This window comes from Streptomyces sp. NPDC014864 (assembly GCF_043081525.1).
In the GTDB taxonomy this organism is placed as follows: domain Bacteria; phylum Actinomycetota; class Actinomycetes; order Streptomycetales; family Streptomycetaceae; genus Streptomyces.
Window position 1 is genome coordinate 1 of record NZ_JBIBWT010000022.1, and the last position, 57,008, is coordinate 57,008.

Sequence of the window (57,008 nt, forward strand, 5' to 3'; positions counted from 1 at the left end):
TCAACACCCGGCAACAGCGGCGCTATCCGCTCCCACGCCGCATCCGTCAGCTCACCACGACCCACCACAAGATCAATTATCAGACAGGACCTAGCGGGGATCCGCCCGGCCACGCCGGCCGTGCCAGACTGCCTAGGACTGCTGACGTCCGGCGTCGTTGATGTCACTCGTGGATGTCAGAAGGGTGCAGCCGCGTGCGCTCGCTGCCACGATGGTCTCGTGGTTGACCTGGAGCGCATCAAAGCAGAGAGTGGGGCGTACTTCAGAGCGCTCGATGAGGGCGCCACCCTGCGGCACCACTTCCGCCACGCTGACGAAGAAGGCGGCCTCTGGTACATCGAGGCCGTACCCGACCGTGGCGAGTTGATCGTCATCAAGCAGGCCGAGCTCACTTCGGCCGGCCAACTGCACCGGTACAGCTGGGAGCACCTGGAGGACGACCACGGCTTCCTGACAGATCAAGCGATTGATCCTGAAGAGGATCCGTTGGGGGCCATCCCGGCCGAAGAGTTCCAGAGGGTGTGGACTCTGTGAGCGCGGTGGACAACCACTTTAGACTGTGTCCTACGTGGTGAGGCGGCCCAGTCGCTGGTAGCAGCAGATGGCTGCGGCGAGTCCGAGAAACGCCAGGTAGTTGCGGGGATCGTGTTCGTAGCGGTGGTTGAGTCGTCGGTAGCCGGTCAGCCAGGACATGGTGCGTTCGATGAACCATCTGCTGCGGCTCAGTCTTTCGCTGGACTCGATGCCCTTGCGGGCGATCCGCACGCCGATGCGCTTGCCGCGTAACCATTTACGGAGGTGGGGGATGTCGTAGGCCTTGTCCGCATGCAGGCGTTGGGGCTTGAAGTGCCGGCCGCGGTAGCGGTCGTGTCTCGTTTGGTTACCGGCCACCATCGGCTTCAGCGCTTCGCTGTCGTGGACGTTGGCGGCCGAGACGCCGACGAGGAGGGGCAGTCTGTTGCGTCCGACAGGACGTGCATCTTGGAAACCGGCTTGCCCCTGTCCACAGGACTCGGGCCTGTGCATTCGCCCCCTTTTTCGCCCTGATGTGGGCGGAGTCCAGGACGACGCGGGTGACGTCGATCAGGGCTGCGTCGTCGAGCCGATGCAGCACGGCCGCGTGTAAGCGACCCCAGACGCCGACCCTGGACCATATGAGGAACCGGCGGTGGGCAGTGGACTTCGAGATGCCGAAGCACGGTGGCAGCGTCCGCCAGGCGCAGCCGCTTACCAGCACATAAATGATGGCCGCGAACAGCGTCTCATCAGGTGTGTCCTGTGTTCCGCCACCCTGCGGGCGCACCTTCGACGGTGGGATCAGCGGCTTCGCGATCTCCCACAGCCCGTCCGGAACAATCCAACTCCACGTACCCCGACCCATGCCAAGGTCAACGATGCCTCACCACGTAGGACACAGTCTAACTGGCCGTTCTCTATCCGCTCGTGTGCTCGGTCTGCTTCGAACGGGGTCCTTGATCGGGTGAGTTGGCCGACGTCAGGGCATGAAGGAAGGGCCTCTTGGTAGCTCGCGGATCGAGTCCAGCGAGAAGCAAGAGGCCCTGTTGTCGAAGTGTCGCGTGGTCGCGGTTGCCGAGTCCAGTTGGTCCACTCGTGGGTGTGACTGTCTCGCCCACAGGTTTGGGAACGCGGCCGACCGGCCGGATCGCCGGCCCCGGTACGGCTCGGACATGAGCGATTCCGAGTGGGCTCTGGTTCGGGATCTGCTGCCGGTTCCGGGCTGGCTGGCGGGCCGGGGTGGCCGGCCGGAGGGCTATTGCCACCGGCAGATGATCGACGCGGTGCGCTACCTCGTCGACAACGGCATCAAGTGGCGGGCGATGCCGTCCGACTTCTCGCCCTGGCCGCGTGTCTACTCCTTCTTCGCCCGCTGGCGGGATGCGGGCCTCGTGACCGAGCTGCACGAACGGCTCCGTGAGGCCGTCCGCACCGGTGAGGGCCGCGGCCCGGAACCCAGCGCCGCGGTCGTGGACTCCCAGTCGGTGAAGGTGGACGCCACCGTCGCCCACGCCTCACGCGCGTTCGACGCGGGCAAGAGGATCAACGGGCGCAAGCGGCATCTGCTCACCGACACGCTCGGACTCCTGCTGGACGTGCTGGTCACACCGGCCTCCACGACCGACCGGGACGCCGCCCGGACGCTTCTGCCCGCGGCGAAGAAGAACTTCCGGCGACTGGCGCGGGTCTGGGCCGACGGCGGCTACACCGGGCACCTCATCGACTGGACCAGCCAGCGTCTCGGAGTCGTCCTCGACATCGTCCGCCGCAGCGACGATGCCAGCGGCTTTGAGGTCCTGCCACGTCGCTGGGTCGTCGAGAGATCCTTCGCCTGGCTCCTGCGCAGCCGGCGCCTGGTCCGTGACTACGAACGACGCACCGATACGAGCGAGGCCGTCATCCGCGGGTCGATGATCGCACTCATGAACCGCCGTCTGGCCGCCCGACATGATCAACCTGTTCGGACGGCGGCATCGTGAACTTTCCCGGCTTCGCCTCCACTAGCCAGCCCCGTTCCACCAGCCTCTTCAGGCGAGCCCTCGCCCCCTCGACGCGCGAGGCTGACGCGCTGTCCCAGCCGAGTACCACGGCCGCCCGCCTGGCACCCAGTCCCTCGGCTCCGGCCTCCGCGGCGACAGCCATCAGCGCCTGATAGTCCACCGACAGGTCCTCGAGTCCGGCCGCGTTCTCCCGATGCGGCACGGCGCGTCGAGGCCCGACCGGCTTCCTCTGTGACACCCCGACGACCGTCTCGGCGGGCTGTTCCTCCTCGGCCAGTGCCTCCAGATACTGCTCGAGCCTGATCGCCCGGTGCCTGAGGACTTCTTCGGCGTCCGCCAAGTCCGCCCGAACCCGTTCGAGTTCGGCTTCGAGCTCCTCCACCCGCACGACCGCAGCCTTGTGCCGCGCTTCCAGAACCGCCCGCATCGACGGCATCCGACACCCCCACGGCAACTCGTCTGATCAACGAGTCGAGGCTCCCGCGACGGCCACCACCCCATGCCTGACCGGCAGAATCCGCACACGAGGTTCGGAAAGAGAACGACTTCTAAGCTTGGCGTTTAACCTCGCTGGGCTTGGTGTTCCTTGATCGACTCGGCGCGTTTGACGGTTTTGCCGACGTCGTGGCGCCTGGCCTGTTGCTTGTTCTTCGAGCCGGGTGGCCGTCCGGGGCTTGGGCGGGACGGTTTCGGTGCGGCTGCCGGGCGGGCCACGGTCGCGCGGACGTTGCGAAACCCCCGGCGGACCCGGGCGGGGGTGAGGCAGCGGGGTTTTGCGGGCCGTTCCCAGGGGCGGCGGAGGTCCTCGGCGAGGGGCCGGGCGAGGCGGAGCTGCGCGCAGACGCCCGACCAGCACGACCGGCAGGCCGGCGAGAGCGTGGGTCAGGTAGGCGACGTCGTAGCCGGAGTCCATCACGATCAGGATGTCCGGATCACCCGGACGATCAGGATGTCCGGATCACCCGGTCTCCAGTGGCCTGCGCTCGTCAACCGATCGACAGTATTGCGGAGTTGGGCGGCAGTGACGGTGGTCGCGTCGTCGGCCGGGCCCAGGCGGACCGCGTCCAGCAGAGCGACCCAGGAGGTGCGGCCGGACTCCAGGGCCGCGACGAAAGAGTAGGGCCAGCCGGGCACCAACTGGTCCGAGCAGCGGTCGCCGCGTCCGTAGACATGGCAGAAGAGCCGGTCGGGGCTGGTGGGAGCGTCGGGGCGCAGCCAGTGCGACACGTCCACGGCGAGCACGATCCGCCCGTCGGCCGCCTTCGGCAGCGGCAGGCCGACCAGCGCACGGCGCAACCGCGTCGGCTCCAGCCAGCCCCGGTCCAAAGCCGCGTACAGCGCACCGTGCCCGCGCCGGTGCTCGACCTCCAGCGACAGCTCGACCAGGGTCTTCACCGGCCCGTCCGCGCACAGCACCGCGTCGGTGAGCTCGAAGAGTGCGTCCTGGCGGGCGTAGAGGCATTCGTAGAACTCGGCCCGAAAGCGGGACAACACGTCCAACGCCTCGCCTGCGGGCGCGTCGACAGACAGACTCATACACAGCGGCCGTTCTCTTGTAGTTCGTGACTCGACATCTCGAAGCGTGGAGAACGGCCGCCTCCGCTGTCCCGGAAAGAACCGCAGATCAGCAGGTCGGGTGACCTGCGACGTTAAACGCCAAGCTAAGGGCGGATATCTGCTGCAGCGTGCCGACACGGTCGGCCGCGAGCAGTGCCCGCATCGACTCGCCCTGGGGCGCAGGAAAAGCGGCATTGATGCATTGATCCCTCATATCGAGGAAACCTCATTGTCTTGTGCCGAATTCCCGGGTGCTCGGGCGACGACGGCCTCAGCGATGACGTAGGCGGCCACGCTGGTACTGCTTCGGCCACGGGACGTCGTCACCGAGCACGTGGGCCGCGCGGAGCGGCCAGGTCGGGTTGCGCAGCAGTTCGCGCGCGAGCATGATCGCGTCGGCCGAGCGGTCCACGAGGATCTGGTCGGCCTGCTCCGGTGCGGTGATCAGGCCGACCGCGGAGACGGGCAGGGCCGCGCCCTCGCGGACGGTTCGGGCGAAGGGCACCTGGTAGCCGGGCTCCACTTCGATACGGGCGTTGTGGACGAGCCCGCCGCTGGTGATGTCCACCAGATCGACGCCGTGGGCCACCAGGTGCCGCGACAGCTCGACCGTCTCCTCCGGGGTCCAGCCGCCGTCGGCCCAGTCCGTGGCCGAGAAGCGTACGAACAGCGGGCGGTCCTCCGGCCACTGCGCCCGTACGGCGTCGGTGACCTGGACCAGGAAACGGCTGCGCCCGTCGAGATCGCCTCCGTACTCGTCGCTGCGCTGGTTGGACAGCGGTGACAGGAACTGGTGCAGCAGATAGCCGTGCGCGGCGTGGATCTCTAGGACCTCGAAGCCGGCGGACAGCGCCCGCGCGGCGGCCTCGCCGAAGGACCGGACCAGAGCGCGGATGTCGTCCGCGCCGAGCTCCCGCGGGGCGGGCCAGTCGCCGAATGGCAGCGGCGACGGTGCGACCGTCTGCCATCCTCCGGCCTCCGGTTCGACGTACACGTCACCCTCCCAGGGCGGTGCCGTCGACGCCTTGCGGCCGGCATGGGAGATCTGGATGCCGGCAATGGCTCCCTGCCCGTGGACGAAGTCGGTGATCCGCTTGTACGCGGCGGCCTGCCCGTCATCCCAGATGCCGGCGTCGGAAGGGGTGATCCGGCCCTCAGGTTCCACTGCCGTGGCCTCCTGCATGACCAGGCCGGACCCGCCGCGTGCCAGGGAGCCGAGATGGACCAGATGCCAGTCCTGCGGGTAGCCGTCTACCGAGCTGTACTGGCACATGGGGGCCACCCAGGCCCGGTTTGGGAAGGTCGTGCCGCGGAGGGTGAGAGGCGAGAAGAGACGGCTCATCGGAGGCCTCGCAGGAGGGATGTGGGACGCCGGGTGCCCCGCAGCCGTCGAGCCGTGACGGCCTGGTTCCTGCGGGGCGCCCCGCACGGTGGGTGTACCCGAGTACCCCAGCCGCTCGTGGCACACACCACCGGCCCGGCGTGCTCACCCGCGCGGATGTCCGGGCATGTGGCGGTCCCGGGCCGTGGTCGCGTGCGCACCTGGGTCGTCGTCCTGGTCGCCCCTCCTCGGCTTCTGGCGCTAGCCTTCGCAGAGCTGCGTACGGCCGAACGCACGTCGCCGCAGCTCGTACGCAACAATCCGAGGGTGCGCGAGACGCTGCGAGACGGTCGGCCTGGTCGACACTGACCTGGTCCTGCCCGAGCACGGCTGGGGCTCGGCGCTGCTCCATCGGACACCTCCTTCCGTGGGCAGGCAGTGGACCGACTCGGGGGAGACCCACGACGACCGCGGGCTGAAGAATCGGCCGACCGAGGACGTTCGGCGCGTGCCTATTCCGCCTCAGCTCGTCACCGTGCTGCGCGATCACGTGGCCACGTTCGGCACGGCGGAAGACGGGCGGCTCTTCTTCCGTGAGAAGGGTTCGGTTGTCCCGTCCTCGACCTACTACCGCGTGTGGCAGGAGGCTCGTCTCCTGGCGCTCCCGCCGGCCGTCGAGGCCGGTGGCTCGCCGCTCGCGAGTAGGCCGTACGACCTTCGGCATTCGGCGCTGTCGACGTGGCTCAATGCCGGAGTGGATCCCACCGAGGTTGCCGAGCGCGCCGGCAACAGTGTCGAGGTCCTGCTGACCCGCTACGCGAAGTGCCTCGACGGACGGCAGGACGTCGCCAACCGGCGTATCGAGGACCTGTACGAGTGATCGGCCGGTGCGCTGTCGGTGCCGTCCTTTACGCTGCGCCTCGATTGAAGAGCTCAGGTGGGGAGGGACAGCGGTGGGCGGCAACGCATGGCAGGACACTGGTCCTTATCAGCGTGATCTGGAGGCCGCATTCCGGCAGGCCCAGGAAGAGGAGCTGGCGCGGGACAACCACGGTTTCGAGGGCCGGTCTGTCGAGGAGCTGTGGCGCGACCCGGAGTGGCAGGAATACATTCTCACCGGCGGCACGGGCAGCGTGCTGGATTTTCCCTGCATGATCGACGCCACGGACACCGACGACGGCCCGTTCATGCGGCTGCTGACCGATGATGAGGTGCGTGCGTGGGCTCCTCACGGCCGGCCCACCTACGCGGAGTGGGACGCCGCCCTCGACTCCGAGCGGTTGGGCTTCCCGGGCCGCGCCCAGGGGAACTGCACGGTGCTCTACCGCGACGGCCGGCCTGTGCAGATCGGCTACTGGGGGGTCACCGCTGACTAGCGGGCCGGCCCCGTGATCAGGCTCAGTGGAGGAGGCACCTCGGTGGCCCCCGGACTCGTCCGGGGGCCACCGACGTTTCCGGATGGTGACCAGGGCAAACGCCTCAAGATTCCTGGCCACGAATAGTCCACAGACCCCGCCATACGGCCGCTCCGGGCGGCACACGCCTCCACATACGCGAAGACCCCGGCCTCAGCGTTTCCACTGGTGACGGGGTCTTCGGGCACCTCATGCTGGGTGCCCCCGGCAGGATTCGAACCTGCGCACACGGCTCCACTGGCCCATACGGTGCCGGCGGAGCACCGGTGGATCGAGCTCTCCGACGGCCGGGTCACCGTCTACGGCGTGTGTCCGCCAGATCCCTTTCAACGGTGCCGTATCGAGCACCGGCTGGCCTGCTCGGCACAACGGCTACCGGCCCTTTGGCCGTGGTTGACGATGCCGCGAGGGGAGAACGGTCGGCACGCGGAGCGGCAGTTGCAGGCGGAGCCGGAAACCGCCAGAGTCTCCGGAGGAATGGCCAGATGCGGGGTAACGGTCACTTGGGGCGGACGTGCAGCTGGCGGGCATCGACTTCCAGGTGCCCACCAGCCTCTCGTCGTGCGACCGCCCCAGGTCAAGACTGTCCGCGCTTCCGTAAAACAGCTCACCGAGCGGGGAAGGTGAGTCGCAGAACGATCTCGCCGTCGTCGATCTCCCCGGTGGGCTCGAACCCGAACTTCTGGTAGAAGGGCCACGGCTCGCCGTCGCCGGGCTCGTAGCTGGTCAGCAGCTCGGTGGCGCCGTCCGCGCGAACCAGGGTGGCGACCTGCGTGAGCGCCTCTCGGCCGATCCCTCGCCCCTGGTACCGCTTGTCGACGAGGAGGCGCCAGAGGAAGTGTCGCCCTTTGTAAGGACCGGCCGACGGTTTCCACGACAGCATCACGAAGCCGACTGGCTCATCGCCGCGGTACACGGCGCGGTACCAGGGATTGGCCTCCGGTTTCTTCGCCGCCTCCTTGAGTGAATGGGACACGGAGGCGACGAATTGCTTCTGGTCACGTCGGACGCGGAGGGCACGGACGGCATCCCGGTCGTCGTCGGTGATCTCCCGTAGGTGCACGCTCGGGGATCTCATGCCACACCCCTTCCGCACGGGCAGCTGCGCCGTCCCGGCCTCCGTGAAGAGCCGCTACCGGGCGGCATTCCCGCGCCTCCGCGTGGTCGAGGCCGCCAGGTCGGACGTCTTCGCAGCGTATTCGACCCAGGCGATCTGGAGCGGGACTGGCACGCCGGGCTGTGACCGCGCCCAAGGCAGCTCCTAGGAGAGCAACCTGGCCTGACGCGGCGATGCGCATGCGCAGGCCCCTTCGTCAGTTAGATGGGCTGAGCTGGGTAATCGCACCGACAACGGCGGAATCTTCGGACCCGGACGACTCATACCGAACCAACGACGAATCTCCGACTCAGGTCACTAGTGACATGACGTCCACGCTGAGAGGTCACCGGCCCCTGACCAGGCATCCGGGCAGGGGCCGGTTCAACCGGCTCGCACTATACGACTTTCAGAGCCGATCAACGGGTCACCGAGGCCCCCTCTCCGCTACATAGGGTAGGAGGCCTCGCCCTATTCAGAATGCGAAAAAATCCGCCGAGAGGTTTACCCAAATGGCATCAGCCTCTGCGTGCTGGAAGCGGCAGACGCTCGACTGGACCTCATTTCAGGGAATCTGGATTATCGCATTCGTCCATGTCGGGGGGTGAGTAACCCTTGCCCCCCAGAGGTTTGTAGATGGCGTCCCTTTCGGCCTCTGTGGCTTTTATTGCTTTACAGATTTCACTTTTGACCTTGGTGTCGCTGACATTCAGTCCGATTCCGTATTCTTCGGGATCGGTGAAGGGATAGTCAGCGATGAAATACTTGCCGCCTTTTTTGAAATTTTGCAGGATTACTTCGTCTGTCAGTACTGCATCGAAAGTGCTGTCGAGCCCGTTGATGCATAGATCGTAGTCGGTTCGATGCTCGATGTACGGCAACCTCGCCTTGTCGTGTTGCAGGTATTCTTCTGCGCTGGACCCCTTGACCACGCACAGTCGAGCGTTATTGGGGATGTCGTAGATGCCGCGCACTAGTTCGCGCTTTCCCCGGATTCTCGCCTCGTTTGAATTCTTGGATCCTGGATAATGCTCCAGCATGATTTTTTGTTCCGTTTTGAAATATGGTCCGGCGAAAATCACGGCAGGATTCCCTGGGGTGCCCAGTTTTCGGTCAGGCGATATTCCGTAGGTTCCGACAAACATGTCGACCCCCCCGCTGTTCAGCGCCATTGCTCGCATGGACGTGTCCACGCCTTTGAAGTAAAATTTTTTGATACCCAATGCGTGGAGGATAACCTTCGCGTAGTCGATCTCCTTACCGCTCCATTTTCCTCCTTCCCGCTGGCTTAGGCCTGGCTGGCCCACCTTTACGCCGACTCTCCATACCTCTGTGCCAGCTTGCGCAGCCTTGAGTCGCGCAAAGCTTTTCCTGTCGTCGTCGTCGTTAGGTGCAGGGGAAGGGGTGGGACTGGAAGAGGCGGTGGGACGGGGTGAGGGAGGGACGTCCTTATGTGTGCCATTCCAGATGGGCGGGATGCCTCCAGTGGCGGCGAGGAGGGTGAAGCAGGCGATGCTCATGAAAGCGATGCTCATGAACACGATGCCGCGATGGCTTGGAGGGGGAGGGGGCTGGTCTTTGCGCTCGTCGCCGTCGCGTCCACCGTGGTTCCCGCCGGCATCTCCGTCGGTGGTCTGAGGCGGCAGTCCAGGCCGCAGCAGGACGTCCTCGTCCGGTTCCCACGCCCCCTGAGGCTCCTGCCAGTCCCCTGCGACCGTCAGTATCTGCAGGCATTCCCGCAGTTCGCCGTACAAGGTGCGGAGTGTCAACCTTTTCGGCCGTTCAAGCAGTCGTACGAGTTCACGGGTGAAGGGTGTACCTTCGACATTCTCCTCGGCGGTGATGAGGCGGTTGGACTGAACGCTCATCAGCAGCAGGATCTTGCGCTTATTGTGTGGGCCCTCCATCTCCTGCCAGGCCCTGGCCGCGTTACCCGCATAGCAGCAGTCGAGGATCACCACGATCCGCTCGGCTTCGCTGTTGGCGAGTTGGTGGAGCACATGGGTAATGGCGGCGGCCCCCGGGAACGCGTTATTCCCTCCGGGCACCACGCGCGCGTTGCGCATTTGCAGGAACAGTTCCTTGCCCTCGACGGGAAGAATTCCGTGCCCGGCGAAGTAGAAAAGCAGCAACCCCGTGGCTTCTTGAGTGGCCTGGCGTAAATCTTCCCAGAAGTCATCGTGCGTAGGCGAAGAGCGCACGGTGATCTGTTCCTCGTCGAACATCAGACTGCGGCGCAGCGCGTTCTTGAGTCCGGTGCGGTTGCCCTGTATATTCGGCAGATTTCCAGGCACGCCGTCTGATGGCCTGTGGTCGTACTCGGATACGCCGACGATCAGTGCTCTGTTTTCCTGCCCACGCGGATTGTAGAGAGGCACCGGCTACTCCTCGTCGGAGTTCTGTGGCGGTTCGACCCGGGGATTGGGTGGCTCTCCCTGTCCTACCCTGCCGCGGTTGGTACGCCAGGCGTTGACTGCGCGCCTCGTCTGCTCTGCCACCTGCTCTGCCAACAGCACGACGCCGGAGGAGGTTTCGATGACGCGGAGCACGATTTCCCAGTCGGGCCCCATCCGGCCCGGGGGTGTGTCCTGCCTGGCCCGCTCCTCAATGTGCAAGTTGCGGCTACGCACAAGCTCTTCCAGCGGCTTCTCGCGCTCCAGCCAGGCTTTCAAAGCGCTGAGCTCGTTTGTGTCGGTCTTCCCGTCCAACCAGACCCGTATGATCAGACCAGCCACTGCGTCTCCCTTGCTGTGTGGCCGAGATCATATTGGGTTCTTTTCATGCCTGCCTAGTAGATAGGGAAGTTGACTGGCTGTACCGGCCGCCGTGGTATGAGCGGACAACGCCGGCCAGGTGACGCCGGAAGTCGGGTGGCCGCCGAGAAGGCGGAAGCCACGGGCGAGTAGGCCGAGATCGTGGGGGAGTGCGCGCCTTGCACCGCGACTACTGAGGCTTTCGGCCCAGGGTGACGGTGATCTCGCTGGGGGGTGTATGCCTGGGGGATGCGGTATCCCGATGGGGGCGGCCTGACCGCGAAGCAGCGGGCCTGGGGGGAGCAAGTGCGGTTCGAGGCTGCCGAGTTGTTCGCGCAAGGGGTGACGCCGCCGCAGGTCGCGCGGCGATTACGGGTCTCTCGGAAGTCCGCCTATGCCTGGCATGCCCGCTGGCGAGAGGCCGGGGTGCAGGCACTGAGGTCCAGGGGGCCGTCCGGGATTCCGTCACGGATGAAGCCGGAGTGGCGGGCCTGGCTGGCGGTGGAGCTGGAGAAAGGGCCGGCCGCGCAGGGCTGGACGGAGGACCAGCGCTGGACGCTGGCCCGGGTGGCCACCGTGATCGCCCGGCGCTTCCACGTGCGCTTCAGCCCGGCACAGACCTGGCGCATCCTGCGCCAGATGGGCTTCTCGGTGCAGGCGCCGGTGCGGCGGGCTGCCGAACGCGACGAGGAGGCCGTGGCCACGTGGATCAAGGAGACGTGGCCGCGGGTGGAAAGACGGTGAGGCACCACGACTCCTGGCTGCGCTTCGCGGACGAGGCAGGGCAGCTGCTGCGGCCGCCGAAGGCATGCACCTGGTCCCGCCGCGGCCGTCCGCCCCTGGTCAGGGTCCGGGCGGCCGGCTCGGGCCGCATCTCCCTGGCGGGCCTGGTCTGCCGCAAGGCCGACCAGCGCACTCGGCTGGTCTTCCGAATGCTGGTCCACCACGGCCGCAAAGGTGAGAAGAAGGGCTTTCGGGAGCAGGACTTCGCCGAGTTACTGGATGCCGCCCACCAGCAACTCGGTGGCAACGTCGTACTGCTGTGGGACAACTACAGCCATCACGTCGACGCCGCTAGGCGCGAGCTGATCGCGAAACGGCCGTGGCTGACGATCTTCCGTTTCCCGACCTACAGCCCCGACCTCAACCCGGCCGAGGGTGTGTGGGCGCACCTGAAGAAGAGCCTGGGCAACCTGGTCCCGTGCACCATCGATGACCTGGCCGGGCTGGTCCGCACCCGTCTACTCAACGGATTCATGGCCGAGACCGGACTGACCACGGCACCGCCATGACGTCACCCCGAAGCGAAAACCTCAGTAGTGCTGTCGACTTCCCCGCCACTGACATGGTGCGGCTGAAGAGCGTGTCGGAGGTGTGTCGCGAACACCGAGAGACAACGAGAGAGGGCGGGAGTCAGTGAGACTGACTCCCGCCCTCTTCTCTCGGCATCCACCCTGGTCAGCGCTTGATCTCTACTGTTCCTAGGCGAGTGCCCCCGGCAGGATTCGAACCTGCGCACACGGCTCCGGAGGCCGTTGCTCTATCCCCTGAGCTACGGGGGCGTGTCGGGTGCGCTGTGTGCGCGGCGACGGGTAGAACACTACCAGCTCCGCGGGGGTGGTCATGAACGTTTTCCGCTCTGCTCACCTCGGGGGTGTGTCGGTGCGGGGCGGCATCCCTCGCGCGGGTTGGAAGTGGGGAAAAGCCGGACGCGGTGGCCGGTCTGGACCTACTCTCGAGTTGTGCCAGGCGCTTCGGGGCGGGTGCTTGTTGTGGACGACAACAAGGTCATCCGGCAGCTGATCAGGGTCAATCTCGAGCTGGAGGGGCTCGAGGTCGTGACCGCGGCGGATGGTGCCGAGTGCCTGGATCTTGTGCACCAGGTGCAGCCCGATGTCGTCACCCTCGATGTCGTCATGCCTCGGCTCGACGGGCTCCGTACCGCCGCTCGGCTCCGTGCCGATCCGCGGACCCGGGATCTTCCGCTCGCCATCGTCAGCGCCTGTACGCAGTACGAGGTCGAGGTCGGTCTCGACGTCGGGGTCGACGCCTTTCTCGCCAAGCCGTTCGAGCCTTCCGAACTTGTGCGGACCGTTTGGGAGTTGATCGGTCGGAGGGAGAGGGGGAGGGGGATCCGAGCGGTTTCCGAGGGGGAGGCTGGGGTCGTCGGGGGTGCTGCGGGCGCTGGTGCCATCGGGACTTCTGGGGAGTCCGTTTCCGGAGAGTCCGTTTTCGATTCCGGTCCCCTCAACCCAGGCCCCCTCAATCCCGGCCCCCTCAACCCCGTCCCCCTCGACTCCGGTGACAGCCAGGAGGTCCAGGGCACCCATGGCTCCCGTGACAGTCAAGAGGGGCACGACAGTCATGAGGCCCCGCACGAGGCCCCGCACGCTCAGCAGGCCGGGCCCGTCGTCGGCGGCTGACGCTCCGCCGGGCCCGTCGGCCGCCGGGCCGGTCGGCCGCCGGCTGGTCGGGCGCTCCGGCGGGAACGGCCCATCGGCGCCTCCACCGACCCACCCCCCCCGTTATGGTTTCCGCGGTCCTGCAAGAGGACCGCTGGCCTCCGGGCCCGGCATGACTGTTCCCCCCTGTCGAACGGATGACCTGGGGGGTGGTGTCACCGGGCCTGGGAGGCGCCGTTGGAGACGCTGATGAGAGGTCCGACTACCGCCTGGCCTGGCGCAATGCCGGGCCGCTTGCGGGCGGCAGGTCTGCATAACGTGGATGCGCGCATACGACGCCGAAGCCCTGGCCAGTACCGCACGAACCCCGTTCGGGAGGATGGGTTGGACGACATCGACGACGTGGGCGTCTTCCTCGGCCTGGACGTCGGCAAGAGCGCCCATCACGGGCACGGCCTCACTCCGGCCGGCAAGAAGGTCTTCGACAGGCAGCTGCCCAACAGCGAGCCGAAGCTGCGGGCCGTCTTCGACAAGCTGGCAGCGAAGTTCGGCACCGTGCTGGTGATCGTGGACCAGCCGGCCTCGATCGGCGCTCTGCCCCTGACGGTCGCCCGGGACGCCGGATGCAAGGTCGCCTACCTGCCCGGTCTGTCCATGCGGCGGATCGCCGATCTCTACCCGGGCGAGGCGAAGACCGACGCGAAGGACGCCGCGGTGATCGCGGACGCCGCACGGACCATGCCGCACACCCTGCGCTCGTTGGAACTGACCGACGAGATCACCGCCGAACTGACCGTGCTGGTGGGCTTCGACCAGGACCTGGCGGCCGAGGCGACCCGCACCTCGAACCGGATACGCGGCCTGCTCACCCAGTTCCACCCCAGCCTGGAGCGTGTCCTGGGCCCGCGCCTGGACCACCCCGCCGTGACCTGGCTGCTGGAACGCTACGGATCCCCAGCCGCCCTGAGGAAAGCCGGACGCCGCAAGCTGGTTGAGGTGATCCGGCCCAAGGCTCCGCGCATGGCCCAGCGGCTGATCGACGAGGTGTTCGTTGCGCTGGACGAGCAGACCGTCGTGGTCCCGGGCACCGGCACCCTCGACCTCGTGATCCCGTCCCTGGCCCGTTCGCTCGCTGCCGTCCACGAACAGCGACGAGCCCTGGAAGCGCAGATCGGACAGCTGCTGGAGGCTCACCCTCTTTCCGCGGTCCTGACCTCGATTCCGGGGGTCGCGGTCAGGACCGCCGCCACCTTGCTGGTCACCGTCGGCGACGGAACCAGCTTCCCCACCGCCGCCCACCTGGCCTCCTATGCCGGCCTTGCCCCGGCGACCAAGTCGTCGGGGACCTCGATCCACGGGGAACACGCGCCCAGAGGCGGCAACCGGCAGCTGAAACGGGCGATGTTCCTGTCCGCGTTCGCCGCGCTGCACGATCCCGCCTCCCGCACCTACTACGACCGATGCCGGGCCCGCGGAAAAACCCACACCCAGGCACTTCTCCGCCTGGCCCGCCAGCGGATCAACGTGCTGTTCGCGATGCTCCGCGACGGCACCTTCTACGCACCCAGAACCCCACGCCTCGCTTGACGAAAGACATAGAGGCACCCCCCCGCGTCAACGTCCCTCCCGCACCCACCCTGGTTCCACATCAACCCCTGCCTCCGCTGCCGCCCCGGCCGCCCCGTCCCGTCCGCAGCCCGCCCCCGTCCACATAGCGGACCCTCCGCCAAATCGGCTCGCCTACCCACCCCCCTCCTCCCCTACGCTTGTCCCCGTGACCCCCGTCGAGCTCTCCCGTACCGTGCTGGGCGCGGTGCGTCGTGCTGTGGAGGACGGGGAGCTGAGTGTGGCCGTGCCGGAGCGGGCCCTCGTGACCGCTCCCGGGCCCGGTGGGTGTGGTGACTACGCCACCAACGTCGCCCTTCAGCTCGCCCGCCCGGCCGGACAGCCGCCCCTGCGGGTCGCCGAGATCCTCCGGACCCGCCTCGTCGGTCTCGACGGCATCACCGACGTGACCGTCACCGGGCCCGGGTTCCTCAACATCCGTCTGCGGAGTTCCGCGTCCACCCGGCTCGTCGAGGAGATTCTGCGGTGCGGGCCTCGGTACGGACACGCCGAGCAGCTCACCGGGAAGCTGTACCAGCTCCACTGTCCCCGGGACGTGCGCGCCGTCGTCGTCACGGACGTGGTCGCGCGGCTGTTCCGTTCGCAGGGCGCCCTGCTGCGGAGCAGTTGCGAGGGCCCACCGCTGCCGGCGTGGGAGACCGTGCTCGGGGTCGATCTGGATCTCTGGAGGCGGAGCGGTGACCCGCCCTCCCCTCTCGACGTCAACATCCGTCCGGTTCCCGCCCCCGCCGATCCCGTTCCCCTCGGGCGGGACGCCGGGCGGTGGGCGCTGCTCCATCCCGCAGCCCACGACCGGCCGCGCATCGGCGACGAGCACCTCGTCCAGCGTGAGAGCAACCCTCTCTTCCGCGTCCGGTACGCCTGTGCCCGCACCCGGGCCCTCGGCCGCAACGCCGCCGACCTCGGCTTCTCCTCCCAGCCCGGCCCACTGGTCTCCCGGGCGGCGACGACCTTCCAAACGGCCCGCGAAACGACCTTCCACACGGCCTTCGAGTCGCCGGCTTCGTCCACCACCGACGCCACTGCCGACGCCACCTTCGGCACCCCCTCGGAGCCCACCGGCGCCCAGGCGGCCGCCGCGGTTCTTCTCACCGCCCTCGCCGACCATCCCCGGGTCCTGGCCCAAGCGGCGGAGCACCGGGCGCCCGACCGGCTCGCCCGGCATCTCGTGAGCGTCGCGGATGCCGTGCTGCCGTTCCTGCCCGGAGTGCTTCCGATGGGGGAGGAGAAACCCTCGGCCGCCCACCGTGCCCGGCTCGCGCTTGCCGAAGCCGCCGGGGCGGTGCTCGCCGGTGGCCTGTCCCTGCTCGGCATCGACGCACCCGAACATCTCTGAGAGAGCGCACTACACGTCATGAGCCGTTCCGCACATCCCGCCGGGCCCCGTCACGCCGACGTCCTGCCCGAGGGCCACTACGCCGCCCCGCCCGCCGACCTGAACGCCCTCGACCCCAAGGTGTGGGCCCAGACCGTCGCCCGTGACGAGGACGGTGTCGCGACCGTCGGCGGACTTCCCGTCACGCGGCTGGCCGAGGAGTTCGGTACGCCCGCCTACCTCCTCGACGAGGCCGACTTCCGGGCCCGGGCGCGTGCCTGGCGCACCGCCTTCGGCCACGACGCCGACGTCTTCTACGCGGGGAAGGCGTTCCTGTCCCGCGCGGTCGTTCGGTGGCTGGACGAGGAGGGGCTCAACCTCGACGTCTGCTCCGGCGGCGAACTCGCCACCGCCCTGTCCGCCGGCATGGACCCCGACCGCATCGCCTACCACGGCAACAACAAGTCCGAGCAGGAGATCCGGCGCGCGATCGAGGTCGGCGTCGGCAGGATCGTCCTCGACTCCTTCCAGGAGATCGTCCGCGTCGCGCACATCGCGCAGTCCCTCGGCAAGCGGCAGCGGGTGCAGATCCGGGTCACGGTCGGCGTCGAGGCGCACACCCACGAGTTCATCGCCACGGCCCACGAGGACCAGAAGTTCGGCATTCCGCTCGCCGGCGGCCGGGCCGCCGAGGCGGTGCGCCGTGCCCTCCAGCTCGACGGGCTCGAACTGATCGGCATCCACAGCCACATCGGATCGCAGATCTTCGACACGTCGGGGTTCGAGGTCGCGGCCCACCGGGTGGTGGGGCTGCTGAAGGACATCCGGGACGAGCACGGCATCGAGCTGCCCGAGATCGACCTCGGCGGCGGCCTCGGCATCGCCTACACCAGCGACGACGATCCGCGCGAACCGCACGAGATCGCCAAGGCGCTCAACGAGATCGTCTCCCGCGAGTGCGACGCGGCCCGGCTGCGCACCCCCCGCATCTCCGTCGAGCCCGGCCGCGCCATCGTCGGCCCGACCGCCTTCACGCTCTACGAGGTCGGCACCATCAAGCCCCTCGAGGGACTGCGCACCTACGTCTCCGTCGACGGCGGCATGTCCGACAACATCCGGACCGCCCTCTACGACGCCGCCTACAGCGTCGCCCTGGTCTCTCGCTCGTCCGACGCCGAGCCCATGCTCGTCCGGGTCGTCGGCAAGCACTGCGAGAGCGGTGACATCGTCGTGCGGGACGCGTTCCTGCCCGCCGACCTGGCGCCGGGCGACCTCATCGCCGTACCCGCCACCGGGGCGTACTGCCGTTCCATGGCGAGCAACTACAACCACGTGCCGCGTCCGCCGGTCGTCGCCGTCTCCGACGGTGCGGCCCGGGTGATCGTCCGCCGCGAGACGGAGGAGGACGTGCTGCGTCTCGACGTCGGGTGACGGCCCGGGGCCCAGCTCCAGTGACGGGTGGGGCCCCAGCGGGCGGGGTCCCCCGCCGGGTAAGGCCCCCGGCCGGGCAGGGCCCCGGGAGGGAGACGGGGACCGGGAAACCGGAGAATTTCCCGTTCCGGACGGTCCCGGAAGATCTCCTGTCGGGCGACCCTGCGAAAATGAAATAAACGTCTCACGATCCGGACAAAGGATAGAAACTCCGGTCCGGTGAGTGAGACTGGTCCAACCGTAGACGGTGAGAGGAAACGAGGTCGGATGATGCGTACGCGTCCGCTGAAGGTGGCGCTGCTGGGCTGTGGGGTTGTCGGCTCAGAGGTGGCGCGCATCATGACGACGCACGCCGACGACCTCGCCGCCCGTGTCGGCGCCCCCGTGGAGCTCGCGGGGGTCGCCGTGCGCCGGCCCTCCAAGGTGCGCGAGGGCATCGACCCGGACCTCATCACCACCGACGCCACCGCCCTCGTCAAACGCGGCGACATCGACGTCGTGGTCGAGGTGATCGGCGGCATCGAGCCCGCCCGGACCCTCATCACCACCGCCTTCGAGCACGGTGCCTCCGTCGTCTCCGCCAACAAGGCCCTGCTCGCCCAGGACGGTGCCGCCCTGCACGCGGCGGCGCAGGAGCACGGCAAGGACCTCTACTACGAGGCCGCCGTCGCCGGTGCCATCCCGCTGATCCGGCCGCTGCGCGAGTCCCTCGCCGGCGACAAGGTGAACCGGGTGCTCGGCATCGTCAACGGCACCACCAACTTCATCCTCGACAAGATGGACTCCACGGGCGCCGGGTACCAGGAGGCCCTCGACGAGGCCACCGCCCTCGGGTACGCGGAGGCGGACCCCACCGCCGACGTCGAGGCCTTCGACGCCGCCGCCAAGGCCGCCATCCTGGCCGGCATCGCCTTCCACACACGCGTCCGGCTCGACGACGTCTACCGCGAGGGCATGACCGAGGTCACCGCCGCCGACTTCGCCTCCGCCAGGGAGATGGGCTGCACCATCAAGCTGCTCGCCATCTGCGAGCGGGCACGGGACGGTGCCTCCGTCACCGCGCGCGTGCATCCCGCGATGATCCCGCTCAGCCACCCGCTGGCCTCCGTGCGCGGCGCCTACAACGCGGTGTTCGTCGAGTCGGACGCCGCCGGGCAGCTGATGTTCTACGGGCCCGGCGCCGGCGGTTCGCCCACCGCCTCCGCCGTGCTCGGCGACCTCGTCGCCGTCTGCCGCAACCGGCTCAGCGGCGCGACCGGCCCCGGCGACTCCGCGTACGCGGCCCTGCCCGTCTCGCCCATGGGCGACGCGGTCACGCGCTACCACATCAGTCTCGACGTCGCCGACAAACCGGGCGTCCTCGCCCAGGTCGCCACCGTGTTCGCCGAGCACGGCGTGTCCATCGACACGGTCCGCCAGCAGGGCAAGGACGGCGAGGCCTCCCTCGTCGTCGTCACCCACCGTGCGTCCGACGCCTCCCTGAACGGGACCGTCGAGGCGCTGCGCAGCCTCGACACCGTGCGGGGTGTCGCCAGCATCATGCGGGTTGAAGGAGAGTAACCAGCAATGACCCACCAGTGGCGCGGAATCATCGAGGAGTACCGGGACCGGCTGCCGGTGTCCGACAGCACGCCGGTCGTGACGCTCCGTGAAGGCGGTACGCCCCTCGTCCCCGCTCAGGTGCTCTCCGAGCGCACCGGCTGCGAGGTCCACCTCAAGGTCGAGGGCGCCAACCCGACCGGCTCCTTCAAGGACCGGGGCATGACCATGGCCATCAGCCGGGCGAAGGAGGAGGGGGCCAAGGCCGTCATCTGCGCCTCCACCGGCAACACCTCCGCCTCCGCCGCCGCGTACGCGGTACGGGCCGGCATGGTCTCCGCCGTCCTCGTCCCGCAGGGCAAGATCGCGCTCGGCAAGATGGGCCAGGCTCTCGTGCACGGCGCCAAGATCCTCCAGGTCGACGGCAATTTCGACGACTGCCTCACGCTGGCCCGCTCCCTCAGCGACAACTACCCCGTCTCGCTGGTCAATTCGGTCAACCCGGTACGCATCGAGGGCCAGAAGACGGCGGCCTTCGAGATCGTCGACATGCTCGGCGACGCGCCCGACATCCACGTCCTGCCGGTCGGCAACGCGGGCAACATCACCGCCTACTGGAAGGGCTACCGGGAGTACGCCGCCGACGGTGTGTCGCAGCGCACGCCGCGCATGTGGGGCTTCCAGGCCTCCGGCAGCGCCCCGATCGTGCGCGGCGAGGTGGTCAAGGACCCCGCGACCATCGCCACCGCGATCCGGATCGGCAACCCGGCCTCGTGGACGTACGCCCTCGCGGCGCGCGACGAGTCGGGCGGCCTCATCGACGAGGTGACGGACCGTGAGATCCTGCGCGCCTACCGCCTGTTGGCCGCCCAGGAGGGCGTCTTCGTCGAGCCGGCGTCCGCCGCGTCCGTGGCCGGCCTGCTGAAGGCCGCCGAGCAGGGCAAGGTCGACCCGGGCCAGCGCATCGTGTGCACCGTCACCGGAAACGGCCTGAAGGACCCCGACTGGGCCGTCGCCGGCGCCCCACAGCCGGTCACCGTCCCGGTCGACGCGGCGACGGCGGCCGAGCGCCTGGGCCTCGCCTGACCCGCGCGGTCCGGTCCGTCCGGAAACGCCCCGTCCGGAAAGCCTGAACGCCGGTAAGTACGCCCCGATCGTCCCGGCCGGTGCGGCCGACCGCGCGGCCAGTGGGTACCGCCGGCCCGCACGGCCGCTCCGTACGGGCGCGTACGACCGGTCCGTGCTGGTCCGTGCCGGTCCGCGTGCCCGGTTCCGCCCGGTAGCGCGACCCCGTGACGCCCGGGGGCGGTCCTCTCCCGGGGACGCCCCCGGCAGGGGTGCACGGGGGGCTTACGACACGCATCGTGCGCCTCCTGTGCGCCCTATGTCGCCACAGAACCTTCCTTCGATAGGCTGTACTGAACCCGCCCGCCGCATATGCCCTCGCAGGGCGCGCGGTCCCGCGCCGTCTGTGCGGTCCGAGGGTCCCCACACTCCCGTATCCATCGAATCTCATTCGACCGCAGCTCAAGGAGAGTCATCGAGCGATGGCCGGTCCAGCGTTCCGCGCCGCCGCCGTCCGGGTGCGCGTCCCCGCCACCAGCGCCAACCTCGGCCCGGGCTTCGACGCCCTCGGCCTCGCGCTGGGGCTCTACGACGACGTGGTCGTCCGGGTGGCCGACTCCGGGCTGCACATCGACATCGCGGGCGAGGGCAGCGAGACGCTGCCCCGCGACGAGCGGCACCTGCTCGTACGCTCCCTGCGCACCGCCTTCGACGTCCTCGGCGGGCAGCCGCGCGGCCTGGAGATCGTCTGCGCCAACCGCATCCCGCACGGCCGCGGCCTCGGCTCCTCCTCCGCCGCCATCTGCGCCGGCATCGTCGCAGCCCGCGCGGTGACCATAGGCGGCGAGGCAAGGCTCGACGACGCGGCCCTGCTCGAACTGGCCACCGAGATAGAGGGACACCCCGACAACGTCGCGGCCTGTCTGCTGGGCGGGTTCACCCTGTCCTGGATGGAAGGGGGAGCGGCCCGCGCCATCAGGATGGAGCCCTCCGATTCCATCGTTCCGGTGGTTTTCGTGCCCGGGAAGCCGGTGCTCACCGAGACCGCGCGCGGACTGCTGCCGCGGACCGTGCCGCACGTCGACGCGGCCGTCAACGCGGGCCGCGCCGCCCTGCTCGTCGAGGCGCTCACCCACCGTCCCGAACTGCTGCTTCCGGCCACCGAGGACCGTCTCCACCAGGAGTACCGCGCCCCGGCCATGCCGGAGAGCGCGGCGCTGGTGGAGCGGCTGCGGGCGGACGGCATCCCCGCGGTGATCTCCGGCGCCGGGCCCACGGTCATGGCGTTGGCCGACGCGGACACCGCCGACAAGGTGGAGCGCCTGGCGGGCGCGGACTGGGCCGCCAACCGGCTGAATCTCGACCTGCAGGGAGCCGGCGTGCTGCCGCTCACGGCTGCCGGCATGGATTGAAAAACGGGCGCTTGCCGGATTTCGAGAGGGGGAATGTTTGTTGGATCCGGTAGTGTTAATCTCAAGTCTGCACCCGACCCCACCATGGCGAGGTGCTTCGTGTCCCCGTCCGGGACAGACATTCTTCCGGGAGCCCCCCAAGCCGCACTGTGTGGTGTACGTCGTACCTGGGCAGTACGTCGTACGGCGACACTGAGCGGTCCGCCGGGCACGCTCCGGAATCGGTGCGACCACGCCACGTGACACCGGGTGCCACGGCTCGTCGGGGAAGCGCCATCACCAGAAATCTCTTCCGCCGCTTTGGCGGACCACCGCCCCGGCACGGTCCACACAGCAAGGACCTAAGCCGGACAGCACAACCGGTCGCCGAGCCAGACAGGCCGACGTCCGCTCCAGGGAAGGACCCTTCGTGAGCGACACCACCGATCTGATGGGCGCACGTGTCGAGGAGACCGCTGCCGCGCCCTCCACGGACGCCTCCGCGCCTGCCGGCGGTGCCGGCTCCCGGCGGCGCCGCGGTACCGGCCTCGAGGGCATGGTGCTGGCCGAGCTGCAGCAGGTCGCATCCGGCCTCGGCATCAGGGGCACCGCGCGGATGCGCAAGAGCCAGCTGATCGAGGTCATCAAGGAGGCGCAGGCGGGCGGGGGCGCCGCCCCCGCGAAGGCCGCGGCCCCCGCCGGGGACGGCGAGACCAAGCCGAAGCGCCGTGCCGCCTCCCGCACCCGTACGGACGACGAGGCCGCCGCGGAGAAGAAGAACGCGGCCGGGACGCCCGCCGACAAGGCCGTGGCCCAGCAGCAGATCGAGATTCCCGGCCAGCCGGCCGGTGGCCCCACCCGCGCGAGCGAAGCCGAGCGCGGGGGAGACGACACGCCGGGCGAGCGCCGCCGGCGCCGCGCAACCGCCGAGGCGGGCAGCCCGGCGGGCGGCGCCGAGACCGTCGCCGTCGAGGCCAAGGCCGAGGCGAAGGCCGAGACGTCCGCGCAGCAGCAGGGCGAGGCCAAGGGCGACGCCGGTGAGGCGGGAGCCGAGGGCCGCCGCCGCGACCGCCGTGAGCGCGGCCGTGAGCGCGACCGTGACCGTGACCGCGACCGCCGCAAGGGCGACGACCAGCAGGGCCAGGCCGGTCAGCGCCAGCAGGGCCAGCAGCAGGGCGGCGGCCGTCAGGACCGCGGCGGACAGCAGGACGACGACGACTTCGAGGGCGGCCGCCGGGGCCGTCGCGGCCGCTACCGCGACCGCCGTGGCCGCCGTGGCCGCGACGAGGTCCAGGAGCCGCAGATCACCGAGGACGACGTGCTGATCCCCGTCGCGGGCATCCTCGACATCCTCGACAACTACGCCTTCATCCGCACCTCCGGCTACCTGCCGGGCCCGAACGACGTGTACGTCTCCCTGGCCCAGGTCCGCAAGAACGGCCTGCGCAAGGGCGACCACATCACCGGTGCGGTCCGCCAGCCGAAGGAGGGCGAGCGCCGCGAGAAGTTCAACGCGCTGGTCCGTCTCGACTCTGTCAACGGCATGGCGCCCGAACACGGCCGCGGCCGCCCGGAGTTCAACAAGCTGACTCCGCTCTACCCGCAGGACCGCCTCCGCCTGGAGACGGACCCGGGCGTGCTGACCACCCGGATCATCGACCTGGTGTCGCCGATCGGCAAGGGCCAGCGCGGTCTGATCGTGGCCCCGCCGAAGACCGGCAAGACCATGATCATGCAGGCGGTCGCCAACGCGATCACCCACAACAACCCCGAGTGCCACCTGATGGTCGTCCTGGTCGACGAGCGTCCGGAAGAGGTCACCGACATGCAGCGGTCGGTCAAGGGCGAGGTCATCTCCTCGACCTTCGACCGCCCGGCCGAGGACCACACCACGGTCGCCGAGCTGGCCATCGAGCGGGCCAAGCGCCTCGTCGAGCTCGGCCACGACGTGGTCGTCCTGCTCGACTCGATCACCCGCCTGGGCCGCGCGTACAACCTCGCGGCCCCGGCCTCCGGCCGCATCCTGTCCGGTGGTGTCGACTCGACCGCCCTGTACCCGCCGAAGCGCTTCTTCGGCGCGGCCCGCAACATCGAGGACGGCGGCTCGCTGACCATCCTCGCCACCGCCCTGGTGGACACCGGGTCCCGCATGGACGAGGTGATCTTCGAGGAGTTCAAGGGCACCGGCAACATGGAGCTCAAGCTCGACCGGAAGCTCGCCGACAAGCGCATCTTCCCGGCGGTGGACGTCGACGCGTCCGGCACCCGCAAGGAGGAGATCCTGCTCGGCAACGAGGAGCTCGCCGTCGTCTGGAAGCTGCGCCGGGTGCTGCACGCGCTCGACCAGCAGCAGGCGATCGAGCTGCTGCTCGACAAGATGAAGCAGACCAAGTCGAACGTCGAGTTCCTGATGCAGATCCAGAAGACGACTCCGGCGCCGGGCAACGGCGACTGACGCTCGCGCTTCACCGGCATCGTCCGCGAGGGCCGCTCCCGCCGGGGGGCGGCCCTTCGTCGTGCCTCGAGGGCCGTGAGGCGTGCCGCGAGGGCCGTGGGGCGGCCCCGGAGGACCGCGAGGTGGCCCGGGAGCGACTTCCCGAGCGCGGCAGGGTCGTGCCGCGCGGCCACGCGGCGGCGCCGCCCGTGCGAGACCTTGGCCACAGGCGGTGCGTCCGCCCCCGGCACCGAGCGTTTTCGGCCACCCCGGCGAAGCCGCAGGTGAACCCCGGAGGGCACGCGGCGGGCGGCTGCGCGGCGTGCGTATCTCCTGACATGGCGGGCAGGGTGCGTTGTGCAACCCTTTCCCGAGTTCCCCCGTCTGACCGTACGAGCGACGATGGTGCGGTACGCCCGCGCGTCCACAGGGGGACCGGGGCCTGTCCCTGAAAGCAGGGGGTAAGAGGCCGTACACGAGAGTCTGAGGAGCACATGTCCGCCGAGAGCACGCCGGACCCCGCCATATCCGGGGACACCGGTTCCGCGAGCCCGTCCAGCCCCGCCGGGGGCCGTCGCAGGCCCCCCAGGGGGCGGCGCAAGGCCCTGCTGGTCACGGCCTGGACCGCGGCGGGCATCGTCGTGCTCGGCGGCACCGGCGCCGGCTACGTCTACTTCAAGCTCAACGGCAACATCAAGAGTGTCGACATCGACCAGGCCCTCGGTGGCGACCGGCCGGCCAAGGTCGACAACGGCTCCGAGAACATCCTGGTCCTCGGCTCCGACACCCGCGCCGGCGGCAACAGGAAGCTGGGCGGAGGCGTCGACGACGGCAGCGCCCGCTCCGACACGGCGATGATCGTGCACGTCTACAAGGGCCACAAGAAGGCCAGCGTGGTGTCCATCCCGCGCGACACTCTCGTCGACCGCCCCGAGTGCACCGACGCCCACGGCACCACGCACCCCGCCGCGCGGAACGTGATGTTCAACGAGGCGTACTCCACCGGCGGCGCCACCTGCGCCGTGAAGTCCGTCGAGTCGCTGACCGGCGTCCGGATGGACCACTACCTGGAGGTCGACTTCCGGGGCTTCCAGAAGCTCGTCGACGAGCTCGGCGGCGTACGGGTCACCACCGGCAAGGACATCGACGACCGGGAGAGCCACCTCAAGCTCGCCGCCGGCACCCACTCCCTCGACGGGCGGCAGGCGCTCGCCCTGGTGCGCACCCGGCACGGCGTCGGCGACGGCTCCGACCTCGGCCGCATCCAGCTCCAGCAGTCCTTCGTCAAGGCCCTGGTCGAGCAGGTCGGGCACATCGGCCTGTTCTCCGACCCGAAGAGGCTCTACGACCTCGCCGACACCGCCACCAGGTCCGTCACCACCGACTCCGACCTCGGCTCGGTGAACTCCCTGATGTCCTTCGCCGAGGGTCTCAAGCGCATCCAGTCCTCGGACATGAACATGGTCACGATGCCGGTGCAGTACGACAGCGCGAACGCCAACCGGGTCCTCATCGACAAGCCCAAGGCGAAGCAGGTGTGGGAGGCGCTCAGGAACGACCGGCCGATCCCGGAGAGCGCCACGAAGAACACCGCCACGGGCGAGGCCAAGGGTGTCGTGAGCGCGTCCTAGGCACGGCCCGGCCGGGCGCGGGAATATCTCGCCCCGCCCCCCGGTTTTGGGGGATGGCGCCAGTCCTGGCAGACTGGTACGTCGGCTCCGGTTCACGCCTCCGCATCCCGCGGCTGCGACCCGGCGCCCTCCCGATCCTAGGAGACACCTTGAAGCGCGACATCCACCCCGAGTACGTCGAGACGCAGGTCAGCTGCACCTGCGGCGCGTCGTTCACCACCCGCAGCACGATCAACAGCGGCACCATCCGCGCCGAGGTCTGCTCCGAGTGCCACCCGTTCTACACGGGCAAGCAGAAGATCCTCGACACCGGTGGCCGTGTGGCCCGCTTCGAGGCCCGCTTCGGCAAGGCTGCCGGCTCCAAGAAGTAGCGAGCCCCAAATCGCCGGTCCACGGCTGCGCCCCCACCGCGAGGGCGCGCCGGGACCGGCGTTTTTGGTCGCCCGCCTTCCCCTCACCCGCAGCGCAGTACAGGAGCCCCAAGATGTTCGAGGCCGTCGAGGAACTCGTCGCCGAGCACGCCGACCTGGAGAAGAAGCTCGCCGACCCGTCGGTCCACGCCGACCAGGCGAACGCGCGCAAGCTCAACAAGCGCTACGCCGAGCTCACCCCGATCGTCGCCACGTACCGCTCCTGGAAGCAGACCGGCGACGACATCGAGACCGCGCGCGAACTCGCCGCCGACGACCCCGACTTCGCCGCCGAGGTCAAGGAGCTGGAGCGGTACCGCGAGGAGCTGACCGAGAAGCTGCGCCTCCTGCTGGTCCCGCGCGACCCCAGCGACGACAAGGACGTGCTCCTGGAGATCAAGGCGGGCGCGGGCGGCGACGAGTCCGCCCTGTTCGCCGGCGACCTGCTGCGGATGTACCTGCGCTACGCCGAGCGCGTCGGCTGGAAGACCGAGATCATCGACGCCACCGAGTCCGAGCTCGGCGGTTACAAGGACGTCCAGGTCGCGGTGAAGGCCCGCGGGCAGATCGAGCCCGGCCAGGGCGTCTGGGCCCGGCTGAAGTACGAGGGCGGGGTGCACCGCGTGCAGCGCGTGCCCGCCACCGAGTCGCAGGGCCGCATCCACACCTCCGCCGCGGGCGTCCTCGTCACCCCCGAGGCCGAGGAGGTCGACGTCGAGATCAACCCGAACGACCTGCGGATCGACGTCTACCGGTCCTCCGGCCCCGGCGGCCAGTCCGTGAACACCACCGACTCCGCGGTGCGCATCACGCACCTGCCCACCGGAGTCGTCGCCTCCTGCCAGAACGAGAAGAGCCAGCTGCAGAACAAGGAGCAGGCGATGCGTATCCTGCGCTCCAGGCTGCTCGCCGCGGCGCAGGAGGAGGCGGAGAAGGAGGCCGCGGACGCCCGCCGCAGCCAGGTCCGCACCGTCGACCGCTCCGAGAAGATCCGCACCTACAACTTCCCGGAGAACCGCATCTCCGACCACCGCGTCGGCTTCAAGGCGTACAACCTGGACCAGGTCCTGGACGGCGACCTCGGTGCGGTGATCCAGGCCTGCGTCGACGCGGACTCGGCGGCCAAGCTCGCCGCCGCGTAGGGCGAGGGCCCGCACGGGCCGCGCAGCGCTCACCAGAGGAAGTACCGAGGACCGGAGGACCAGCGTGCAGCAAGATTTTGGGGGGCGACCCCCAAGCCCCCGCAGCGTGCTGCTCGCGGAGGTGGCCCAGGCCACCCAGCGGCTGGCCGACGCCGGCGTGCCCTCGCCGCGCACCGACGCGGAGGAGCTCGCCGCGTTCGTGCACGGTGTCAAACGGGGCGAACTGCACACCGTCAAGGACACGGACTTCGACGCCCGTTACTGGGAGGTCATCGCGCGCCGCGAGCAGCGCGAGCCGCTCCAGCACATCACCGGGCGCGCCTACTTCCGGTACCTGGAGCTCCAGGTCGGCCCCGGGGTGTTCGTCCCGAGGCCGGAGACCGAGTCCGTGGTCGGCTGGGCCATAGACGCCGTGCGCGCCATGGACGTGGTCGAGCCGTGCATCGTCGACCTGTGCACCGGCTCGGGCGCCATCGCGCTCGCCCTCGCCCAGGAGGTGCCCCGCTCCCGGGTGCACGCCGTGGAGCTCAGCGAGGACGCGCTGCGCTGGACCCGCAGGAACATGGAGGGCTCGCGCGTCGACCTGCGCCAGGGCGACGCGCTGACCGCCTTCCACGACCTCGACGGCCAGGTCGACCTGGTCATCTCCAACCCGCCGTACGTCCCGCTCACCGAATGGGAGTACGTAGCCCCGGAGGCCCGCGACTACGACCCCGAACTCGCGTTGTTCTCCGGGGAGGACGGTCTCGACCTGATCCGCGGCATCGAGCGCACCGCGCACCGGCTGTTGCGCCCCGGCGGTGTCGTCGTGATCGAGCACGCCGACACCCAGGGCGGCCAGGTGCCGTGGATCTTCACCGAGGAGCGGGGCTGGGCCGACGCGGCCGACCACCCCGACCTCAACAACCGGCCGCGCTTCGCCACCGCGCGCAAGGCGATGCCGTGACCCCCACCAGGACTTCGACCGAGCAGTACGTGTACGAGGAGGCCCGCTGACAATGGCACGGCGATACGACACCAATGACGCGACCGACCGCGTGACGGGTCTGCGCGAGGCCGCGTCCGCCGTCCGCCGGGGCGAACTCGTGGTGCTGCCGACCGACACCGTGTACGGCATCGGCGCCGACGCGTTCTCCTCCGAGGCCGTGGCCGACCTGCTCGCCGCCAAGGGCCGGGGCCGCAACATGCCCACCCCCGTCCTCATCGGCTCCCCGAACACTCTGCACGGCCTCGTCACGGACTTCTCCGAGATGGCCTGGGAGCTCGTGGACGCGTTCTGGCCGGGCGCGCTGACCCTGGTCGCCCGGCACCAGCCGTCCCTGCAGTGGGACCTCGGGGACACCCGCGGCACGGTCGCGGTGCGGATGCCGCTGCACCCCGTCGCCATCGAACTGCTCACCGAGGTCGGCCCGATGGCCGTCTCCTCCGCCAACCTCACCGGCCACCCCGCGCCGGAGACCTGCGACGCCGCCCAGGACATGCTCGGCGACTCCGTGTCCGTCTACCTCGACGGCGGCCCGACCCCCGGCAACGTCCCGTCCTCCATCGTCGACGTCACCGGCCGGGTGCCGGTGCTGCTGCGCGAGGGCGCCCTGTCGCCGGAGGAGCTGCGGAAGGTCGTACCCGACCTCGAGGTGGCGAATTGACGGCGCCCGACTCCCCCAAGCTCTCGGCCGCGCTCGAGCAGGGGGTACCCCCATGCGTGGCATAGGGGACGGGGACGAGACGCGGGGCCCGGTGGAGCCGGGTCTTCCGCGCGACGCCTTCCGCATCCTCCACGTCAGCACCGGAAACGTGTGCCGTTCGCCGATCACCGAGCGGCTGACCCGGCATTTCCTGGCGGACCGGCTCGGCGACCCCCCGCCCGGATCCCCCGGACGGCGCCTCGGCGGCGAGCTGATCGTGGAGAGCGCCGGCACCTGGGGCCACGAGGGCGCGCCCATGGAGGCCAACGCGGAGACCGTGCTGGCCGACTTCGGCGCGGACGCCACCGGCTTCACGGGCCGGGAGTTGCTGGACGAGCACGTCATCCGCGCCGACCTGGTCCTCACCGCGACCCGCGACCACCGCGCCCAGGTCATCTCCATGGGCCACTCGGCGGGCCTGCGCACCTTCACGCTGAAGGAGTTCACCCGGCTGGTGAAGGCGATAGACCCGGCCACGCTGCCCCCGCTGGAGGACGGCGTGGTCGAACGCGCCCGCGCCCTGGTGCGCGCGGCCGCCGCGCTGCGCGGGTGGCTGCTGGCCCCGACCGCCGAGGCGGACGAGGTGTACGACCCGTACGGGGCGCCGCTGCCCTTCTTCCGCTCGATCGGCGACGAGATACACCAGGCGCTGGACCCCGTCGTCACGGCGCTGACCGGCGTACCCACACGGGCGTAACAGCCGCGCGTCCCACCCGCCCCGGGCCTACATTGGACGTACGTCACCGTCGACCGCCCGGAGCCCACCATGTCGGTCACCCCCGCGCTAGAGGCCGATGTCCTGCGGCGGCAGGACCCCGAAGTGGCCGACATCCTGCTCGGGGAGCTCCGGCGGCAGTCGACGACGCTCCAGCTGATCGCGGCCGAGAACTTCACCTCGCCCGCGGTGCTCGCCGCGCTCGGCTCGCCGCTCGCCAACAAGTACGCCGAGGGCTATCCGGGGGCCCGCTTCCACGGCGGCTGCGAGATCGTCGACATGGCCGAGCGTCTCGCCGTGGAGCGGGCGCGGCAGCTGTTCGGAGCCGAGCACGCCAATGTGCAGCCGCACTCGGGCTCCTCGGCGGTGCTCGCCGCGTACGCAGCGCTGCTGCGCCCCGGCGACACCGTGCTCGCCCTCGGCCTGCCCTACGGCGGTCACCTCACGCACGGCTCGCCCACCAACTTCTCGGGCCGCTGGTTCGACTTCGTCGGCTACGGGGTGGACGCGGAGACCGGGCTGATGGACCACCTCCAGGTGCGCACGCTGGCCCGGACGCACCGGCCCAAGGCGATCGTGTGCGGCTCCATCGCCTACCCGCGCCACATCGACCACGCCTTCTTCCGCGAGGTCGCCGACGAGGTGGGCGCGTATCTCATCGCGGACGCCGCACACCCGATCGGGCTGGTCGCCGGGGGAGCGGCGCCCAGCCCGGTGCCGTTCGCCGACGTGGTGTGCGCCACGACGCACAAGGTGCTGCGCGGGCCGCGCGGCGGGATGATCCTGTGCGGCGCCGAGCTGGCCGAGCGGGTCGACCGGGCCGTGTTCCCCTTCACCCAGGGTGGCGCGCAGATGCACACCATCGCCGCGAAGGCCGTCGCGTTCGGCGAGGCGGCGACCCCGGCCTTCGCCGCCTATGCCCATCAGGTCGTCGCCAACGCGCGGGTCCTGGCCGCCCGGCTGGGCGCCGAGGGCCTGGTGGTGACCACGGGCGGCACCGACACCCACCTGATCACCGCCGACCCGGCGCCGCTCGGCTGCGACGGGCGCACCGCGCGCGGGCGGCTCGCCGCCGCCGGCATCGTCCTCGACTGCTGTGCGCTTCCCCACGCCGACGTCCGCGGGCTGCGGCTGGGCACGGCCGCGGTGACCTCGCAGGGCATGGGGCAGGCGGAGATGGAGTGGATCGCCGTGCTGGTCGGGAAGGTGCTGCGTGGCGAGGCGGACGCGGCGAGGGCGCGTGCGGACGTGCGCGAGCTCACGGGTAGATTTCCGCCGTATCCCGGCTGAGGCGGGGTAGGCGCACCGTCGTGCACAGCCACGCGTGCAACCATCGTCGCTACCCGGAAGTCCCCATACATATGCCTGCGTCGCTAGGCTGTGGGGCTGAGATGGCCAGCGAGACCTGTGGGGAAGCCTGTGCGTGAATACCTGCTGACGCTCTGCATCACGGCCGCGGTGACCTACCTGCTGACAGGGCCGGTACGGAAGTTCGCGATCGTGGCGGGCGCGATGCCGGAGATCCGGGCGCGTGACGTGCACCGGGAACCCACTCCGCGGCTCGGCGGGATTGCGATGTTCTTCGGTATGTGCGCGGGCCTGCTGGTCGCCGACCACCTCACCAACCTCAACGAGGTCTTCGAGAAGTCGAACGAGCCGCGGGCGCTGCTGTCCGGAGCCGCGCTGATCTGGCTGATCGGTGTCCTGGACGACAAGTTCGAGATCGACGCCCTGATCAAGCTGGGCGGCCAGATGATCGCCGCCGGTGTGATGGTCATGCAGGGTCTGACGATCCTTTGGCTGCCGGTGCCGGGCGTCGGCACGGTCGCGCTGACCCAGTGGCAGGGCACGCTGCTGACCGTGGCACTGGTCGTCATCACCATCAACGCGGTCAACTTCGTCGACGGACTCGACGGGCTGGCCTCGGGGATGGTGTGCATCGCGGCGGCCGCGTTCTTCATGTACACGTACCGGATCTGGTACTCCTACGGCATCGAGGCCGCCGCCCCGGCCACGCTGTTCGCCGCCGTCCTCATGGGCATGTGCCTGGGCTTCCTGCCGCACAACATGCACCCGGCGCGGATCTTCATGGGCGACTCCGGCTCGATGCTGATCGGCCTGGTGCTGGCGGCCGGCGCGATCTCGGTGACGGGTCAGGTCGATCCGGACCTGATGAACCTGTTCACCGGCTCCGAGCGCAACTCCGTGCACCAGATGGTGCCGGTCTACATCCCGCTGCTGATGCCGCTGACCATCATCGCCATCCCGGCCGCCGACCTGGTGCTGGCCATCCTGCGGCGCACCTGGCGCGGCCAGTCGCCGTTCGCCGCCGACCGCGGGCATCTGCACCACCGGCTGCTGGAGATCGGCCACTCGCACAGCCGGGCGGTGCTGATCATGTACTTCTGGGCGGCGCTGATCGGCTTCGGGGCGCTGACCTACTCGGTCAACTCGGCCTCCATGTGGATCGTGCTCGGCGTGGTGTTCCTCAGCGCGATCGGGCTGGGGCTGCTCCTGCTGCCCCGCTTCACCCCGCGCGCCCCGCGCTGGGCCGAGCGCTTCGTGCCGCCGCGCTACCGCCGCCGGCGGGCCACGGCGCCGGGCGCCTCGACCCCGGCCACCGCGTCCGCGGAGAGCGCAGAGGCCGCGGCGCAGGGCGACTCGGGCCAGGCCTCCGAGCCCTCGGCACCCGTCACGCCCGTGGTGGCCGGTGTGGCGGGAGTCAACGGAGCGACCGCGCTGGGTGCCCGTTCGCGGGTTCTGGACGGACGTACCGCGGGGTCGTCGCGCTGACGCCCAAGGTAAGAATCTGACTAAAGCGTTGCCATCTCGTGGGGGTGCAAAGCCCCCCAATACCAGACATGTCGGCTCGGTTTCTGCACGTACGCGCACGGTCACTCTCATGTGTGACAGCTGGCACATCCACCAGGTAAAGACCTCATCAAATAGTTTGTGATACGGTTCACGAGAACCCCCGGACAGAGCCGAAGGACGCAAGTGCGCGACCCCAGGGCGTTGAGGTTCTCTCTCACGTCCGGGACTACGCTCGTCCATGACGACACCCCGAACCCCCTGCGAAAGCGGAGTTGCCGCCATGCCTGCCAATGACGTCCGGAGCCTGCTGCCGATCGCCGTGCCCACGGTGGCCGCCGGCGTGGTCGCGGTCGCCGTCAGCGGTGTGGTGGCCGGCGGCAGGGGAGCGGTCGGGGCGGCCGTGGGCGTGCTGCTGGCCGTCCTGTTCATGGGCGTCGGCCTGTACGTGCTGCAGTGGACCGCGAAAACGCTTCCGCAGCTGTTCCAGGCCATGGGGCTGATGCTCTACGTCGCCCAGCTCCTGCTGCTCATGATCTTCGTGGCCCTCTTCAGGCACACCTCGCTCTTCGACCCGAAGGCGTTCGCGATCTCCCTGGTCGTGGCGACCGTCGTGTGGATGGCGGCGCAGGCCCGTGCGCACATGAAGGCCAAGATCTTCTACGTCGAACCCGAGTCCGGGAAGAGCGAGAGGCCCGAGAAGACGGGGCACTCCTCGTGAGGGGTAGGGCCGGGATAAAGACGTGCGAGATCTCCTGCTATCGTCCGGTGCCAACTGCGGCATCGCGGGCGCGGGCATCTGAGCTGACGCCTGCCCCTTCGCGAGGCTCGATGCCCCCCAGCCGCCCCCACATCCGTAACACCAGTCCGGTGCCGACCCGCGGCTGCGCGCCGCGCCGACACAACGAGGTTGCCGTACCTATGCGTCACGCCGAAGGAGCCCGCGGTGAGTGCTGAACAGACCCAGCTCGCCTTCGACTGGAGTTGTCGGATCATGTCCGACAACGGGTGTGGCTTCCCGGCTCCGGGCCTGCACTCGTTCCTCTTCGCGCCGATCGCCACGGTCGGCGGCTTCGAGTTCAACAAGGTGATGCTGCTCTCACTCATCACCACCGTCATCGTCGTCGGCTTCTTCTGGGCGGCCTTCGGCAAGGCGAAGCTGGTGCCGGGCAAGCTGCAGATGGTCGGCGAGGCCGGCTACGACTTCGTGCGCCGCGGCATCGTCTACGAGACGCTGGGCAAGCGCGAGGGCGAGAAGTACGTCCCGCTGATGGTCTCGCTCTTCTTCTTCATCTGGATCATGAACGTCTGGTCCGTGATCCCGGTAGCCCAGTTCCCGGTGTCGTCGATCATCGCGTTCCCCGCCGTGCTGGCCGCGATCGTCTACATCACGTGGCTGTCGCTCACCTTCAAGAAGCACGGCTTCGCGGGCGGGTTCAAGAACCTCACCGGTTACGACAAGTCGCTCGGTGCGGTGCTGCCGCTCGTCGTGGTCATCGAGTTCTTCTCGAACGTCCTCGTCCGGCCCTTCACGCACGCGGTCCGACTCTTCGCCAACATGTTCGCCGGTCACCTGCTCCTGGTGATGTTCACCGTCGCCAGCTGGTACCTGCTGAACAGCTACATGATCCCCGGCGCTGCCGTCTCCTTCGTGATGACCGTCGTCATGATCATGTTCGAGCTCTTCGTCCAGGCCGTCCAGGCGTACGTGTTCGTGCTGCTGGCCTGCTCCTACGTTCAGGGCGCTCTCGCCGAGCACCACTGAGCAGCACCGTCCGCCCCACCTCACCAGTCGTCCGGTGGCCAACCCCCACCGGTCCGTGAAAGAGAAGGAAAATCAGCATGGCTGCCACTGAGACCCTCGCCGCCGTCTCCGGTTCCCTCGGCTCCATCGGTTACGGCCTCGCGGCCATCGGCCCCGGCATCGGTATCGGCATCATCTTCGGCAACGGCACCCAGGCGCTGGCCCGTCAGCCCGAGGCGGCCGGTCTGATCCGTGCCAACCAGATCCTCGGCTTCGCCTTCTGTGAGGCGCTCGCCCTCATCGGCATCGTTATGCCGTTCGTGTTCGGTCAGTAATCAGTTACTTACCGGCACGTATCGACGAAAGGCACTGATGTGATCGCCCACCTGGTTCAGCTGGCGGCTGAGGAGAAGCAGAATCCCCTCATCCCGCCCGGCCCCGAACTGCTCGTCGGCACCATCGCCTTCGCCATCGTGTTCTTCTTCTTCTGGAAGAAGCTGCTTCCGAACATCAACAAGGTTCTGGAGGAGCGCCGCGCGGCGATCGAAGGCGGTATCGAAGAGGCCGAGGCCATGAAGGTCGAGGCCCAGAGCGTTCTGGAGCAGTACAAGGCCCAGCTCGCCGAGGCCCGGCACGAGGCCGCGCGTCTGCGCCAGGAGGCGCAGGAGCAGGGCGCCGCGCTCATCGCCGAGATGCGGGCCGAGGGCCAGCGGCAGCGCGAGGAGATCGTCGCCGCTGGTCACGCCCAGATCGAGGCCGACCGCAAGGCCGCCTCGTCCGCGCTCCGCCAGTACGTCGGCAAGCTCGCCACCGACCTGGCCGGCAAGCTCGTCGGCGAGTCCCTCGAGGACTACGCCCGTCAGAGCCGCGTGATCGACCGCTTCCTCGACGACCTCGAGGAGAAGGCCGAGGCCGCGCGATGAACGGAGCGAGCCGCGAGGCCCTGGCAGCCGCACGCGAGCGTCTCGACGCGCTGACGGACTCCACGTCCGTGGACGCGGCGCGACTCGCGGACGAGCTGGCGGCCGTCACCGCGCTGCTCGACCGCGAGCCCGGCCTGCGCCGGGTCCTCACCGACCCGGCGCAGCCCGGCGAGGCCAAGGCCGAGCTGGTCCAGCGCCTGCTCGGCGGCCAGGTCAGCGGCACCACCGCCGACCTCGTGGCCGGCATGGTGCGGTCCCGCTGGTCGCAGCCGCGCGACCTGGTGGACGCGCTGGAGGAGCTGGCGAACATCGCCGACCTCACCGCCGCCCAGCGGACGGGCACGCTCGACGACGTCGAGGACGAGCTGTTCCGCTTCGGCCGGATCGTCTCCTCGAACACCGAGCTGCGTGCGGCGCTGACCGACCGTGCCGCGAGCACCTCGGCCAAGACCGCGCTGCTGCACCGCCTTCTCGGCGGCCGGGCCACCGTGACCACCGAGCGTCTGGTGACGCGCCTCGTCACCGCGCCGCGGGGACGTAGCCTGGAAGCGGGACTGGAGTCCCTGTCCAAGCTCGCCGCCGAGCGCCGGGACCGTATGGTCGCCGTCGTCACCTCGGCGGTACCGCTGAGCGACACGCAGAAGCGGCGCCTCGGCGCGGCCCTCGCGAAGCTCTACGGCCGCCAGATGCACCTGAACCTGGACGTGGACCCCGAGATCCTCGGCGGAATCAGGGTGAAGGTCGGCGACGAGGTCATCAACGGCTCTCTCGCGGACCGGCTCGACGAGGCCGCCCGCCGCATGGCGAGCTAGCAGCAACTCAACAACAAGACGTACACGACGGCCCTGGTTGGGCCGTGCAGAGGATTCACCTCTTATTGGGGGGAGTCCCCATACCCCCCAAGTGAAACTTCGGGCCCAACAAGGAGAGCAGGGAACCCAGATGGCGGAGCTCACGATCCGGCCGGAGGAGATCCGGGACGCGCTGGAGAACTTCGTCCAGTCGTACAAGCCGGACGCGGCCTCGCGCGAGGAGGTCGGTACGGTCACCCTTGCCGGCGACGGCATCGCGAAGGTCGAGGGCCTGCCCTCGGCCATGGCCAACGAACTGCTGAAGTTCGAGGACGGCACCCTCGGCCTCGCCCTCAACCTCGAGGAGCGCGAGATCGGTGCCATCGTCCTCGGTGAGTTCAGCGGCATCGAGGAGGGCCAGCCGGTCACCCGCACCGGCGAGGTCCTGTCCGTCGCCGTCGGCGAGGGCTACCTCGGCCGTGTGGTCGACCCCCTCGGCAACCCGATCGACGGCCTCGGCGAGATCGAGACGTCCGGTCGCCGCGCCCTCGAGCTGCAGGCCCCCACGGTCATGCAGCGCAAGTCGGTGCACGAGCCGATGGAGACCGGCTACAAGGCCGTCGACGCCATGACCCCGATCGGCCGTGGTCAGCGTCAGCTGATCATCGGCGACCGCCAGACCGGCAAGACCGCCCTGGCCGTCGACACGATCATCAACCAGCGCGACAACTGGCGCACCGGCGACCCGAACAAGCAGGTCCGCTGCATCTACGTCGCCATCGGCCAGAAGGGCTCGACCATCGCGTCGGTCCGCCGCGCGCTGGAGGAGAACGGCGCGCTGGAGTACACGACCATCGTCGCCGCCCCGGCGTCCGACCCGGCCGGCTTCAAGTACCTGGCGCCGTACACCGGTTCGGCCATCGGCCAGCAGTGGATGTACGAGGGCAAGCACGTCCTCATCGTCTTCGACGACCTCTCGAAGCAGGCCGACGCCTACCGCGCCGTGTCCCTGCTGCTGCGCCGCCCGCCGGGCCGCGAGGCCTACCCGGGTGACGTCTTCTACCTGCACTCCCGTCTGCTGGAGCGCTGCGCGAAGCTCTCCGACGACATGGGTGCCGGTTCGATGACCGGTCTGCCGATCGTCGAGACCAAGGCCAACGACGTCTCGGCGTTCATCCCGACCAACGTCATCTCCATCACCGACGGCCAGTGCTTCCTGGAGTCGGACCTGTTCAACGCCGGTCAGCGCCCCGCGCTGAACGTCGGTATCTCCGTCTCCCGAGTCGGCGGTTCCGCCCAGCACAAGGCGATGAAGCAGGTCTCCGGCCGTCTGCGTGTCGACCTCGCCCAGTTCCGTGAGCTGGAGGCGTTCGCCGCCTTCGGTTCCGACCTGGACGCGGCGTCGAAGGCGCAGCTGGAGCGCGGTCAGCGCATGGTGGAGCTGCTGAAGCAGGATCAGTACCAGCCGATGTCCACCGAGGACCAGGTCGTCTCCATCTGGGCCGGCACCACCGGCAAGATGGACGACGTGCCGGTCTCCGACGTCCGCCGCTTCGAGCGCGAACTCCTGGAGTTCCTGCACCGCAAGCACCAGGGCCTCATGACCTCCATCAGGGAGGGCGGCAAGATGTCCGACGACACCCTGCAGGCCATCGCTGACGCGATCGCGGAGTTCAAGAAGCAGTTCGAGACCTCCGACGGCAAGCTGCTCGGCGAGGACGTCCCGGCCGCTGCCGCCAAGTGACGTAAGGAAGGGACCTGACTCATGGGAGCCCAGCTCCGGGTCTACAAGCGTCGCATCCGATCCGTCACCGCGACCAAGAAGATCACCAAGGCGATGGAGATGATCGCCGCCTCGCGCGTCGTCAAGGCGCAGCGCAAGGTGGCGGCCTCCACGCCGTACGCGCAGGAACTGACCCGCGCGGTCACGGCGGTCGGCACCGGTTCGAACACCAAGCACCCGCTGACCACGGAGGCGGAGAACCCGACCCGTGCCGCGGTCCTGCTCCTCACGAGCGACCGCGGTCTCGCCGGGGCCTTCAACTCCAACGCCATCAAGGCGGCGGAGCAGCTGACCGAGCGCCTGGAGCGTGAGGGCAAGCAGGTCGACACGTACATCGTCGGCCGACGCGGTGTCGCCCACTACAACTTCCGTGAGCGCAAGATCTCGGAGTCGTGGACGGGCTTCACCGACGAGCCTTCCTACGCGGACGCCAAGACGGTCGCGGCGCCGCTGATCGAGGCCATCGAGAAGGAGACGGCGGACGGCGGCGTGGACGAACTCCACATCGTCTACACCGAGTTCGTCTCGATGATGACGCAGACGGCGATCGACTCCCGGCTGCTTCCGCTGCGCCTCGACGAGGTCGCCGCGCAGGCCGCGCCCAAGGGCGAGATCCTGCCGCTCTACGACTTCGAGCCCTCGGCGGAGGACGTCCTCGACGCCCTGCTGCCGCGCTACGTGGAGAGCCGCATCTACAACGCGATGCTCCAGTCGGCCGCTTCGAAGCACGCCGCCACGCGGCGCGCGATGAAGTCGGCCACCGACAACGCGGGCGAGCTGATCAACACGCTCTCCCGTCTTGCCAACGCGGCCCGCCAGGCCGAAATCACCCAGGAAATCAGCGAGATCGTCGGTGGCGCGAGCGCCCTGGCCGACGCGACCGCGGGGAGTGACCGATAAATGACCACCACTGTTGAGACCGCGGCGGCCACGGGCCGCGTCGCCCGGGTCATCGGCCCGGTCGTCGACGTGGAGTTCCCCGTCGACGCGATGCCGGACATCTACAACGCCCTGCACGTGGACGTCGCCGACCCGGCGAACGCGGGCGCGAAGAAGACGCTGACCCTGGAGGTCGCCCAGCACCTGGGTGACGGCCTGGTCCGCACCATCTCCATGCAGCCCACCGACGGCCTGGTCCGCCAGGCTCCGGTGACCGACACCGGCACGGGCATCACCGTCCCGGTCGGCGACTTCACCAAGGGCAAGGTGTTCAACACCCTCGGTGACGTGCTGAACGTCGACGAGCAGTACGATGGCGAGCGCTGGACCATCCACCGCAAGGCGCCGAACTTCGACGAGCTCGAGTCGAAGACCGAGATGTTCGAGACCGGCGTCAAGGTCATCGACCTGCTGACCCCGTACGTCAAGGGCGGCAAGATCGGTCTGTTCGGCGGCGCCGGCGTCGGCAAGACGGTGCTCATCCAGGAGATGATCTACCGCGTCGCCAACAACCACGACGGTGTCTCCGTGTTCGCCGGTGTCGGTGAGCGCACCCGTGAGGGCAACGACCTCATCGAGGAGATGTCGGACTCGGGCGTCATCGACAAGACCGCGCTGGTCTTCGGTCAGATGGACGAGCCCCCGGGCACCCGTCTGCGCGTCGCGCTGGCCGGCCTGACCATGGCCGAGTACTTCCGCGACGTCCAGAAGCAGGACGTGCTGTTCTTCATCGACAACATCTTCCGCTTCACGCAGGCCGGTTCCGAGGTCTCCACCCTGCTCGGCCGTATGCCGTCCGCGGTGGGTTACCAGCCGACCCTGGCCGACGAGATGGGCCTCCTCCAGGAGCGCATCACCTCGACCCGCGGTCACTCGATCACCTCGATGCAGGCGATCTACGTCCCCGCCGACGACCTGACCGACCCGGCCCCGGCGACCACCTTCGCCCACCTCGACGCGACGACGGTTCTGTCCCGTCCGATCTCCGAGAAGGGCATCTACCCGGCCGTGGACCCGCTGGACTCCACGTCCCGGATCCTGGACCCGCGCTACATCGCGCAGGACCACTACAACGCGGCCATGCGCGTGAAGAGCATCCTGCAGAAGTACAAGGACCTGCAGGACATCATCGCGATCCTCGGTATCGACGAGCTCGGCGAGGAGGACAAGCTCGTCGTCCACCGTGCCCGTCGCGTGGAGCGCTTCCTGTCCCAGAACACCCACGTCGCCAAGCAGTTCACCGGCGTGGACGGTTCGGACGTGCCGCTGGAGGAGTCGATCGCCGCGTTCAACGCGATCTGCGACGGCGAGTACGACCACTTCCCCGAGCAGGCGTTCTTCATGTGCGGTGGTCTCGAGGACCTGAAGAAGAACGCCAAGGAGCTGGGCGTCTCCTGACGCTCTCTCCGGAGCTCTGAGCTCACCGTGAGCCCTGTGCTCACACCGAAGGGGGCGGGCGCGTCCCGCCCCCTTCCGCACGCCCCCTAGAATTGACCCCAACACCCGGCACAACCGCCGGGTGGTGACCCGAGGAGCCTCCCTTGGCTGCTGAGCTGCACGTCGAGCTGGTCGCCGCCGACCGCCAGGTCTGGTCCGGCGAGGCCACCCTGGTCGTCGCGCGCACCACGTCCGGCGACATCGGCGTCATGCCCGGTCACCAGCCGCTGCTCGGTGTGCTGGAGTCGGGCCCGGTGACCATCCGTACGAGTGAGGGTGGGACCGTCGTCGCCGCGGTGCACGGCGGTTTCATCTCGTTCGCGGACGACAAGCTGTCCCTGCTGGCCGAGATCGCCGAGCTGTCGGACGAGATCGACGTCCAGCGCGCGGAGCGGGCGCTCGAGCGCGCGAAGGCCGAGGCCGACGCCTCCGCCGAGCGCCGCGCGGACGTCCGGCTGCGGGCGGCGACGTCAGGACGCTGACCAAGCACGCCATGTGCTGACGTCACTCAGCCGCGGCTGGTACCGGATCGCTCCGGTACCAGCCGCGGCTGAGGCCGATGTGGGTGTTTTTTCCGTTCCGTTACCTAGGAGACGAGGAGGTCGGTGCCGATGATCCTCGCTCTGACTGTGTGCGGGCTCGTGGTCGTGCTCGTGGTGGTGGGACTGTTCGTCTTCGGCCTGCGACGCAGACTCATCCAGCGCTCGGGCGGCACCTTCGACTGCAGCCTGCGCTGGGACGTACCCGAGAAGCCCGACGCAGGCGGCAAGGGCTGGAGCTACGGCGTGGCCCGCTACAGCGGCGACCGCGTGTCGTGGTTCCGGGTCTTCTCCTACGCCCTCCGCCCCCGCCGCGTCCTGGAACGCTCCGCGATCGAGGTGGCGGGCCGCCGTCTTCCCGAGGGCGAGGAGGAACTCGCCCTGCTCTCCGACGCCGTGATCCTCGCCTGCCAGCACCGCGGGACCCGTCTCGAACTCGCCATGAGCGAGGACGCGCTGACCGGTTTCCTCGCGTGGCTGGAGGCAGCCCCGCCTGGGCAACGAGTGAATGTGGCGTAGCCACATTCACTCGTTGGTCGGGGATCCCCCCGGACGAAGTCTGGGGGGTGTCAACGTTGCTTCATGTGCAGCGGTGAGACCGTTACGACAGACCGCTGCTGATGGCGCTCACCAGCTCACCGTTGCCCGTGTCGCCGCTGAACTCCCAGAAGAACGCGCCGCCCAGACCCTGGGTCCTGGCCCACGCCATCTTGGTGGCGATGGTGGCCGGGGTGTCGTAGGACCACCAGTTGCCGCCGCAGTGCGCGTACGCCGTGCCCGCGATCGTGCCCGTGGCCGGGCAGGACGTCTTGAGGACCTTGTAGTCCTCGATGCCCTGCTCGTAGGTGCCGGCCGCCGGGCCCGTGGCCGTGCCGCCCGGGGCGTCCTGGGTGACGCCGGTCCAGCCGCGGCCGTAGAAGCCGATGCCGATGAGCAGCTTGCCCGCCGGGACGCCCTTCGCCCTGAACTTGGCCATCGCGTCGGCGGTCGTGAAGCCCGCCTTGGGGATGCCCGCGTACGAGGTGAGCGGGGAGTGCGGGGCGGTCGGGCCCTTGGCGTCCCACGCGCCGAAGAAGTCGTACGTCATCACGTTGTACCAGTTCACGTACTGCGCGGCGCCGGCGTAGTCGGCGGCGTCGATCTTGCCGCCGTCGGAGCCGTCGGCGGTGGTGGCCGCGGTGACCAGGGCGGAGGAGCCGAACTTGGCGCGCAGCGCGGCCATCACGTTCTTGAACGCCGCCGCTCCGCTGGTGTCGCAGGTGAGTCCGCAGGCGTTGGGGTACTCCCAGTCGATGTCGATGCCGTCGAACACGTCGGCCCAGCGCGGGTCCTCGACGAGGTCGTAGCAGGACTGGGCGAAGGCGGCCGGGTTCTTGGCCGCGTCCGTGAAGCCGCCGGACCAGGTCCAGCCGCCGAAGGACCACAGCACCTTCAGGTTCGGGTACTTGGCCTTCAGCTGGCGCAGCTGGTTGAAGTTGCCGCGCAGCGGTTGGTCCCAGGTGTCCGCCACGCCGCTCACCGACTGGTCGGCGGTGAAGGCCTTGTCGTAGTCGGCGTAGGAGTCGCCGATCGCGCACCTGCCGCCGGTGACGTTGCCGAAGGCGTAGTTGATGTGCGTGATCTTCGACGCGGAGCCCGACGTCACCAGGTTCTTGACGTTGTAGTTGCGGCCGTAGATGCCCCACTCGGTGAAGTAGCCGAGCTTGACCTTGCCGCCGGTGGGCGGGGGATTGGTGCCGCCGCCGGTGGTGTGCACGGCGACCGCGGCGCTGACCGGGCCGGTCTGGTCGGCGGTGTCGCGGGCCTGCACGGTGTAGGAGTAGTCGGTGCCCGCGGTCAGGCCGGTGTCGCCGTACGAGGTCGTCGTCACGGTGGCGACCTTCGTGCCGTCGCGCAGGACGTCGTAGTTCTTGACGCCCTTGTCGTCGCTGGCCGCCGGCCAGGAGAGCTTCACCGAGGTGTCGGTGATGTCGGAGGCGGTCGGGTTGCCGGGGGCTGAGGGGGCCGCGTCGCCGGGGACGGTGGTGCCGTCGCAGCTGTCGCCGTTGAGCCGGCAGTTGGAGGGCGATCCGGAGCCGGCGCCGTTGAAGCCGAAGGAGACGGAGGCGCCGGGGGCGATGGAGCCGTTGTAGGACTTGTTGCGGGCGGTCCAGTGGGTGCCGGAGGAGGTGACGTCCGCGTCCCAGGCGGAGGTGACGGACGTGCCGGAGGGGAAGTCCCACTCGACCGTCCACGAACTGATGGTGCCGGTGCCGGTGTTCTTGACGGTCCACTGGCCGCCGAAGCCGGTGCCCCAGTCGCTGGTCTTGGTGTAGGTGGCGGTGGCGGTCGCGGCCGCCTGGGCGGGGGCCGCGAGGCCGACCAGTCCGGCCAGCGGGAGCAGCAGGGTCGCGAGCCCTGCCGCGGCTCTGTGTGCGAAGCGCATGGTGCGCCTCCTTGGTGGGGAGTGGGTGGGGGCATGACTGAGCCATCAGGCCCGCAGTGCCGCGAGAATAGAAAGGTCTGGACCATAGGTCAATAGGTCTGGACCACTACCCTGGTGGCGGGCCTGATCACCAACTCCCTTACCGGCGCGCCGGTTTGGAGGTACGGGAGAGAGGGGGTCCGCTCAGCGCTCCCCGCCCGGCACCCACAGCACGTCCCCGGTGTCCTTGTTCGCCGTGCGCGCGAGGATGAACAGCAGGTCGGACAGGCGGTTGAGATAGGTCGCCGTCAGCGGGTTCATCAGCTCGCCGTGCGCCTCCAGCGCCGCCCAGGTGGAGCGCTCCGCGCGGCGGACGACGGTGCACGCCTGGTGGAGCAGGGCCGCGCCGGGGGTGCCGCCGGGGAGGATGAAGGAGCGCAGCTTCTCCAGCCGCTCGTTGAAACGGTCGCAGTCCGCCTCCAGGCGGTCGACGTAGAACTGCTCGACCCGCAGCGGCGGGAACTCGGGGTTCTCCACGACCGGCGTCGACAGGTCCGCGCCCACGTCGAACAGATCGTTCTGTACGCGGGTGAGGACCTTGACGACCTCCTCGTCGAGCGCGCCGAGCGCGATCGCCGTGCCGATCACCGCGTTCGCCTCGTTGGCGTCGGCGTACGCGGCGATTCGCAGATCCGTCTTGGCGACCCGGCTCATGTCGCCGAGGGCGGTCGTGCCCTTGTCGCCTGTCCTGGTGTAGATGCGCGTCAGATTGACCATGTGACCAGCGTAGACGCCCCCCTCGCGGACGCCTCCCGGCACCGGCTCCCAGGCGTACCGGAGCGGCCGCAACACGCGGTCCAGTGCGGACGATTGGGACGTGACGGGTGTCTCACGCGCTGAGACAGTGACACGCATTACTTACGGTCCTCAAGGGAGCCGGTGGGCGCTAATGTCCGCCGAGAGGCTGAGTAAACAGCCTGTAAGCGCTCGTGCAGTCGTTCAAAGGGGAGTCTGAGTGGCACGGAAGCTCGCCGTCATCGGGGCCGGCCTCATGGGGTCCGGCATCGCCCAGGTCTCCGCGCAGGCGGGCTGGGACGTCGTCCTGCGGGACGTCACCGACGAGGCGCTCAGGCGCGGCACCGACGGCATCAAGACCTCGTACGACAAGTTCGTGAGCAAGGGCAAGATGGAGGCGCACGCCGCCGACGCCGCCCTCGCCCGCATCACCGCGACCACCGACCTGGACGCGGCCGCCGACGCCGACGTCGTCGTCGAGGCCGTCTTCGAGAAGCTCGAGGTCAAGCACGAGATCTTCCGCGCCCTCGACAAGATCGTGCGGCCGGACGCCGTGCTCGCCTCCAACACCTCCGCCATCCCGATCACCAAGATCGCGGCGGCCACCGAGCACCCGGAGCGGGTCGTCGGCGTGCACTTCTTCTCGCCGGTGCCCATGATGCAGCTCGTCGAACTCGTCCGCGGCTACAAGACCAGCGACGAAACCCTGGCCAGCGCACGGGAGTTCGCCGAGTCGGTCGGCAAGACCTGCATCGTCGTCAACCGGGACGTGGCCGGCTTCGTGACGACCCGTCTGATCTCGGCCCTCGTCGTCGAGGCGACGAAGCTGTACGAGTCGGGTGTCGCCACCGCCGAGGACATCGACCTGGCCTGCAGGCTGGGCTTCGGGCACGCCATGGGCCCGCTCGCCACCGCGGACCTCACCGGCGTCGACATCCTGCTGCACGCCACCGGCAACATCTACACCGAGACCCAGGACGAGAAGTTCGCTCCGCCGGAGCTGATGCGCCGGATGGTTGACGCCGGTGACATCGGGCGCAAGAGCGGGCAGGGCTTCTACAAGCACTGAGACTGCCCCAGACTCCGCCGGTCTCACCCTTCAGGGTGAATTCGGTATCGGTTCGCTTACAAGCAGCAACCGCACTGCCACGGAAGCAGTCAGACGTTGCACAGCCACCGTCATGGAGCAGCCAGCCACCGCACTCTCGGGGAGCGCATATGTACATCAGGGGCGACCACGCCGAGCTGGTCGTCGGGGGGCGCCTCGACGTCCGCAGCGCGGCGGACGCCCGTACGGTCCTGCACTCGGCGGTCGACGACGGCGCAGGAGACCTGGTGCTCGATCTGTCCGAGCTGGACTCCTGGGACGCCACCGGGCTCGGCGTGATCATGGGTGCCCACCGGCGGGCCGGCCGCTGCGGCCGGCGGCTGGTGCTGCGCGGGGTCCCGCCGCAGATGCAGCGCCTGCTGGTGGCCACCCGGCTGCACCGGATCCTGGCCATCGAGGGCGGAATCGGCGTGGAGTCCCTGCCCCGCGTGTGAAACCGGGCGCCGTCGCGTGTGCAGGTCCCGTGAGGGTCGCCGCGCGGGGCGCTCGTACGAGTGTGAAGCGGGCGACGGGGGAGACCCGGGCGCAGGTCGGCGAAACGTACGTCACGTGCAATCCTCACGAGACTGTGACGTCTCGGACCGCGCGGTACCCCGGACTGTCGTAGATACTGTGCCAAGGTTTAGGGTTCGGCTGCCCGCTGCCTAGCAACCCTCGAGCGGGCCCGGACCAGAAGCGACAGCGCGGTGTGCGAAAACGGCCGGGAGGGCTTGCAGAGCACACGACGCTTTTGGGGGGCTTGGAACCTATGGACCCGATCACCCGGGGACCCGAGGGCATGGGCCACGACGGCGACGGCCACGCGCCGCGCCAGCGCCCGCCCAGGGAATCCCTCGCATCCGATTTCGGCCAGCACGCACCGGCCGCCCAGGTGCGCACGGTGCGGCTCGTCACCGGCGACTTCCTGCTCACCGTCAACCCGGTAGACGGTAGCGAGATCGAGGCCTGTCCGCCCGGAGAACGCCCGAACCGGCCGCGGAAGTACACCGCCGCCGAGCGCGAGGAGATCGAGCGCGCGGCCAGGCCGCCCGTCCCGCCCGGACCCACGCGGCCCCCGCTCGCCCTCCTGGAGCGCCAGGACGAGCGCGAGCAACTGGTCCGGCTGCTCGCCCGCGGTCGCTCCGTGCGCCTCACCGGCCCCGCGGGGTCCGGCCGCACCAGCCTCCTCGACCTCGTCGCCGACGACTGCGGGGACCTCGCCCCCGACGGCGTCGTCCGCCTCTCCGGCTTCCGCCGCACGGTGGGCGACCTGCTGTACGACCTGTTCTCCGCCGTCCACGACGCGCCCCTGCACCGGCCCGGCCGCGACGAACTGCTCGACTGCGTCCGCGAGATCGGCGCGGTCGTCGTCGTCGACGACGTCGAGTTCGGCGGCGCCGCGCTGGACGAACTCTTCGAGGCCGCCCCCGAGTGCGCCTTCCTGCTCGGCGCCACCCCGGACGTGCCCGCGCCGTCCGCCGAAGCGGCCGTCGAGGAGGTCGTCCTCGGCGGACTCGACCGGGCGGCCGGTGTCGAGCTGCTGGAGCGCGCGGTCGGCCGCGTACTCACCGAGGAGGAGTCGAACTGGGCGGGTGACCTCTGGTTCGAGTCCGAGGGCCTGCCGCTGCGCTTCGTCCAGGCCGGCGCCCTGCTGCGCCGGCACGACGAGTTGCGGGCCGCCACGAACGCCGTCGACGAGTTCGGCGTCTTCGAGGACGCTCCGCCCGCCGACACCCCGGTCGACGGCGGTGACGGCGACGACGTGCCGCTGCCCTCGCTCGGGGAGGCCGCCGCGCCCGCCCCGCTGCTCGCCGCCCGGCTGAGCGCCTCGGCCCGCGCCACGCTGCGGTTCGCCGTCGCGCTCGGCGGCGAGGTGCCGCACCAGGCGCACCTGCCCGCGCTGGTCGGCGACACCCACGCGGACGCCGCGCTCGGGGAGCTCGTGGGCTGCGGCCTGGTCTCCCCGGTCGGCTCCCGCTACCGCCTCGCCGTCGGGGTGCCGGCCCAGCTGGAGGGCGCCGGGTACGCCGACGACATCCAGGAGCAGGCCTTCGCCGCGGCCCGCCACTACACCTGGTGGGCCGGGCACCCCTCCGTCACCCCCGAGCGGGTGGTCGCCGAGGCGGACGCCGTGCTCGCCGCGCTGAGCGTCCTGGTGCCGGTGGCCTCCCCGAGGCCCTCGGCCTCCTTCGAGAAGACCGGATCCCCGTCGGCAGGATCCCCCTCGGCCGGCGAGGACGAGCCGAGCGTCGCCGTGCGACTGGCCCGCACGGCCGCGCCCGCGTTCGCCGCGGGGCTGCACTGGAGCGCCTGGGAGCGGGCGCTGCGCTCCGGCACCGAGGCCTCCCGGCTCGCCGGAGAGGTCGCCGAACAGGCTTACTTCCACCACGAGTTGGGAGTCCTCGCGCTCTGCGAGGGCCGGCTGGACCGGGCCCGGGCCGAGCTGGAGGCCTCCATCGGCCTGCGCGGCGCCCTCGCCGACAAGCGCGGCACGGTCGCCGGCCGCCGCGCCCTCGCCCTGGTCGCCGACCGCTCCGGTACGTCGCTGGGCCTGCCCCTGCCGGGCCTGGCCGCGACGGCGGGCGAGGAGGTGCCCGACGCGCGCACCGAGGAGTCGGCGTCGCCTGCCCACGGTGTCCCCGCGCCCTTCCCGGCGCTCCAGCCGCCCCGCGACGACGCGTCGCTGGTGACGTTCCGCTCGCCGTCGCCGGGTGGGTCCTCGTCGTACGCCTCGGCTGCGCCGGCCGCCGCGAAGGGCGGGACCGGCGTCAAGGGCGTCGCCCGGCGCAACCTGGTGGCGGTCGGTGCGGGCGCGCTGCTCGCCGCCGTCCTCGGCACCGTGGTGACGCTCGGCGCCACGTCCCACAACGACGCCAACGACCCCTCCGGCAAGGTCGACGTCAACCCGTCGGCCAGTCAGGGCGTGGACGACGGCGGCCTGGGCGCCGCCACGCCGGCGCGGGGCGACGCCAACAACGGGGACACGGGCACGGCGACCAGCCGCCCGACGGGTCCGGGCCCCGACGGCACGTACGGCACGACCGACGACCCGGCCCCGCCGGCCGGGCGGGCCCGCCCGTCGGACGACCCGACCGGGACGCGGAAGCCGGGCGGCGGTGCGTCGGCCTCCCCGTCGAGGTCCGCGACGACCAGGACGCCGACGTCCCCGAAGCCGAGCAGCTCGCCGTCGAAGACGCCGAAGCCGAGCACGTCGCCGTCCCCGACGGGCACCTCGCCGTCGCCGTCCCCGAGCCAGTCGTCCACGACCAGCCCGTCGACGTCGGACTCGGCCAGCGGGCCGGCGTCCGCGAGCGCTCCGGCCACGTCCAGCTCCTCGGTGGGTGCCTCCGAGAGCGGTGCCGCCGTGTCCCCGAGCGGTTCGGGCGACACGGTGGTCTGACGTCCGCGCCCCAGCACCGGCACCGGGGACCGGGTCCATGCACGGACCCGGTCCCCGGTGACGTAGGACGGACCCGGAGCCCGCTGACGTAGGTCAGGACCGCCCCCGCGCCCTGGGCCGGACCCGACGTGGCCGCCGTAGGACGGACCCGGGCCCGGCGCCGTGAGGCGGGGTGGGCCCGATGACCGTAGAGCGGCCGCCCGCTCAGAACAGGCGCAGCTTGTCGTCCTCGATGCCCCGCAGCGCGTCGTAGTCCAGGACCTGGCAGCCGATGCCCCGGTCGGTCGCCAGGACGCGGGCCTGCGGCTTGATCTCCTGCGCCGCGAAGACTCCGCGGACCGGGGCCAGATGCGGATCGCGGTTCAACAGCTCCAGATAGCGGGTGAGTTGCTCCACGCCGTCGATCTCGCCGCGCCGCTTGATCTCCACCGCGACGGTCTGCCCCTCGGCGTCCCGGCACAGGATGTCGACCGGGCCGATGGCCGTCATGTACTCGCGGCGGATCAGCGTGTAGCCCTCGCCGAGGGTCTCGATGCGGTCGGCGAGCAGCTCCTGCAGGTGCGCTTCCACGCCGTCCTTGATCAGCCCGGGGTCCACGCCGAGTTCGTGCGAGGAGTCGTGGAGGACTTCCTCCATCGTGATGATGAGCTTCTCGCCCGCTTTGTTGACGACGGTCCAGACGCCGTCCTCGGCGTCCACACCCTCCTTCAGCGTGCAGGGCGGCGACATCCAGTTCAGGGGCTTGTAGGCGCGGTCGTCCGCGTGGATCGAGACGCTGCCGTCCGCCTTCACCAGGATCAGACGGGGCGCTGACGGCAGGTGGGCGGTGAGCCGGCCCGCGTAGTCGACGGAGCATCGGGCAATGACGAGACGCATGGTCGGCAACGCTACTCGACCGGGGGCGGTGCGCGCGAAGCACCCGGTCCTCCGCGGCCAGTGGGCGGTCGGGGCGGCCCTCGGGGTCGCCCCTTTTTTCCCTGGATAACCCGTGTTCACTTATGGCCGATTGTGTGCCCAACCGGCCTGGCCTGTACGTGCATTCGCCTGGTGGGCCCCCGCTCTGTTGCCTACCGTAGTGAACGGGAGGTCGCGATATGTGTACACAACGTGTTCGGTATCGCGCACTCCCTTATCTGACCGGCAACCCCTGTTGTTCGGGGGTGCGAGAGGAGAACCCATGTCGCTCGACGTCTCACCGGCCCTACTCGAACAGGCCGAGCGAGGCGAGGTCGACGAAGCTGCCTTCGTCGACTGCGTCCGGACCTCCCTGCCCTACGCGTGGGAGATGATCAGCTCCCTGGTGGCCCAGCTGAAGGTGGACGGCGCGGTGTTTGCCGACAACCAGACGCCCCCGCCGGACGAGCAGGCACGCGGTCAGCTGCTGCGTGCGCTCGCGAGTGACGCCATACGCGGTGCGCTGCAGCGGCACTTCGGTGTGCGGCTGGCCTTCCAGAACTGCCACCGGGTGGCGGTGTTCCCGCTGGACGCCTCGGCCGACGACACCCTGAACCGCTTCACGTCGGTGCGCAGCCAGCTGCTCAACCAGTCGCCGGAACTCCGGGACTGCTGACGCAGTAGGTCGCCTGCTTGCCGCTCCTTCCGCGGGAGGTGCATGGAGTGACGGGGCGGCAAGCCATCCCGCGACGCGACCCGCTCAGCCCAGGTGGGGCAGTACCTCGGCGCCGAGCCGCCGTACGTTCTCCTCCGTGGCCGCCAGATCGCCGGAGCCCTCGACGAGCAGGGCGAAGCGGGAGACGCCGGTCCGCTCGGAGGTCGCCGCGAGCCGGTCCGCGCACAGCCGTGGGGTGCCCACCGGGTGCAGCCCGCAGAGCAGTTCGGTGTACTCCAGCGGGTCGCGCATCCGGCGGGAGCGGCCGTCCACCGTGACATGGGCGTCCAGCCCCTGCCTCAGCCAGCCGGGCATCGCCTTCGTCAGCGTCTCCACCGCGTCGGTGCGCCGGTCCGCGATCTGGCAGACGCCCGCCGAGACATGGGCGGCGCCCCGGGCCTCGTCCGCCGGCCGCCCCGCCTCCCGCGCGCACCGCTGCCACAGGGCGACCATCTCGGCCTTCTCCTCGTCGCCGACGTGCATGCCGAGCAGCATCGGCAGCCCGCGCTCGGCGGCCAGCCGTACACTCGCGGGGGAGGTGCAGGCGACCACGACCTCGGGGCCCGCCACCTCGGTGAGGGCCTCCGAGGGGCGGGGGACCACGGGGACCTCACGGAAGGTGAATCGTTCCCCCGAGGCGGACACGGTGGACTCGCGCAGCCAGCGCACCAGCAGATCGAGTGATTCCGGGAACCCCTCCTCGTACGCCCGCAGACCCGTCCCGAAGACCTCCAGGTCCACCCACGGGCCGCCGCGTCCCACGCCCAGCGAGAACCGGCCGCCGCTCGTCACGTGCAGCAGCGCGGCCTGTTCGCCGAGCGCGACCGGGTGGACGGTGGGCAGCACACTGATCGCCGTGCCCACCCGCAGACGGCGGGTGCGGCCGAGCAGCAGCGCGGCCAGGGTGACGGCGGACGGACACGTGCCGTAGGGCACGAAGTGGTGCTCGGCCAGCCAGACCGAGTCGAGCCCGGCCTCCTCGGCGACCTCGGCGGAGCGGACCGCCCGGTGCAGCGCCTCCCCCTGGCCCTGGCCCGGGAACTGGGCCGCCAACACGAAACTTCCTACGCGCATTGCATTTCCTGCTTCCTCGGCTCCGACCCGGAGCTCCCCCACCCGGCATAACCGGTCGACACGTGCCGAGGACACGGCCTGGCGAAGAGATTTGCGGATTGTCTGCGGAATGGGCCGCCCAGGAAGGGGAGATGCGGGAGGTCGGCGCCCTCGGCGCCGTACGCGTACCCCTCCCGGCGCCACGTAGGCTGGATGGGACCCGTGCTTCCCGTACCGCTCCGAGAGGTGTCCTGTGTCCCCGCGTCGCAACCGATCCAAGGGGTCCGGCTCGTCCGGCTCGTCCGGCCGGAGCGCCGAGGACGACCCGGCGGGCCGCTACGGCGGCTGGCAGTCCTCGGAGAGCTGGCAGGGCGAGGAGTGGAGCGTGCGCCATGTGGCGGGCGCGAGCGCGCAGGGCAAGACATACCGCTGCCCGGGCTGCGACCAGATGATCGCCTCCGGCGTCCCGCACGTGGTGGCCTGGCCCGAACACGCGGGCGTGGACGACCGCCGGCACTGGCACAAGGCCTGCTGGAACGCGAAGGACCGCCGCACCACACGGGTGCAGCGGTCCCGGAACGCGCCGCGGTTCTGAGCTACGGGTCAGACGTCCCGCTTCTGCAGCAGCGCCCAGGCGCCGGCGAAGGCCACGGCCGTCACGCCCATGATGATCCACAGTGGGTCCAGGCCGGTGGGGCCCGAGCCGTTCAGGGATTCGCCGTACAGCACGCCGAGCTGACTCGGGATCGAGTACTCCAGCAGAAACCTCTGCAGGCCACGCAGCGAGTCCGCGAACAGGAACATCGCGATGACCAGCGGGGCCAGCAGCAGGCCGATCATGATCGTGATGGCGCCGGCCGAGTGCCGGACGATCGAACCGATCAACAGCGAGAGCAGCCCGAGCAGCGCGACGTACAGGCCGATGCCGACCGTTCCCTTCAGCCACTGTGCCGCGGCGGGATGCGCCAGGCCGTTGCTCGCCAGCATCGACGTCTGGAGCAGGCCGACCAGCGCGGCGGACACCGTGGTGGTCACGAAGGCGACGCCGAAGAACACGATCGCCTTCGCGAGCAGTACCCGGGTGCGGCTGGGGCAGGCCGTCATGGTCGTACGGATCATCCCGGTGCCGTACTCCGAGGCGGTCGTCAGCACGCCGAGTGTGATCATGCAGATGCTGCCGGTCAGGACTCCGCCGATGCCCAGGCCGAGGGGCGCCTCGCCCCCCAGGTGCGCGTCCGAGGCGGCGACGATCACCGCGAAGAGCAGGCCGAGGCCGAGCATGAGGACCACGAACACCCCGAGCGTCCACATCGTGGAGCGCACCGACTTGATCTTGGTCCACTCCGACGCGACCGCGTGTCCGAGGTGCGTGGGCACGACCGGGATCGGCGAGGTGTAGCCGGACGGGGGAGAACCGGCCGCCTGCTGCCAGGCGGGCCCGGCCTGCGGCATCGGGGTCTGGGGCGAGCTCATCGGGCGTCCTCGGGCTTGGTCGGGTCGGCGGGAGCGTCGTGGAGGCCGGCCGCCGGGGCGCCGGGATGCTCCTGCGGCGGCGCGAACGGCTGTCCGCCCTGCCGGGGCGGCGGCGGGGCGTACCAGCCGGGCTGGCCCTGCCCCGGCACCGGCATCGGCGGCTCGGCGCCGGGCGGCAGCGGCTGCATCAGCCCCGCCTTCTGGTCGATGGTGGAGCGGTAGTCGACGGCGGCCTGCGTCATCCGCATGTACGCCTCCTCCAGCGAGGCCTGATGCGGCGACAGCTCCCACAGCCGTACGTCGCTGTCGTGCGCGATGTCGCTGATGCGGGGCAGCGGCAGTCCCGTGACCCGCAGCGCGCCGTCCTGCTCCGGCAGGACGTGCCCGCCCGCCTCGGTCAGCGCCGAGGTCAGCTTCTCCCGCTGCTGCGGCTCGGCGTCGGGGGTGCGCACCCGCGCGAAGCCCGCCGAGTTGGCGGCGATGAACTCCCGCACGCTCATGTCGGCGAGCAGCTGCCCGCGTCCGATGACGATGAGGTGGTCGGCGGTCAGCGCCATCTCGCTCATGAGGTGACTGGAGACGAACACGGTCCGCCCCTCGGCCGCCAGCGACTTCATCAGATTCCGCACCCAGAGGATGCCCTCGGGGTCGAGACCGTTCACCGGCTCGTCGAACAGCAGCACCTGCGGGTCGCCCAGCAGGGCCGCGGCGATGCCGAGCCGCTGGCCCATGCCGAGGGAGAAGCCCTTGGACCGCTTTCCGGCCACGTCCTGCAGGCCGACCACGCCCAGCACCTCGTCCACGCGCCGGGCCGGGATGCCCGACAGCTGGGCCAGGGACAGCAGGTGGTTGCGGGCGGACCGGCCGCCGTGCACGGCCTTGGCGTCCAGCAGGGCACCGACCTGGCGGGGGGCGTTGGGCAGGTCGCGGTAGGGGTGACCGCCGATCGTCACCGTGCCCGCGGTGGGGTTGTCCAGGCCGAGGATCATCCGCATGGTCGTCGACTTGCCCGAGCCGTTCGGCCCCAGGAAGCCGGTGACGGCGCCGGGCCGCACCTGGAAGGAGAGGTTGTACACGGCGGTCTTGTCGCCATAGCGCTTGGTCAGGCCGACTGCCTCGATCATGCTCCGCACCCATCGGAAGGTTCAGGACAGCGGGGCCACGCCCCCGTAAGGGTTAGGAGGATATCGGGGAGCCGACGGTTCCCCTCAAGGGCGAGTAAAAAGCACCGGGGCGAACAGGCCAGGCCGCAGGGGCTCTCTTACGGATCTTGGGAGTCCCTAGGCGTCCCGCCTCCGCAGCACCGCGTAACCGCCGGCGAGGGACGCGACCACCCACAGCAGCATGATGCCGAGGCCGCCCCAGGGCCCGTACGGGGTGTCGTCGCCGGCCCGGGGGAGCACCTCCAGGATCCGGCTGCCGGCCTGGTCCGGCAGGAACTGGCCGGCCTTCTTCGTCGCCGACACGTTGCCGAGGATGTTGGAGACGAGGAAGAAGAACGGCATCAGGATGCCGAGCGACAGCATCGGCGAGCGCAGCATCGCGGCGACCCCCATCGAGAACACCGCGATCAGGGTCATGTAGAGGCCGCCACCGACCACCGCCCGCAGCACCCCCGGGTCGCCCAGCGACGTCCGCAGCGGGCCGAGCACCGTCTGCCCGAGGAAGAACGCGGCGAAGCTGGTGGCCGTCCCGACCACCAGCGCGAGGCCGGCGGCGACCGCCACCTTGCTGAAGAGGAAGGTCCCGCGCCGCGGCACGGCGGCCAGCGACGGGCGGATCATGCCGGTGCTGTACTCGTTGGACACCACCAGCACCCCGAACACGATCATCGCGAGCTGCCCGAGCGTCATGCCCGCGAAGCTGACGTAGGTCGGGTCGAAGGTGGTCCGGTCCCGCGGGCCCATCCGGCCGGACTCGTTCTTCGACAGGGCCGAGATCAGCATGCCGAGGGCGACGGTGACGACCACGGCCAGGGACAGCGTCCACACCGTGGAGGCCACCGACCGGATCTTCGTCCACTCGGACCGGATCACCTGGGTCGCCGCCATGCCTCAGCCCTCCGTCTGCCAGTCGCCGCCCCACGGACGGCCGGGTGTCTCCGCGTGCGCGTGGTACTCCACCGTCCCGGCGGTGAGCCGCATGAACGCCTCCTCCAGCGAGGACTGCCGGACGCTCAGCTCGTGCAGCACGACGTGGTGCCGCGCGGCCAGTTCGCCGATGTGCTCCGGCTTGCCGCCGTCCACCTCCAGCAGTCCGCCCCCGGCCTCGACCGCCGTGATCCCGGCCCCCTGCAGCGCGTCCAGCAGCCGCTCGCGCTCCGGGGTGCGGATGCGCACGAAGGAGCGGGAGTGGCGCTCGATGAACTCGGACATGGAGGTGTCGGCCAGCAGCCGGCCCTGCCCGATGACGACCAGATGGTCGGCGGTCAGCGCCATCTCGCTCATCAGATGGGAGGAGACGAAGACCGTACGGCCCTGGGCGGCCAGCGATCTCATCAGGCCGCGGATCCAGTGGATGCCCTCGGGATCCAGGCCGTTGACCGGCTCGTCGAACATGAGGATGCGCGGGTCGCCGAGGAGCGCGCCGGCGATGCCGAGCCGCTGGCTCATGCCGAGCGAGAAGCCCTTCGCCTTCTTCCGCGCGACCGGGGTGAGGCCGACGGTGTCGAGGACCTCGTGCACCCGGGCGGTGGGGATGCCGTTGCTCTGGGCGAGGCACAGCAGATGGTGGAAGGCGGTACGCCCGCCGTGCACGGACTTGGCGTCGAGCAGGGCGCCGATGGACGTCAGCGGATCCCGCAGCCGGTGGTAGGGGCGGCCGTCGATGCGGACGTCCCCGGCCGTCGGGTGGTCCAGACCCAGGATCATGCGCATGGTGGTGGACTTCCCGGCGCCGTTGGGGCCGAGGAAGCCCGTGACGGTGCCCGGCCGGACGGTGAAGGTGAGGTCGTCGACCGCCAGTTTCCCGCCGTACCGCTTGGTCAGCCCATCGAGCTCGATCATGCGGCCACGCTAGGACGGCACGAAGCCCTCCGCCACTTCAGTGGCGGAGGGCTCCGCGAGGTTCAGCCCGCTGCGCGGGACGGTGTCACCGGCTCTGCTGCGCCGGGACGCCGCGGGAGATCGGCTCGTCCTCGGCGGGCGTGCCCGCGGCGGCCACCGCGGCACCCGTGAGGGTCGCCAGCATCTCGCGCACGTTCGTCAGCTGGGCGTTGATGGAGTCGCGGCGGTTGGTCAGCGCGGCGAGCTCACGCTCGGACTCGGAACGGATCCGGTCGGCCTTGGCGTTGGCGTCGGCCACGATGTCCTCGGCCTGGCGCTGGGCGGTCTCCACCGTCTGGCGGGCGCGGCGCTCGGCGTCGGTGCGCAGCTTCTCGGCCTCCAGGCGCAGCTGCTCGGCGCGGTGCTCGATCTCCGCGAGCCGCTTCTCGGCCTTGGCCTGACGGGAGGCCAGGTCGCGCTCGGACTGCTCGCGGCGCTTGGCGAGGTTCGTCTCGAAGTCGGCGGCGGCCTGCGCGGCCTTGGCGCGGGTCTCCTCGAAGAGGGCGTCCGCCTCCTCGCGCTTGGACTGCGCGTCCTTCTGCGCCTCGGAGCGCAGTTGGGAGGCCTCGCCCTTGGCCTTCTCGACGATCCGGACGCCCTCGTCCTCGGCCTTGGCCTTGCGCTCCGCGGCGAACGACTCCGCGTCGTTGCGCACCTGCTGGGCCGCCGACTCGGCGAGCTCACGGTGCTGCTCGGCCGCGCGCCGGGCCTCGTCCCGCAGGTCCTTCGCCTCCTCCTCGGCGAGGCGGAGGATCTTCTCGACCCGCGCGCCGAGACCCGCGTACGACGGCTCGGCGTCGGTGACCTGGGCCTGGGCGTTCTGCGTTTCGAGGTGGAGCTCCTCGATGCGCTTCTCCAGAGCGGTGATGCGGGCGAGAGCGCTGTCACGGTCGGAGACGAGCTTGGAGATACGTTCGTCCACCTGAGCGCGGTCGTACCCACGCCGCACAAGCTCGAAGCCGTAGGGGGAAGTGTCGCTCATGGGGTTCCTGTCGAATGAGACCGGTGAGGTGATAGGTGGAATCCTAGGCGCCTTAGCGGCGTGTCATCGAGCGGATACGCGTTTGATCTGGAGAATGACACCTCTTTTGGGTGGCTGACCGCCGGACGGGTTGCGCGAGAACCGGGCAAAGGGTCCCAGAAGACACGTAAACCGCCACCGGCGCTAGTTCTCCGACGACTTGCCACCCGATCGTGGGGCACCGACCGTGGCTCCCGCCTTGACACCGCCGTCCTTGCCGCCCGCCGGGGCCTCGAAAGACTCCAACGCCTCCAGGACGTCCTGGACACGGGAGATCTCGGTATTGATGTCCTCGCGGCGCCGCACCAGGATCTCCAGCTCGCGCTTGCCCTCCTCGACCGTGCGCCGCGCCTCGCGGATCGCCTCGGCCTTGAGGTCCTCGGCCTCCTTCACGAGCGCCGACTTCTTCTGCTCGGCCTCCTTGAGCAGGCCCTCGGCCTTCTTGACCGCGGCGATACGCACCTTGCCCGCCTCGGAGTTGGCCTCCGAGACGATCTCCTTGGCCTTCGCCTGCGCCTTGGCCAGCTGCTCCTCGGCGGCCTTGATGAGCGCGTCGCAGCGGTCGCCGGCCGACCTCATCGTCTCGGCGGACTCGCGACGGGCGCGCTCGTGCAGCTCCTCGATCTCGGTGGTGAGGCGGTCGCGCAGCTCCTCCGCGCGCTCCCGGATGGCGGTGGCGTCCCGGCGGGCGCCGACGAGCAGTTCGTTCGC

Annotated in this window: 51 protein-coding genes, 1 tRNA gene and 4 pseudogenes (1 of these 56 running past the window's edge); 38 read left to right on the plus strand and 18 right to left on the minus strand. The window is 69.9% G+C overall.

Annotation, left to right across the window (positions count from 1 at the left end):
• The first annotated feature begins 219 nt into the window (after window positions 1-219).
• Window positions 220-534: a hypothetical protein gene (locus ACF1A5_RS29715; protein WP_392195970.1), complete on the plus strand. Its 315-nt coding sequence runs from the start codon at window positions 220-222 to the stop codon at window positions 532-534.
• Between the two features lie 30 nt (window positions 535-564).
• On the opposite strand, the pseudogene ACF1A5_RS29720 reads toward ACF1A5_RS29715, so the two are convergent.
• Window positions 565-1,381, minus strand: a pseudogene (locus ACF1A5_RS29720) (IS5 family transposase).
• 307 nt (window positions 1,382-1,688) lie between these two features.
• On the opposite strand from ACF1A5_RS29720, the gene ACF1A5_RS29725 reads away from it, so the two are divergent.
• Window positions 1,689-2,495, plus strand: a complete 807-nt coding sequence (locus ACF1A5_RS29725) for an IS5 family transposase (protein ID WP_392195971.1) — start codon at window positions 1,689-1,691, stop codon at window positions 2,493-2,495.
• Here ACF1A5_RS29725 and ACF1A5_RS29730 read toward each other — a convergent pair.
• From ACF1A5_RS29730 to ACF1A5_RS29740, 3 genes and pseudogenes are all read right to left on the minus strand, one after another.
• Window positions 2,437-2,943 (minus strand): hypothetical protein, encoded by a 507-nt coding sequence (locus ACF1A5_RS29730; RefSeq protein ID WP_392195972.1) that lies wholly within the window; start codon window positions 2,941-2,943, stop codon window positions 2,437-2,439. The two genes, ACF1A5_RS29725 and ACF1A5_RS29730, sit on opposite strands and share 59 nt — an antisense overlap.
• 134 nt (window positions 2,944-3,077) lie before the next feature.
• Window positions 3,078-4,052, minus strand: a pseudogene (locus ACF1A5_RS29735) (transposase).
• A gap of 292 nt (window positions 4,053-4,344) precedes the next feature.
• A complete protein-coding gene (locus tag ACF1A5_RS29740) occupies window positions 4,345-5,415 on the minus strand; it encodes an NADH:flavin oxidoreductase/NADH oxidase (RefSeq protein WP_392195973.1) in 1,071 nt (356 codons plus the stop codon).
• A 319-nt stretch (window positions 5,416-5,734) separates the two neighbouring features.
• Between ACF1A5_RS29740 and ACF1A5_RS29745 the strand changes: the two are divergent.
• The 3 genes and pseudogenes from ACF1A5_RS29745 to ACF1A5_RS29755 form a co-directional block, all read left to right on the plus strand.
• Window positions 5,735-6,274, plus strand: a pseudogene (locus ACF1A5_RS29745) (site-specific integrase); the annotation flags it as partial.
• Between the two features lie 73 nt (window positions 6,275-6,347).
• Entirely contained in the window at window positions 6,348-6,770 is a 423-nt protein-coding gene (locus ACF1A5_RS29750) for a hypothetical protein (RefSeq protein WP_392195974.1), read from the plus strand.
• Window positions 6,771-7,058: 288 nt separating this feature from the next.
• On the plus strand, window positions 7,059-7,436 hold the full coding sequence (locus ACF1A5_RS29755) for a DUF6083 domain-containing protein (RefSeq protein ID WP_392195975.1): 378 nt from the start codon (window positions 7,059-7,061) through the stop codon (window positions 7,434-7,436).
• Here the strand turns inward: ACF1A5_RS29755 and ACF1A5_RS29760 are convergent.
• The 3 genes from ACF1A5_RS29760 to ACF1A5_RS29770 form a co-directional block, all read right to left on the minus strand.
• Complete coding sequence (locus tag ACF1A5_RS29760) at window positions 7,417-7,887, minus strand: GNAT family N-acetyltransferase (protein WP_392195976.1); 471 nt, start codon at window positions 7,885-7,887, stop codon at window positions 7,417-7,419. The genes ACF1A5_RS29755 and ACF1A5_RS29760 overlap by 20 nt on opposite strands.
• A 578-nt stretch (window positions 7,888-8,465) precedes the next feature.
• On the minus strand, window positions 8,466-10,283 hold the full coding sequence (locus tag ACF1A5_RS29765) for a caspase family protein (RefSeq protein WP_392195977.1): 1,818 nt from the start codon (window positions 10,281-10,283) through the stop codon (window positions 8,466-8,468).
• A gap of 3 nt (window positions 10,284-10,286) precedes the next feature.
• Window positions 10,287-10,640 (minus strand): hypothetical protein, encoded by a 354-nt coding sequence (locus ACF1A5_RS29770; RefSeq protein ID WP_392195978.1) that lies wholly within the window; start codon window positions 10,638-10,640, stop codon window positions 10,287-10,289.
• A gap of 267 nt (window positions 10,641-10,907) precedes the next feature.
• Here ACF1A5_RS29770 and ACF1A5_RS29775 point away from each other — a divergent pair, with 267 nt between their 5' ends.
• Window positions 10,908-11,402 (plus strand): winged helix-turn-helix domain-containing protein, encoded by a 495-nt coding sequence (locus ACF1A5_RS29775; RefSeq protein ID WP_392195979.1) that lies wholly within the window; start codon window positions 10,908-10,910, stop codon window positions 11,400-11,402.
• Window positions 11,378-11,950: a transposase gene (locus ACF1A5_RS29780; RefSeq protein WP_392195980.1), complete on the plus strand. Its 573-nt coding sequence runs from the start codon at window positions 11,378-11,380 to the stop codon at window positions 11,948-11,950. The genes ACF1A5_RS29775 and ACF1A5_RS29780 overlap by 25 nt, the downstream gene beginning before the upstream one ends.
• 198 nt (window positions 11,951-12,148) lie before the next feature.
• On the opposite strand, the gene ACF1A5_RS29785 is transcribed toward ACF1A5_RS29780, so the two are convergent.
• Window positions 12,149-12,220: transfer RNA gene (locus ACF1A5_RS29785), tRNA-Arg, on the minus strand.
• A 132-nt stretch (window positions 12,221-12,352) separates the two neighbouring features.
• Here ACF1A5_RS29785 and ACF1A5_RS29790 point away from each other — a divergent pair.
• The 26 genes and pseudogenes from ACF1A5_RS29790 to ACF1A5_RS29915 form a co-directional block, all read left to right on the plus strand.
• Window positions 12,353-12,856, plus strand: a pseudogene (locus ACF1A5_RS29790) (PleD family two-component system response regulator); the annotation flags it as partial.
• Window positions 12,857-13,444: 588 nt separating this feature from the next.
• Window positions 13,445-14,647, plus strand: coding sequence for an IS110 family transposase (locus ACF1A5_RS29795; protein WP_392195981.1), 1,203 nt, complete (start codon window positions 13,445-13,447; stop codon window positions 14,645-14,647).
• A 187-nt stretch (window positions 14,648-14,834) separates the two neighbouring features.
• A complete protein-coding gene (gene nrtL / locus ACF1A5_RS29800; protein ID WP_392195982.1) occupies window positions 14,835-16,022 on the plus strand; it encodes an ArgS-related anticodon-binding protein NrtL in 1,188 nt (395 codons plus the stop codon).
• Window positions 16,023-16,040: 18 nt separating this feature from the next.
• Entirely contained in the window at window positions 16,041-17,432 is a 1,392-nt protein-coding gene (gene lysA, locus ACF1A5_RS29805; RefSeq protein ID WP_392195983.1) for a diaminopimelate decarboxylase, read from the plus strand.
• Between the two features lie 267 nt (window positions 17,433-17,699).
• On the plus strand, window positions 17,700-18,992 hold the full coding sequence (locus ACF1A5_RS29810) for a homoserine dehydrogenase (protein WP_392195984.1): 1,293 nt from the start codon (window positions 17,700-17,702) through the stop codon (window positions 18,990-18,992).
• A gap of 6 nt (window positions 18,993-18,998) precedes the next feature.
• Complete coding sequence (gene thrC / locus ACF1A5_RS29815) at window positions 18,999-20,057, plus strand: threonine synthase (protein ID WP_392195985.1); 1,059 nt, start codon at window positions 18,999-19,001, stop codon at window positions 20,055-20,057.
• A 461-nt stretch (window positions 20,058-20,518) separates the two neighbouring features.
• Window positions 20,519-21,448, plus strand: a complete 930-nt coding sequence (gene thrB, locus ACF1A5_RS29820; RefSeq protein ID WP_356191978.1) for a homoserine kinase — start codon at window positions 20,519-20,521, stop codon at window positions 21,446-21,448.
• A 409-nt stretch (window positions 21,449-21,857) separates the two neighbouring features.
• Window positions 21,858-23,882: a transcription termination factor Rho gene (rho, locus tag ACF1A5_RS29825; protein WP_392195986.1), complete on the plus strand. Its 2,025-nt coding sequence runs from the start codon at window positions 21,858-21,860 to the stop codon at window positions 23,880-23,882.
• Between the two features lie 473 nt (window positions 23,883-24,355).
• Entirely contained in the window at window positions 24,356-25,492 is a 1,137-nt protein-coding gene (locus ACF1A5_RS29830) for an LCP family protein (RefSeq protein ID WP_392195987.1), read from the plus strand.
• Window positions 25,493-25,641: 149 nt separating this feature from the next.
• Entirely contained in the window at window positions 25,642-25,863 is a 222-nt protein-coding gene (gene rpmE, locus ACF1A5_RS29835) for a 50S ribosomal protein L31 (protein WP_040248322.1), read from the plus strand.
• A 113-nt stretch (window positions 25,864-25,976) separates the two neighbouring features.
• Window positions 25,977-27,044, plus strand: coding sequence for a peptide chain release factor 1 (prfA, locus tag ACF1A5_RS29840; RefSeq protein ID WP_392195988.1), 1,068 nt, complete (start codon window positions 25,977-25,979; stop codon window positions 27,042-27,044).
• 106 nt (window positions 27,045-27,150) lie between these two features.
• On the plus strand, window positions 27,151-27,990 hold the full coding sequence (gene prmC / locus ACF1A5_RS29845; RefSeq protein ID WP_392195989.1) for a peptide chain release factor N(5)-glutamine methyltransferase: 840 nt from the start codon (window positions 27,151-27,153) through the stop codon (window positions 27,988-27,990).
• A gap of 52 nt (window positions 27,991-28,042) precedes the next feature.
• Window positions 28,043-28,690 (plus strand): L-threonylcarbamoyladenylate synthase, encoded by a 648-nt coding sequence (locus ACF1A5_RS29850; protein WP_356191991.1) that lies wholly within the window; start codon window positions 28,043-28,045, stop codon window positions 28,688-28,690.
• A gap of 52 nt (window positions 28,691-28,742) precedes the next feature.
• Window positions 28,743-29,426: a protein-tyrosine-phosphatase gene (locus tag ACF1A5_RS29855; protein ID WP_392195990.1), complete on the plus strand. Its 684-nt coding sequence runs from the start codon at window positions 28,743-28,745 to the stop codon at window positions 29,424-29,426.
• Window positions 29,427-29,495: 69 nt separating this feature from the next.
• Complete coding sequence (glyA, locus tag ACF1A5_RS29860) at window positions 29,496-30,734, plus strand: serine hydroxymethyltransferase (RefSeq protein WP_392195991.1); 1,239 nt, start codon at window positions 29,496-29,498, stop codon at window positions 30,732-30,734.
• A 129-nt stretch (window positions 30,735-30,863) separates the two neighbouring features.
• Entirely contained in the window at window positions 30,864-32,237 is a 1,374-nt protein-coding gene (locus ACF1A5_RS29865) for an MraY family glycosyltransferase (RefSeq protein WP_392195992.1), read from the plus strand.
• Between the two features lie 301 nt (window positions 32,238-32,538).
• On the plus strand, window positions 32,539-32,976 hold the full coding sequence (locus tag ACF1A5_RS29870; protein ID WP_392195993.1) for a hypothetical protein: 438 nt from the start codon (window positions 32,539-32,541) through the stop codon (window positions 32,974-32,976).
• A 273-nt stretch (window positions 32,977-33,249) separates the two neighbouring features.
• On the plus strand, window positions 33,250-34,020 hold the full coding sequence (gene atpB / locus ACF1A5_RS29875) for a F0F1 ATP synthase subunit A (RefSeq protein ID WP_392196043.1): 771 nt from the start codon (window positions 33,250-33,252) through the stop codon (window positions 34,018-34,020).
• 77 nt (window positions 34,021-34,097) lie between these two features.
• On the plus strand, window positions 34,098-34,334 hold the full coding sequence (gene atpE, locus ACF1A5_RS29880) for an ATP synthase F0 subunit C (RefSeq protein ID WP_159535807.1): 237 nt from the start codon (window positions 34,098-34,100) through the stop codon (window positions 34,332-34,334).
• Between the two features lie 39 nt (window positions 34,335-34,373).
• Window positions 34,374-34,922: a F0F1 ATP synthase subunit B gene (locus ACF1A5_RS29885; RefSeq protein ID WP_392195994.1), complete on the plus strand. Its 549-nt coding sequence runs from the start codon at window positions 34,374-34,376 to the stop codon at window positions 34,920-34,922.
• On the plus strand, window positions 34,919-35,734 hold the full coding sequence (locus tag ACF1A5_RS29890; RefSeq protein WP_392195995.1) for a F0F1 ATP synthase subunit delta: 816 nt from the start codon (window positions 34,919-34,921) through the stop codon (window positions 35,732-35,734). Before ACF1A5_RS29885 ends, ACF1A5_RS29890 begins: the two co-directional genes overlap by 4 nt.
• A gap of 130 nt (window positions 35,735-35,864) precedes the next feature.
• Window positions 35,865-37,457, plus strand: coding sequence for a F0F1 ATP synthase subunit alpha (gene atpA / locus ACF1A5_RS29895; RefSeq protein WP_392195996.1), 1,593 nt, complete (start codon window positions 35,865-35,867; stop codon window positions 37,455-37,457).
• 21 nt (window positions 37,458-37,478) lie between these two features.
• Window positions 37,479-38,396, plus strand: coding sequence for a F0F1 ATP synthase subunit gamma (locus ACF1A5_RS29900; RefSeq protein WP_356192012.1), 918 nt, complete (start codon window positions 37,479-37,481; stop codon window positions 38,394-38,396).
• Complete coding sequence (gene atpD / locus ACF1A5_RS29905; RefSeq protein WP_392195997.1) at window positions 38,397-39,833, plus strand: F0F1 ATP synthase subunit beta; 1,437 nt, start codon at window positions 38,397-38,399, stop codon at window positions 39,831-39,833.
• Window positions 39,834-39,976: 143 nt separating this feature from the next.
• Window positions 39,977-40,354: a F0F1 ATP synthase subunit epsilon gene (locus tag ACF1A5_RS29910; protein WP_392195998.1), complete on the plus strand. Its 378-nt coding sequence runs from the start codon at window positions 39,977-39,979 to the stop codon at window positions 40,352-40,354.
• A gap of 129 nt (window positions 40,355-40,483) precedes the next feature.
• Window positions 40,484-40,930: a DUF2550 domain-containing protein gene (locus ACF1A5_RS29915; RefSeq protein ID WP_392195999.1), complete on the plus strand. Its 447-nt coding sequence runs from the start codon at window positions 40,484-40,486 to the stop codon at window positions 40,928-40,930.
• 82 nt (window positions 40,931-41,012) lie between these two features.
• Here ACF1A5_RS29915 and ACF1A5_RS29920 read toward each other — a convergent pair whose 3' ends face one another.
• Both ACF1A5_RS29920 and ACF1A5_RS29925 read right to left on the minus strand, forming a co-directional pair.
• Entirely contained in the window at window positions 41,013-42,836 is a 1,824-nt protein-coding gene (locus tag ACF1A5_RS29920; RefSeq protein WP_392196000.1) for a glycosyl hydrolase family 18 protein, read from the minus strand.
• 183 nt (window positions 42,837-43,019) lie between these two features.
• On the minus strand, window positions 43,020-43,592 hold the full coding sequence (locus ACF1A5_RS29925; protein WP_392196001.1) for a cob(I)yrinic acid a,c-diamide adenosyltransferase: 573 nt from the start codon (window positions 43,590-43,592) through the stop codon (window positions 43,020-43,022).
• A gap of 238 nt (window positions 43,593-43,830) precedes the next feature.
• On the opposite strand from ACF1A5_RS29925, the gene ACF1A5_RS29930 reads away from it, so the two are divergent.
• From ACF1A5_RS29930 to ACF1A5_RS29940, 3 genes are all read left to right on the plus strand, one after another.
• The gene (locus tag ACF1A5_RS29930; RefSeq protein ID WP_392196002.1) at window positions 43,831-44,679 is read left to right on the plus strand and encodes a 3-hydroxyacyl-CoA dehydrogenase family protein; all 849 of its coding nucleotides are present in this window, start codon (window positions 43,831-43,833) and stop codon (window positions 44,677-44,679) included.
• Window positions 44,680-44,828: 149 nt separating this feature from the next.
• Complete coding sequence (locus ACF1A5_RS29935; protein WP_261707178.1) at window positions 44,829-45,152, plus strand: STAS domain-containing protein; 324 nt, start codon at window positions 44,829-44,831, stop codon at window positions 45,150-45,152.
• A 314-nt stretch (window positions 45,153-45,466) separates the two neighbouring features.
• Window positions 45,467-48,097 carry an ATP-binding protein gene (locus ACF1A5_RS29940; RefSeq protein WP_392196003.1) on the plus strand — a complete coding sequence of 877 codons (2,631 nt, stop codon included), beginning with the start codon at window positions 45,467-45,469 and terminating at the stop codon, window positions 48,095-48,097.
• A gap of 204 nt (window positions 48,098-48,301) precedes the next feature.
• On the opposite strand, the gene nucS is transcribed toward ACF1A5_RS29940, so the two are convergent.
• Window positions 48,302-48,973 carry an endonuclease NucS gene (nucS, locus tag ACF1A5_RS29945; RefSeq protein WP_356195167.1) on the minus strand — a complete coding sequence of 224 codons (672 nt, stop codon included), beginning with the start codon at window positions 48,971-48,973 and terminating at the stop codon, window positions 48,302-48,304.
• Between the two features lie 301 nt (window positions 48,974-49,274).
• On the opposite strand from nucS, the gene ACF1A5_RS29950 reads away from it, so the two are divergent.
• Window positions 49,275-49,667 carry an SCO5389 family protein gene (locus ACF1A5_RS29950; RefSeq protein ID WP_392196004.1) on the plus strand — a complete coding sequence of 131 codons (393 nt, stop codon included), beginning with the start codon at window positions 49,275-49,277 and terminating at the stop codon, window positions 49,665-49,667.
• An 84-nt stretch (window positions 49,668-49,751) separates the two neighbouring features.
• Here the strand turns inward: ACF1A5_RS29950 and ACF1A5_RS29955 are convergent, their stop codons facing one another.
• On the minus strand, window positions 49,752-50,780 hold the full coding sequence (locus tag ACF1A5_RS29955) for an LLM class flavin-dependent oxidoreductase (RefSeq protein WP_392196005.1): 1,029 nt from the start codon (window positions 50,778-50,780) through the stop codon (window positions 49,752-49,754).
• Between the two features lie 232 nt (window positions 50,781-51,012).
• Between ACF1A5_RS29955 and ACF1A5_RS29960 the strand changes: the two genes are divergently transcribed.
• The gene (locus ACF1A5_RS29960) at window positions 51,013-51,354 is read left to right on the plus strand and encodes an ATP/GTP-binding protein (RefSeq protein WP_392196006.1); all 342 of its coding nucleotides are present in this window, start codon (window positions 51,013-51,015) and stop codon (window positions 51,352-51,354) included.
• A gap of 8 nt (window positions 51,355-51,362) precedes the next feature.
• On the opposite strand, the gene ACF1A5_RS29965 is transcribed toward ACF1A5_RS29960, so the two are convergent.
• The 6 genes from ACF1A5_RS29965 to scy form a co-directional block, all read right to left on the minus strand.
• Window positions 51,363-52,232, minus strand: a complete 870-nt coding sequence (locus ACF1A5_RS29965; protein ID WP_392196007.1) for an ABC transporter permease — start codon at window positions 52,230-52,232, stop codon at window positions 51,363-51,365.
• Window positions 52,229-53,356 carry an ABC transporter ATP-binding protein gene (locus tag ACF1A5_RS29970; protein ID WP_392196008.1) on the minus strand — a complete coding sequence of 376 codons (1,128 nt, stop codon included), beginning with the start codon at window positions 53,354-53,356 and terminating at the stop codon, window positions 52,229-52,231. The genes ACF1A5_RS29965 and ACF1A5_RS29970 overlap by 4 nt, the downstream gene beginning before the upstream one ends.
• A 156-nt stretch (window positions 53,357-53,512) precedes the next feature.
• A complete protein-coding gene (locus tag ACF1A5_RS29975; protein WP_392196009.1) occupies window positions 53,513-54,283 on the minus strand; it encodes an ABC transporter permease in 771 nt (256 codons plus the stop codon).
• A 3-nt stretch (window positions 54,284-54,286) separates the two neighbouring features.
• Entirely contained in the window at window positions 54,287-55,237 is a 951-nt protein-coding gene (locus tag ACF1A5_RS29980) for an ABC transporter ATP-binding protein (protein ID WP_392196010.1), read from the minus strand.
• 85 nt (window positions 55,238-55,322) lie between these two features.
• A complete protein-coding gene (locus ACF1A5_RS29985; protein ID WP_392196011.1) occupies window positions 55,323-56,258 on the minus strand; it encodes a cellulose-binding protein in 936 nt (311 codons plus the stop codon).
• A gap of 183 nt (window positions 56,259-56,441) precedes the next feature.
• Window positions 56,442-57,008, minus strand: the final stretch of a protein-coding gene (gene scy / locus ACF1A5_RS29990) for a polarized growth protein Scy (protein WP_392196012.1). 3,282 nt of this gene lie beyond the right edge of the window; 567 of the gene's 3,849 nt are visible here — the last part of the coding sequence; its start codon lies off the right edge, out of view; its stop codon occupies window positions 56,442-56,444.

Bases quoted from the DNA above. Each gene is read 5' to 3' on its own strand.
- ACF1A5_RS29985 (WP_392196011.1), bottom strand. From the start codon at position 56,258: ATGAGCGACACTTCCCCCTACGGCTTCGAGCTTGTGCGGCGTGGGTAC.
- ACF1A5_RS29925 (WP_392196001.1), bottom strand. From the start codon at position 43,592: ATGGTCAATCTGACGCGCATCTACACCAGGACAGGCGACAAGGGCACG.
- nucS (WP_356195167.1), bottom strand. From the start codon at position 48,973: ATGCGTCTCGTCATTGCCCGATGCTCCGTCGACTACGCGGGCCGGCTC.
- thrB (WP_356191978.1), top strand. From the start codon at position 20,519: ATGGCCGGTCCAGCGTTCCGCGCCGCCGCCGTCCGGGTGCGCGTCCCC.
- atpA (WP_392195996.1), top strand. From the start codon at position 35,865: ATGGCGGAGCTCACGATCCGGCCGGAGGAGATCCGGGACGCGCTGGAG.
- glyA (WP_392195991.1), top strand. From the start codon at position 29,496: ATGTCGGTCACCCCCGCGCTAGAGGCCGATGTCCTGCGGCGGCAGGAC.
- ACF1A5_RS29830 (WP_392195987.1), top strand. From the start codon at position 24,356: ATGTCCGCCGAGAGCACGCCGGACCCCGCCATATCCGGGGACACCGGT.
- ACF1A5_RS29775 (WP_392195979.1), top strand. From the start codon at position 10,908: ATGCGGTATCCCGATGGGGGCGGCCTGACCGCGAAGCAGCGGGCCTGG.
- thrC (WP_392195985.1), top strand. From the start codon at position 18,999: ATGACCCACCAGTGGCGCGGAATCATCGAGGAGTACCGGGACCGGCTG.
- ACF1A5_RS29915 (WP_392195999.1), top strand. From the start codon at position 40,484: ATGATCCTCGCTCTGACTGTGTGCGGGCTCGTGGTCGTGCTCGTGGTG.
- ACF1A5_RS29900 (WP_356192012.1), top strand. From the start codon at position 37,479: ATGGGAGCCCAGCTCCGGGTCTACAAGCGTCGCATCCGATCCGTCACC.
- atpB (WP_392196043.1), top strand. From the start codon at position 33,250: ATGTCCGACAACGGGTGTGGCTTCCCGGCTCCGGGCCTGCACTCGTTC.
- ACF1A5_RS29940 (WP_392196003.1), top strand. From the start codon at position 45,467: ATGGACCCGATCACCCGGGGACCCGAGGGCATGGGCCACGACGGCGAC.
- lysA (WP_392195983.1), top strand. From the start codon at position 16,041: ATGAGCCGTTCCGCACATCCCGCCGGGCCCCGTCACGCCGACGTCCTG.
- ACF1A5_RS29890 (WP_392195995.1), top strand. From the start codon at position 34,919: ATGAACGGAGCGAGCCGCGAGGCCCTGGCAGCCGCACGCGAGCGTCTC.
- ACF1A5_RS29920 (WP_392196000.1), bottom strand. From the start codon at position 42,836: ATGCGCTTCGCACACAGAGCCGCGGCAGGGCTCGCGACCCTGCTGCTC.
- prfA (WP_392195988.1), top strand. From the start codon at position 25,977: ATGTTCGAGGCCGTCGAGGAACTCGTCGCCGAGCACGCCGACCTGGAG.
- ACF1A5_RS29810 (WP_392195984.1), top strand. From the start codon at position 17,700: ATGATGCGTACGCGTCCGCTGAAGGTGGCGCTGCTGGGCTGTGGGGTT.
- ACF1A5_RS29740 (WP_392195973.1), bottom strand. From the start codon at position 5,415: ATGAGCCGTCTCTTCTCGCCTCTCACCCTCCGCGGCACGACCTTCCCA.
- ACF1A5_RS29980 (WP_392196010.1), bottom strand. From the start codon at position 55,237: ATGATCGAGCTCGATGGGCTGACCAAGCGGTACGGCGGGAAACTGGCG.
- ACF1A5_RS29850 (WP_356191991.1), top strand. From the start codon at position 28,043: ATGGCACGGCGATACGACACCAATGACGCGACCGACCGCGTGACGGGT.
- ACF1A5_RS29970 (WP_392196008.1), bottom strand. From the start codon at position 53,356: ATGATCGAGGCAGTCGGCCTGACCAAGCGCTATGGCGACAAGACCGCC.
- ACF1A5_RS29950 (WP_392196004.1), top strand. From the start codon at position 49,275: ATGTCGCTCGACGTCTCACCGGCCCTACTCGAACAGGCCGAGCGAGGC.
- atpD (WP_392195997.1), top strand. From the start codon at position 38,397: ATGACCACCACTGTTGAGACCGCGGCGGCCACGGGCCGCGTCGCCCGG.
- ACF1A5_RS29975 (WP_392196009.1), bottom strand. From the start codon at position 54,283: ATGGCGGCGACCCAGGTGATCCGGTCCGAGTGGACGAAGATCCGGTCG.
- ACF1A5_RS29870 (WP_392195993.1), top strand. From the start codon at position 32,539: ATGCCTGCCAATGACGTCCGGAGCCTGCTGCCGATCGCCGTGCCCACG.
- ACF1A5_RS29855 (WP_392195990.1), top strand. From the start codon at position 28,743: ATGCGTGGCATAGGGGACGGGGACGAGACGCGGGGCCCGGTGGAGCCG.
- ACF1A5_RS29760 (WP_392195976.1), bottom strand. From the start codon at position 7,887: ATGAGATCCCCGAGCGTGCACCTACGGGAGATCACCGACGACGACCGG.
- ACF1A5_RS29965 (WP_392196007.1), bottom strand. From the start codon at position 52,232: ATGAGCTCGCCCCAGACCCCGATGCCGCAGGCCGGGCCCGCCTGGCAG.
- ACF1A5_RS29725 (WP_392195971.1), top strand. From the start codon at position 1,689: ATGAGCGATTCCGAGTGGGCTCTGGTTCGGGATCTGCTGCCGGTTCCG.
- ACF1A5_RS29935 (WP_261707178.1), top strand. From the start codon at position 44,829: ATGTACATCAGGGGCGACCACGCCGAGCTGGTCGTCGGGGGGCGCCTC.
- ACF1A5_RS29730 (WP_392195972.1), bottom strand. From the start codon at position 2,943: ATGCGGGCGGTTCTGGAAGCGCGGCACAAGGCTGCGGTCGTGCGGGTG.
- atpE (WP_159535807.1), top strand. From the start codon at position 34,098: ATGGCTGCCACTGAGACCCTCGCCGCCGTCTCCGGTTCCCTCGGCTCC.
- ACF1A5_RS29955 (WP_392196005.1), bottom strand. From the start codon at position 50,780: ATGCGCGTAGGAAGTTTCGTGTTGGCGGCCCAGTTCCCGGGCCAGGGC.